Source organism: Streptomyces sp. NPDC091371, from assembly GCF_040684275.1.
GTDB lineage: Bacteria > Actinomycetota > Actinomycetes > Streptomycetales > Streptomycetaceae > Streptomyces.
In genome coordinates this window covers 1-54,402 of record NZ_JBFBFP010000030.1, presented here as the reverse complement: position 1 = coordinate 54,402, position 54,402 = coordinate 1, and the positions used below count along the sequence as shown (strand labels likewise).

Here is a 54,402-nt window from a genome sequence, read left to right as displayed (position 1 = left end):
GCGCCCGCCCACGCCGGCCCCGCCGCCGAGCACACCGCCGCCGAGATCAGCCGCTTCCTCAGCGACTTCTACGGTGACCACGGCCCCTCCGCGGCCGACCGCCAGGACCACGTCTCGCAGGTCCTCAAGGACAAGCAGACGGAGAACACGGAGGCCGACGTCCTCCTCTGCGCCCAGAACGAACCCCAGGACATCGGCGTCGGCCCGGTCACCGTCGCCCAGGCTGCCGGGGTGGGCTGGGCCACCGTCACCACCCACTGGGGATCCGGCACCATCGACACCTTCACCGCGTACGTACGGCTGGACTCCGAGCCCATCCGGCTCGACGACGTGATCTGCGCGGGCTGAAATCCCGAGGGGCCTTCCGTAGGGTTGCGCCATGGCCGTCCTCTTCTGCTCAGACCCCCTCAACGGGCGTCGCGTCGATGCCCACTTCGTGGCCGAGGCCCGGGCGGTGCGCGCCGGAGGGGGGCCGGTCGCGCTCCTCGACCACGACGCGCTGCTCGCCGGGGAAGCGGACCGGGCCGTGGCCCGGGTGCCCGCCGGGACGGGAGGTCTCCGGTACCGGGGCTGGATGGTCCCCGTCGGCCGGTACGCCGAGCTGGACGCGGCCCTGCGGCGGCGCGGCGCCGAACTCCTCGTCCCTCCCGACGCGTACCGCCGGGCCCACGAACTCCCCGGCTGGTACGAGACGTTCGCCGGCCTCACCCCGGTCAGCGCCTGGCTGCCCACGACCCCGGGCGAGGTCCCGGCCCCGGAGCGGCTCGGTGCGCTCGCGGCGGGACTGCCGCCCGGCGCAGCCGTGGTCAAGGACTACGTGAAGTCCCGCAAACACGAGTGGCACGAGGCCTGCCACGTACCCGACCTCGCCGACCCGGCGGCCCTGCACCGGGTGGTGGGCCGGTTCGTCGAGCTCCAGGACGAGTTCCTGGCGGGCGGGGTCGTACTGAGGGCCTTCGAGTCCTTCGTCACGCCCCCGGGCGCTGCCGCGGAGGTCCGGGTGTGGTGGCGGGACGGGGATCCCCGGCTGTTCACCGCCCACCCCGACAGTCCGGTCACGGAGGTCGCCGAGATCCCGGCGCGCGACCTCGAACCGGTACGGGCCGCGGTCCGGGCGCTGGACTGCCCCTTCGTCACCACCGACCTCGCGCTGCGCGCGGACGGGGTGTGGCGGGTGGTCGAAGTGGGCGACGGGCAGGTCAGCGACGTGCATGCCGGCGTCGATCTGGCCTTGTTCTGCGCACTCCTGACTGATGATCAGTCGGCTGGCATTCCGGAGGATCTGGTAGAACACCGGCCATGACGACATTCGAGATCGCCGGTGCGAGCGCCGCCGACATGGAACTGATCCGCGGCTGGGCCGACGAGGAGGGCTGGAACCCGGGGGACTCGGACCGGTTCGCGTTCGCCGTCGCCGACCCGGAGGGCTTCCTCGTCGGCCGGCTCGACGGCGAGCCGGTGGCGTGCGTCTCCGCCGTCCGCTACGGCGCCGGCTTCGGGTTCATCGGCTTCTACATCGCCCGCCCGGCCCACCGGGGCCAGGGCTACGGCATCCGGATGTGGGACGCGGCGATGCGGCGGCTCGACGGCCGGCTCATCGGTTTGGACGGGGTCGTCGCCCAGCAGGACAACTACCGCAAGTCGGGCTTCCGTCACGCCTGGAACAACATCCGTTACGAGGGCGTCCCCCGAGGCGACGGGGCGGGCGAGGCCGGCGGCGGGGTGGAGATCGTGGACGCCGCCTCGCTGCCGTTCGGCGTCCTCGCCGCCTACGACCGGCGGTTCTTCCCCGAGCCCCGGGACGCCTTCCTGTCCGCCTGGACCGCCCTGCCCGGCCGCACCGCGCTCGCCGCGGTGCGGGACGGCCGCGTCGAGGGCCTCGGCGTGATCCGCCCGAGCAGCGCCGCCCACCGGATCGGCCCGCTGTACGCGGCCGGCCCGGAGGTGGCCGCCGCCCTGCTGAGGAGCCTCGCGCGGTCCGCGCCCGGCGCCGCGGTCGCCGTGGACGTGCCCGACGCGAACCCGGAGGCGGTCGCGCTGTTCGAGGACCTGGGGCTGGCGCCGACCTTCGAGACCGCCCGGATGTACACCGGCCCCGCCCCGGAGCTTCCGCTGGCCGAGTTGTTCGGCGTGACCAGTCTCGAACTGGGCTGAGACGCAAGGCGGTTGACTCCCTGGACTGCGCCTGCCCGATCACCACGCCGCAGTTCCGGGGGGAACGCCATGTCGTACCTGCTGCTGCTCGCCGCCGCCGTGCTCAGTGTGCTCGGCTGGACGAACGACAACGACGGCCTGATCACCTGGAGCTGGGTGCTCTGGGGCCTCGGCGTGCTCCTGTTGATCCTGCGTCGTCGCAAGGGCCGCGACAAGTTCGCCTCGCTGGAGGCGGCCGAGGCGGCGGCCGCCGCGGGGAACACCCACGCGATGCGGGCCCTCGCGCTGCGCAAGAAGCTGCTCGACGACTTCACCGAAGCCGAACGGCTGCTGCGCGCCGCGGTAGAGCTGGGTGACGTGGAGGCCATGTGGGAGATGGGGCGGCTGATCGAACAGCGGGACGGGCTGGAAGCGTCCGAACCGTGGTTCAGGATGGCCGCGGAACGCGGACACTTCTTCGCCAAGAGGTTCTTCCGGCCCGGACACGCCCTCAACATGGACGGCAGCAACCCTTTGTGAGCCGGACGGCGGTCGCACGGCGCCGCCCGGCCCGCAGGGCCGTCCTGGTCTAGAAGTCGAACAGCACCCCCGCGGTGCTCCGCAGGCCGCACGCGTTGCCGAAGGTGTGCGCGTAGCTCAGCCGGCGGCCGTCCCACACCCCGTCGGCCGTCACCGTCATCGGATTCCACTCCCTGGTACACGCGGTGTCGGCGGCCGGGGCGGTCAGCGCGTCCAACCGGGCGCCGTGCTCACGTAATTCCGCGCAGGCGCCGACCGGGTCCGGGTGCGTACCGCCCGGTGCCGGAGCGCATACGAGCGTCACCGCGCGCAGCACCGTACCCCTGCGGGCGTCGTCCCCGGCGGTGACGCCGAGCACCAGCGCGGACGGCGTGTACAGGCTCGCCGTGGTGGCGGGCGCGGCGGCCGCGGACGGGGTGGCGCCGGCCGTTCCGGGCCAGGCCAGCGCGGTCAGCGCGGTCAGCGCCATGGCGGCGGATCCGAGCCCGAGACTCCTTGCGATGGACCGCATTGCGAACACTCCCTTGGGTTGGCGTTTCGGATAGCGGACGCAGTCTTGCCCATGCGGGGCGTGAACGCCCGTTCGCACCCCCATTTCTCGTCACCGATCGTGTACGGATGAGTGCAGACGGCAGCGGCCCCGCCGGGCTGACCTGTGCGGGAGGGGCCCGTCGAATCGGCCGAACACCGACGGGGAGACCTCCCGGAAACCTCCGGGGGTAGGGCCGGCCCTACCCCCGGGACACCCCCTGGACCCGCTGTGCCGAACCGCCCGGGACGGTTGGCTTGGGGCATGGAAAACGACGCGATCCAACTCAGGGACGTCAGCCGCCGCTACGGGGCAGGCGACCACGCCGTCACCGCCCTCGACCAGGTCTCCCTCGACTTCCCCCAGGGCACCTTCACCGCCGTCATGGGCCCCTCCGGCTCCGGCAAGTCCACCCTGCTGCAGTGCGCGGCCGGCCTCGACCGGCCCACCTCCGGCACCGTGACCGTCGGCGGGACCGAGCTCACCCGGCTCAGCGAGACCAAGCTGACACTGCTGCGCCGCGACCGGATCGGGTTCGTATTCCAGGCCTTCAACCTGCTGCCCTCCCTGACCGCCGAGCAGAACGTCTCCCTCCCGCTGCGCCTGGCCGGCCGCCGCCCCGCCAGGTCCGAGGTCCGCGAGGTGCTCGCCCGGGTCGGCCTCGGCGACCGGGCCCGGCACCGGCCCTCCGAGATGTCCGGCGGCCAGCAGCAGCGCGTCGCCCTCGCCCGCGCCCTGATCACCCGCCCCGACGTGCTCTTCGGCGACGAGCCCACCGGCGCACTGGACTCCCGGACCGGGCGCGAGGTGCTCACCCTGCTCCGGACCATGGTCGACACCGAGGGGCAGACGGTCATCATGGTCACCCACGACCCCCTCGCCGCCTCCTACGCCGACCGCGTCGTCTTCCTCGTCGACGGCCGGCTGAACGGCCAACTCGCCGGCGCCCGCGCGGAGGAGATCGCCGCCCACATGACGAAGCTGGAGACCGTGCCGTGCTGAGCACCGCCCTGCGCACCCTGCGCACCCGCTGGGTCACCTTCATCGGCAGCTTCGTCGCCCTCGCCCTCGGCGTCGGCCTGATCGCCACCATGGGACTCGCGCTCGCCGCCACCCTCGACGCCCCGCAGCGCCAGCCCGAGCGCTTCAACCGCGCCGCCGTCGTCGTCAAGGGCAACGACACCCTCCGCGTCCCGAGCCCCATCGGCGAGCGCACCGGCAAGCTCCCCCAGCCCAAGCCCATCGCCCCCGAACTCGCCCGGCGCCTCGCCGCCCTCGGCCCGGTCGCCGAGGACCGCTCCTTCCCCGTCCGCGCCGAGGGCGGGCCCGGGCGGCTGGTCGGCCACCCCTGGTCGGTCGCGGCCTTCGCCCCGTACACCCTCGACGCCGGCCGCGCCCCGCGGTCCGACGGCGAGGTCGTCACCACCGGCTGGGCACCGCCCGGGCAGCGGCTGGCCACCGACCGCGGTCCGGTCACCGTCGTCGGCACCGTCTCCCACCCCGGAGCCCCGGCCGTCCCGGCGTTCGAGGACGCCGTCTTCTGGACCGACGCCCAGGCCGCCCGGCTGTCGCCCGCCATCGACCAGCTCGTCGTCGCCGCCGACCCGGCGGCCGTACGGGCAGCCGTGGGCCAGGACCCCTACGTACGGGTCCTGACCGGCCGGGACATCCGCTACGCCGACCCCGACCCGGAGCGCGACAGCGAAGCCCTGCTCGCCGTGAACGCCATGCTGGGCACCGCTGGCGGGGTCACCGGCTTCGTGTCGGTCTTCGTCGTCGCCTCCACCTTCGCCTTCGCCGTCGCCCAGCGCCGCAAGGAGTTCGCCCTGCTGCGCACCGCCGGGGCCACCCCCGGGCAGATCCGCCGCATGGTGCTCGCCGAGGCGCTCCTCCTGGGCGTACTGGCCTCCGCCGCCGGCTGCCTCCTCGGCTCGTACGGGGCGCCCCTGGTGGCCCGGTGGTCGGTGGACGGCGACCTCGCACCGCGCTGGTTCGCCATCGGCGACGCCACCTGGCCCTACCACCTGGCCTTCTGGACCGGCCTCCTCGTCGCCCTCGCCGGAGTCGTCGCCGCCTCCTGGCGGGCCGGCCGGGTGGGGCCCGCCGAGGCGCTGCGCGAAGCCGCCGTCGAGACGCGCACCATGACCTGGAGCCGCTGGATCTTCGGCGCCGGACTCCTGCTGACCGGCCTCGGCACGCTCGCGTACGCCCTGCTCGCCGACCCGTCCGACCTGCTCCACCGAAAGACGTACACCAGCCGCCCGATGCTGCTGATCGTCGCCTTCGCGCTGCTGGCCCCGGTGCTCGTCCGGCCGCTGGTCAGGCTCCTGGCCTGGCTCCCGGCCCGGCTGCCGGGCGCCGGCGGGATGCTCGTACGGGAGAACGCCGCGGCCGGCATCCGGCGCACCGCGGCCATCGCCGCACCCGTCCTGGTCACCGTGGCCCTCGCCGGATCCCTGCTCGGAGCCACGGCCACGCTGAACGAGGCGAAGGCCACCGAAGCCGGCCGGCGGACCACCGCCGACTTCGTGATCACGGGCGGTGCCGGAGGCTTCGACCGGGCCGCCGTCGACCGGATCCGGGCCGTCCCCGGTACCGAGGTCTCCGCGACCGCCGGGACCGCCGTCCACGTCCTGGAGGAGGGCGTGGCGCTGATCCGCTCGGAGGCCCGCGCCGTCGACCCGGCCGCCCTCGCCCGGACCGCCGAACTGCCCCTCACCGCGGGCAGCGTGGCCGACCTCGACGACGGCTCCGTCATCGTCACCGGGGAATGGGAACGGCACACCGTCGGCTCCACCGTGGACGTCTGGCTCGGCGACGGCACCCGCACGTCCCTGCGGATCGCGGGCGTGATGCGCATCGGCACCGGCAACAACGGGGCCTACGTCACCGCCGCCAACGCCCCCGGCGCCCCCGTCGACCGGATCGACGTACGGCTCGCCCCGGGCGCCGACGCCACCACCGCGCGCTCAGCGCTGGCCGAGGCCGCCCGGCAGGCCGGCGGCAAGGTCCTGACCAAGGACCAGTGGCTGGCGGCCAGTTACCCCGAGACCAAGCGCACCACCCGGCTCGGCTTCCTGCTCGTCCTCGGCATCGCCCTGCTCTACACCGGGATCGCGCTCGCCAACACCCTCGTCATGGCCACCTCCGACCGGGCCCGCGACCTCGCCGTACTGCGACTGGCCGGCGCCACCCGGTGGCAGGTGCTGCGCCTGGTGGCGTGGGAGGCACTGCTGGTCGTGCTCGTCGGCGCGGTCGTCGGCACCCTCGTCGCCGCCCTGAACCTGGGCGGGATCCAGGCGGCCCTGGGGCTCCTGGGAGTACGGAGCCCCCTGGTGATCCCCTGGGACGTCATGGGTGCGAGCTTCGGCGCCTGCGCGGTCCTGGCGGTGGTCTCCGCCGCCGCCTCGGCCGCGGTGTCCCTGCGCCGGCCGGCGGTCGAGCTGGCCGGCGTACGGGAATAGCGGCCGGTCAGCCGAGAGGGGTCATCGCCGCCCCGCTGAGGTTGTGGTGGAGACCGTCTCCTCCACCAGCGGAAGCCCCTGACTCCGCATGGCCGACCAGTCGCCGCGGCCGGCATCGTGCGGCGGCCGGGCCTTCGATGCTGAGGACGCCGTACCGGCACAGTCCGAGCGCGTCCCACTCGCTGAGGCCCGGCGTGGTGATGACCGAAAGGGACCGTTCGTCGTCCACGTCCAGGACTTCGGCGACGACCATGGCGCGGGAGAGGATGCCCCGCTCGTGCCCGCCGAGGACCTCACAGGGCACTCTCCACTGCCGCGCCGAGCAGCCGGGCGACGACCGGCCCCGGTCTCCTGCAGCGCAGAGGGGGCTCCGCAGCCCGGCGCTCGGCCGGTGCCGAGGCGGGCTGACGGGCAAGATCCACCTGGCGCGTGCGGCCCGACCGCCGGGGCATCGCGCACACCGTCCCGGAGGAGCGGTCCGACCAGATCGCAGATCGCCGACCTTTGACGACAACTCCTAGCTCGCGGCCATGCGCGGCGCGTACAGCTCGAGGAGGCGGGTGCGGGTCTGCTGGAGCCGGAGCGCGAGGACCCGGCCCACCCAGTGCCCGATCGCCGACCCGAAGGCCGGATCGGAGTCCATCAGCATCCGTACGCTCATGCCGTCGAACTCGTACGCGCGCACCGGGGTCATCGCCTCCGCGCTCAGCTGCCACACGTACGGCGGGAAGAGCCAGGACCAGCCCACGAGCTCGCCCGGGCCGAGGTTCTCCACGGGAGCCGGCCGCCGGACGCCGGGCATGGGGATCTCCAGGGTCACGGTGCCGGAGCGCACGATCCAGAAGGACTCCGCCCGCGAACCCTCCTCGAAGATCCGCGCACCCTCGCGGAAATTGACCTCGCGGGCCTGGGACATCAGCCGTCCGCGGTGTTCCGTGGACAGCACCGCAGCGATCCGGATGGGGGAAGGTGTGCTCACGACGGCCTCCGATCACGACCCCCCACGACGCTCCTGCTCCCCCCAGTGTCGCCGAAGCCCGCCCGATCCCGTCCGGATCGGGCGCTGCTTCTTCTACGGGGGCCCGGATGAGGCCGTTTCCGCGCCGTGTCGTGTCGTGTCGTGCCGGGCGGGTCAGTCGTCGGCGTTGGCCTCCAGGCAGGCCAGCTCCATCGCGTCCAGGACCGCCTCGTGGCTGCGCCCGCTCAGCTCGGCGACGTTCTCGATCTGCGCGGTGGCCCAGGCGGCCAGGGTCATCGTGAGCACCCGGAGCCCGTCGGTGCCGTGTTCGGCCAGGATCGCGTCCGCGACCTCCATGGCGTCCTCGGGTACCTGCTCGGGCGGCTCCAGGCCCACCAGGCCGCGCAGCATGGTGAGCGCGCGGCGGGAGATCTCCGGGGTCATCCCCGCCAGCCGCATGTCTTCTTCCTCGTTCATCCGCCCACCCCTCCGGTGCCGTACGCATCGCCTCAGGGCACGGTAGAGGGAGGCGGCCCCCCGCGGGGCGGTTTCGGTGGTGTGACCCTGTGTGAACGGGTGGCGGCGGCCGGTTCCGGTTGACGGCGGCGCGGTCGTGCCATGATCGGTGCATGCCAGAGACCAGGCCCAGCGCAGCGGACGGACTCGCCTTGAACCGGGCGCTGTGGGACACCCGCGCCCGCATCCACGGCTCGACCTCCACCGACCGGTTCTACGACGTCGAGTCGTTCGTGGCCGGCCGCCAGACGCTCTACGCCCTCGAACGCGAACTGGCGGGAGACGTGGCAGGCAAGGACCTGCTGCACCTCCAGTGCCACTTCGGCATGGACACGCTGAACTGGGCCCGGCTGGGCGCCCGCGCCACGGGCGTCGACTTCTCCCCGGAGGCCATCGGGCGGGCCCGCGCGCTCGCCGCACGCACCGGGCTGGCCGCCACCTTCGTGGAGGCCGACACCCAGCGCCTGCCCGCGCACCTGGCGGGCGGCTTCGACCTGGTCGTCGCCACCTACGGGGTCCTGTGCTGGATCGCCGACGTCAACGCCTGGGCGCGCGGCGCGGCCATGGCCCTGAAACCCGGGGGCAGCCTGGTCATGGTGGACATGCACCCGGCCTTCCAGATGGTCGCCACCGTCGATCCGCTCGTCGCCGACTGGCCCTACGGCGGGGGAGAGCCGCAGCGCGAGACGGTCACGGGGACGTACGCCGAGCCGGGCATGACGGTGCCCGCGCAGGACACCGTCCAGTACCCGCACTCCCTGGGCGACATCGTGAGCGCGATCGCCGACGCCGGCCTCACCGTGAAGCACCTGGGCGAGCACACCGCCGCCGAGTTCGACCTCCGCGGCATCCTGAGCCAGGGTCAGGACGGCCTGTACCGGCTGCCGTTCGGCGACACCCACCTGCCCGTCCTGTACTCGCTGCACGCGCGGAACTGACGCGGGAGACCCGCACCCCGTCCACCCGCACACCCTCCCTCGCGGCCCGCATCACGGAGAGCGCCCATGCCCACCCCCGGGAAGCATCCGAGCCCCGCGCTCAGCCACGTGCAGGACCTGCTGAACCTGCTCGCCGAGGGCGCGCCCGCCGAGAGCTTCGCGCTGCCCGCCGGGGAGGACGCGCACCTCTCGGAGGCCGAGGCCGCGGCGATCGCCGAGGCGACCCGGGTCGCACTGCGCATCCGCCGCACGCTCAGCCAGCACCGCCGGCGTGAGGCCGAGCTCGCCGCCCTCTTCGACACCGCCGGAGACCTCGCCGGGCTCCGTGACCTGGACGCCGTACTGAAGGCCATCGTCCACCGGGCCAAACTGCTCCTGGGCACGGACGTCACGTACCTGTCCCTCAACGACGACGAGGCCGGCGACACCTACATGCGGGTCACCGACGGCTCCGTCTCCGCCGCGTTCCAGCAGGTACGCCTCGGCATGGGCGAGGGCCTCGGCGGGCTCGTCGCGGAAACCGCCCGCCCCTACACCACCGGCGACTACCGCGACGATCCGCAGTTCCGGCACACCGCGGCCATCGACGGCGCCGTCGCCGAGGAAGGCCTCCGCGCGATCCTCGGCGTACCCCTGCGCCTGGGCACCCGGGTGATCGGCGTCCTCTTCGCGGCGGACCGCACGGCCCGGACCTTCACCCCGGACGAGGTCGCGCTGCTCTCCTCCCTTGCAGACCACGCGGCCATCGCCATCGACGGCGCCCGCCTGCTGGACGAGACCCGCACCGCGCTGGTCGACCTCAACGCGGCCTCACAGACCATCGAGGCGCACAGCGAAGCCATGCGGCGCGCGCAGGACGCCCACGACCGGCTGACCGACCTCGTGCTGCGCGGCGGGGACGTCACCGACGTCGCCACCGCCATCGGCGCCCTGCTGCGGGGCGGCACCCTCGTCATCGACGCCGAGGGCACCGAACTCGCGCGGGCGGGCGCCGCCCCCCAGCCCCCGCCGGCCCGGGCCGTCGCCGCCTCCCGGGCCGACGGCCGGGCCGTACCCGTCGGCGGAACCTGGGTGTGCGCGGTCCTCGCCGGACCCGAGCTGCTCGGCGGCATCGCCCTCAGCGGCCGCGCCGACCTCGACGACGCCGACCGCCGCCTCTTCGAGCGCGCCGCCGTCGTCACCGCCCTGCTGCTGCTCCTGCGCCGCTCGGTGGCCGAGGCCGAGGACCGGGTACGGGGCGAGATCCTCGGCGACCTCCTCACCGGGGCGGCCGACCCGGCCGCACTGACCGCCCGCGCGCGCCGCCTCGGCGTGAACCTGGACCAGCCGTACGCGGTGTTCGTCCTGCACGCCGAGACCGTCCCGAGGCCCCGGCTGCTGGCCGCGGCCGCCCGTATCGCGCACACCCGCACGGGCCTGGCCGGAGCGCACCACGAGGACGTGGTCCTCGTATGCCCCTCCGAAGCCCCCAGCGCCGGCGCCGCCGCGCTCGCGCACGAGCTGGGCCAGGCCCTCGCCGGGCCCGTCACGGTCGGCGCCGCGGGCCCGGCCACCGGCCCCGGGAACTTCCCCGACGCCTACGCCGAGGCGCGCCGCTGCCGCACCGCCCTGCGGGCGCTGGGCCGGACCGGCACCGGGGCCGCCCTCGGCGACCTGGGCTTCCTCGGCGTCCTGCTCGGCGACCAGACCGACCTGGGCGGCTACGTACAGCGCACCCTGGGCCCCCTGATCGAGTACGACGCACAACGCGGCACCGACCTCGTCCGCACCCTGAGGGTGTACTTCGAGGCGGGCATGAACCAGTCCAGGGCCCGCGACGCCCTGCATGTCCACATCAACACGGTGGTCCAGCGCCTGGACCGCATCGGCCGCCTGCTCGGCGCCGACTGGCAGCGCCCGGAACGGTCCCTGGAACTGCAACTCGCCCTCCGCGTCCACCAGGTGCAGTCGGCGGCCAAGTCCGGTCATATAGGCTGCTGAACGCGTCGCGAGGCTCGCGGTGCGCCGGGGGAGTCGATGGCACAGGAGCCCATGACACAGACGCAGAACGCCGGTTCGTCGGGGGCGGCCGGCAGCACCTGGGACTCGGCCCTGTCCTCCGCCGAGTTCTCCGCCGTCACGGGCGCCGGGTTCGACCCGGTCGGACAGGTGCTGGGCACGTCCGTCTACAACATGGCGTTCACGGGTCTCGGGGGCTGTCCGGGGGCGTGGTCGGCCACCGAGGACGGGGGGCCGCCGTCCTCGCGGTGGACGCCGTCCTATGCGTCCGAGGTGCGGACCATGTACGAGGTGCGCAAACGGGCGCTGGCCCGGGTGGTGGAGGAATGCCGCGCGCTCGGCGGCGACGGGATCGTCGGGGTGACGCTGCGGAGCGACTTCCCCGAAGGCGGACTGCAGTTCACCGTACTGGGCACGGCGGTGCGGGCGCGCTCGCGCATCCGGCCCCGCACACCCTTCACCTCGCACCTGAGCGGCCAGGACTTCGCCAGGCTCATCCACTCCGGGTGGGTCCCCACCGGACTCGCCTTCGGAATCGGTCTGGCGAAGCGCCACGACGACTGGCGCACGTCCCGCACGAAGACCTGGACCGTGGGCAACCAGGAGATCGACGGACACACGCAGCTGATCGGCCACGTCCGCCGCGAGGCGGGCAGGCAGCTGGCCCGCAACGCGGCAGGACAGGGCGGCGACGGGGTGGTGGTGGACGGAATGAGCCTGAGCGTGCACACGCACGAGTGCTCCCAGTTCGGGTACGGGGGCGACCTCAGCGCGGAAGCGGTCCTCGTAGGCACCGCGATCGCCCGGTTCGACCACTCCGCGCGGCCCGCCGGACCCAGGCCGCTGACCATCATGAGACTAGAGCGGGAGCACTGAGATGACAGAGCGGCGAACAGAGTCGGACGCGGCCGCGGAAGGGGTGCCCCAGGACGCGATGCGGCGGCTCGCGCAGCTCCGACCCGGGGAGCAGGACCCGTTCTTCACCTCCGACCTGACGGTGAACGAGTTCCTGCTGGTGCGCGAGGCCGGCTTCCGCCCGCTGGGCCTGGTCCTCGGCTGCTCCGTGTACCACGTCGGCATCCAGATCGGCCGGTGGTCGAAGAACCAGGAGCTGACCAAGCTGTCACAGGCCATGTACCACGCCCGCGAACTGGCCATGAGCCGGATGCGGGAGGAGGCGGCCGCGCTGGGCGCGGACGGGATCGTGGGCGTGCGGCTGGACATCGACTTCAAGGAGTTCGGCTCGGACGTCGCCGAGTTCATCGCGGTCGGCACGGCGGTGAAGGCGGCCGGCGCCGACCCGGGTCCGGCCGGGACCTGGCTGAACAACAAGGGCAGGCCGTTCACCTCGAACCTGTCCGGCCAGGACTTCTGGACCCTGGTCCGTGCGGGATACGCACCTCTGGACCTGGTCATGGGGTCGTGCGTCTACCACGTGGCGCACCAGCGCTTTGCGCAGACACTGGCCACGGCGGGCCGCAACGTCGAACTCACCCCCTTCACCCAGGCGCTGTACGACGCGCGCGAGCTGGCCATGAGCCGCATGCAGGCGGAGGGGCAGGACCTCGACGCCGAGGGGATCGTGGCGGTCGATCTGGGACAGCACTCGCACCGCTGGGGTGGGCACACCACCGAGTTCTTCGCGGTCGGGACGGCGGTGCGCCCCCTGCGCGACGACCACGTCATCGAACGTCCGACCATGGTGCTGAGCCTCGATGCCTGACATGGACGTGGAACTGCTGGCCGCCGCGCTGCGCCGGGACAGCGCCGACCTCGACCTCTACGCCGGCGTGCTGTCGGCCAACCTGGCGGACGCGCTGCCGTCCGGAGCCGTACGGACCACGCGCAGGCGCTCCCTCACCGAGCGGCTGGCGGGGCGCTCGAAGTCGGTGGCCGAGGTGGAGGTCGTACTCGGCGACCAGCGGTTCACCCTGCGGACGGACCGGGGCCGTACGGCGGCGGAGATCGGCCACGAAGTGCGGGGTGTCGTGCTGTCGCGGCGGGCGGTGGACCTGGACGAATGGCTCGACGCACTGGCCCGCGCCCTGGCCGGCGTCGCGGCATCGAACGCCCGCGCCCGCGAGGCGGTCGAGCGCTTCCTGACCTGACGCGGTGTCGCCGCTCAGGGCTCGCGCCGTGCGGCCACCGGGGGCGCGAACCTCCAGGCCAGCGCCAGCGCCAGGCAGATCGCGACCGCCGCCACGGCGAACGTGGTCCGCATGCCCGTGGCAGTGGCCCCGGGGGACGCCGTCGCCGCATCGGTCGTCGCCGAGGCGAAGGCGAACACCGCGCCCATGACGGACGCGCCCGTCACGAGCCCGAGATTGCGCGAGAGGTTGAGCAGTCCCGAGACGACGCCCCGCTGCTCCGGGCGTACGTCCGCCATGACGGCGGTGTTGTTCGCCGTCTGGAACAGCGCGTAACCGCTGGTCACGACCGCGATGGGCAGGACGTAGCCGAAGACCCCGGACGTCGCGGGCAGCAGGGCCAGGAGCGCGCAGCCGCCCGCCATCGCGGTGAGCCCGGCGACCGTCGTCCGCCGGGTGCCGAAGCGGTCCGCGCCGCGCCCGGCCGGCACCCCGGTCAGCGCGGCGACGAGCGGTCCGGCCGACAGGACCAGCCCGACGAGTGCCTCGCCGAGGCCGAGCGTGCGGGAGAGGTAGAACGGGCCGACCACCAGCGTCACCATCATCACCGTGGGGACGAGCGCGCTCATCGCGAGGCCCGCGCCGAACACCGGATCGCGCAAGGTCGAGAGGCGGACCAGCGGCGACTCCGCCCGGGCCTCGGCGCGTACGAAGAGCACGGCCCCGACGGCCGCGGCCGCCAGCAGGGCCAGGCCGAGCCCGCCGAACCGGCCCCGCCCGACCGTCATGGCCAGCGCGTAGGCCGCGAGCGTCAGGGCGAGCAGCAGGGTGCCCACGTGGTCGAAACGGCTCCGCCCCGCCCCCGAACCGGGCCGGCCGCCGGGCAGGAAGCGGTGCGCGAGGAGCAGGGTGAGCAGGCCCAGCGGTACGCCGACGAGGAACAGCGCCCGCCAGCCCGGACCGGCGAGCAACAGGCCGCCCAGCGAGGGACCGAGCGCCGTGCCGGTCGCGGACATCGTGCCGAGCAGCCCCATGGCCCTGCCGGTCCGGTCCTTCGGCACCGTCTCCCCGACGAACGCCATCGTCAGGGCCATCATCACGGCCGCTCCGAGGCCCTGCACCGCCCGGGCGGCTATCAGCCACCACAGCGAGGGCGCCAGGCCGCACAGCACCGAAGCGACCGTGAACACGAGCACACCGCCCAGCAGCAGCCGCCTCCGGCCGAAGAGGTCGCCGAGCCGTCCGGCGCCGACGATCAGGGTGGTGACGGCGAGCAGATAGGCGAGCACGATCCACTGGACCTGCGGGAACGAGGCGTCGAACGCCCGCGCCAGGGTCGGCAGGCCGACGTTGGCGATGCCGGTGCCGAGCGAGGACAGCAGCATCGACAGCGACAGGGCGGCGAGTGCCCCTCGCACCGGTCCCGGCGGCCGGCTCGCCCCGCAGGCCGTCCCGGCCCCGTCCTGACCTGCGCCGACCGGGTTCTTCGCGTCGCGTTGTGGGTTCATGAGCGGGAGGGTGCGCCCGCGGCGCCGTCGCGGCAATTCCTGTTGCCGATTCCGGGACGGCGGGATGGAATGCCCGGATGGACAACCCACAGGACGGGCCGGGCCCTTACCAAGCGGTCCTCGACGAGGTCGCCCCGCGGCTCCGTCGGCTGCGTGCCGCGCGCGGTCTCACCCTTGCCGCGCTCTCCGAGGAGACCGGCATCTCCAAGAGCACCCTGTCGCGGCTGGAGTCCGGGCAGCGGCGCCCCAGCCTGGAACTGCTGCTCCCGCTCGCCGGTGTGTACGGCGTACCGCTGGACGACCTGGTCGGTGCCCCCGAGGTGGGGGATCCCCGGGTCCGGCTGACGCCCCACCCGCTGCCGAGCGGCGGTACGTTCGTCCCGCTGACCCGTACCCCGGGCCCGCTCCAGGCGTACAAGATGATCATCACCGATCGGGGCTCCGAGCCCGCACACCGCACGCACGAGGGCTACGAGTGGCTCTACGTCCTCACCGGCCGGCTGCGCCTCGTCCTCGCCGAGCACGACCTCGTCCTCGGCCCCGGAGAGGTCGCCGAGTTCGACACCCGGCTGCCCCACTGGTTCACCAGCGCGGACGGCCGGCCCGTGGAGATCCTGAGCCTGTTCGGGAGGCAGGGCGAGCGGATGCACGTCCGGGCGAAGCCGCGGTAGCGGCCCTGGCGTGACGGTAGGGTGCTGGCCCGTGACCACCGCATGGGACACCATCAGCGCGCTCGCCGACCGCTTCGACGCCTCGGACGCCGAGCAGGGGCTACGGCCCGAGGAAAGCCACGTCCTGCAAGTGCTCAAGATCGGTGAGGAGTTCGGCGAAGCCGCCCAGGCGGTGATCGGCGCCAAGGGCACCAACCCGCGCAAGGGGCACTCCCACAGCTGGGAGGACGTCCACGACGAGGTGTGCGACGTCATCATCACCGGCATGGTCGCCCTCGCGCGCATGCGCCCCGACGCGGCGGAGTACTTCGCAGGCCAACTGCGGCTGAAGGCCGGCAAGTTCCTCCCGCCCGGCGAACGGCACGACCGCTGATCCGCAACCGATCCGTCAACTGGCCTGAACACGCCGGTGAATCCCTCTAGGGTGCGCCCGTACGGTCACACCGCGCACCGCACACCGAACTTGGGGGGTTCATGCGTAGATCCCGAGGGCTCGCGTCCGCCGTCGCCCTGTCCCTGGCCGCCACCGGAGCCGGGCTCGGCCTCGGTCTGGTCCCGCAGGCCGCGGCCGTCACCCCGCCCGTGGCCTTCACCGCCGACGCGCTGTCGACCTGGCAGCCCAACGGCGTGGTGTGGGCCCTCGCGGAGGCCGCCGGCCAGGTCTTCGTCGGCGGCACCTTCTCCGCCGTTCGCCCGCCCGCGGGCGGCGCCGGGAGCGAGCGGTCGGCCGTGAACTTCGCCGCGCTCGACGCCGCGACGGGCGCCCCGACCTCCTGCACGCTGTCCTTCACCGTCGCCTCGGGCACCGCCACCGTCCGCGCGCTGGCCCTCTCGCCGGACAAGAAGACCCTCTACGCGGGCGGCTACTTCGGCGCCGTCAACGGCACCGCCGTCTCCAGCCTCGCCGCCGTGGACGTGGCGAGCTGCACGGTGAAGACGGACTTCCGCCCCGCCTTCGGGGCCACCGTCCGGGCCCTCGCCGTCACGGACGACACCGTCTACGCGGGCGGCGACTTCCTCACCGTCGCCGGGCAGTCGCGGCAGCGCTTCGCCGCGGTCGGCGCGGCCGACGGCGCTCTGAGGCCCTTCACCGCCGACGCGGACGAGCCCGGGCGCGCCATCGAGGTCACACCGGCGGGCGACCGCGTCCTGCTCGGCGGCGACTTCTTCACGGTCAACGGTACGAACACCCACGCGCTGGCCGTCGTGGACGCGACGAGCGGCGCCCTCACCACGGCCTACCCCGGCTTCATCGAGACCAACTCGGTCGTCAAGGACATCGCGACCGACGCGACCGGCTTCTACACGGCCAACGAGGGCACCGGCGGCGGCGTCTTCGACGGCCGGATCGCCCTCGACCTCGGCAGCTTCGGCCAGCGCTGGCGCGACACCTGCCTCGGCGCGACCCAGGCCGTGCTGCCCTACCAGAACGTGCTCTACAGCGCCTCGCACGCGCACGACTGCTCCAGCGTCGGCGAGTTCCCCGACGGCCAGCGCCACCACCTGCTCGCCCAGCCCACCACCGGCACCGGCAAGCTCGGCTGGGCCCCCGACACCAACGACGGCATCGGCGAGGGCATCGGCCCGCGCGTGATGACCGTCGGCTCCAAGGGCGGCGTCCAGTACCTGTGGGTCGGCGGGGAGTTCACCACCGTCAACGGCGCGGCGCAGCAGAGCCTGACGCGCTTCGCCTCCACCGGGGACACCGGGGCGCCGACCGTTCCCGTCGCGAGCGCGGTCAGCTTCGCACCCGGCGAGGTGCAGGTCCGCTGGCGCACCAGCCTCGACCTCGACGACAGCGCCCTGACCTATCGGATCTACCGCAACGGCGCGGCCACGCCCCTCGCGACGGTCACCGCCGACTCGCTGTTCTTCAAGCGCCCGCAGGCCTCCTGGACCGACACGACGGTCACCGCCGGCCAGTCCTACACCTACCGGGTGACGGCCACCGACGCGGCCGGGAACACCAGCGCCCCGTCGGCCACCGCGAGCGTCACCGTACCGGCCAAGGCGGACGCCTACCCGAACCAGGTCCGCGCCGACGGAGCCCGGCAGCACTGGCGCTACGACGAGTCCGCCCTGCCCTCCGTCGCCGACTCCTCCGTCTCGGGCAACCAGAGCGGCGTCCACCTGAACGCCCCCGCCCTGCGCCAGAGCCCCGGAGCGGTCTCCGGGGCGAGCACGGCCATCGGCTTCAACGGCACGGACACCCAGGTCTACGGGGACGAGCGGCAGACGGTGGGCAGCACCTACACCATCGAGACCTGGTTCAAGACGGACACCACCCGGGGAGGCAAGATCTTCGGCTTCGGCAACAACCAGGCCCGCGGCAGCAATCAGTACGACAAGCACATCTACATGACCGACGACGGCCGGCTCGTCTACGGCGTCTACACCGGAGCCACCCGCACCCTCACCACCACCGGCAGCTACAACGACAACGCCTGGCACCACGTCGTCGCCACCCAGGGCCCCGGCGGCATGACCCTCTACGTGGACGGCGCCCAGAAGGGCACCCTGGCCGTCACCACGCACGAGAACTTCTCCGGCTACTGGCACGCCGGCGGCGACAGCCTCGGCGGCTGGCCCGACCGCCCGACGAGCGAGTACTGGGCCGGCCGGCTCGACGAGACGGCCGTCTACCCGACCGTCCTGAGCGCGGCGCAGGTGCAGAACCACCACGCCCTCGCCACCGCCCCCGCCGACCAGGTGGTCCAGGTGACCGCGGCGGAGGACACGTACGCCAACGCGGGAGCACCCGGCACCAATTACGGAACCTCCAGCTCGCTCGCCGTGCGCGGCAGCTCCTTCTACGCGAGCTACCTGCGCTTCGACCTGCCGGCCGCGCCCGCCGGGACGGTGCTCAAGTCGGCCGTCCTGAGCGTGAAGACCAGCACCATGAGCGGGGCCGGAACGACGGACACCGTCTCGGTGCTCCCGGTCACCGGGGCGTGGACCGAGACCGGCACCACCTACACCAACCGCCCGGCGCTGGGCGGACCGGCCCTCGGGGCCTTCGCCGGGATCCCGGACGGCTCCGCGGTGCACACCGCCCCGCTGACCACCGCGACCGTCGCCGCGGCCCTCGGCGGCGGCTACGGCCTGGCGCTCAGCAGCACCGGCACCGACGCCCTGTGGCTGTGGTCCTCGGAGGCCCAGGCCGGCGAGGGCACGCCGCGGCTGACGCTGACCTTCGGCGCACCGTGACCGCGCGCGCGGCTGCGTACGGGCTCACGCCGAGCCGATAGTGCCGCCGCCCGGGCCGCCGCCGGACTCCCAGCGGACCTCACCGTCCTGGCGGTGCCCGGTCCGCCGGAGCCCGCAGGCGGCGGCCACGGCGGCGGAGGCGGCGTGCTCCGGGTGGACGTGCGCGACCAGGCGGCCGACGGGCAGCCCCCGCAGCCAGCCGGCGAGCGCCCGGGCGGCCTCGGTCGCGAAACCGCGGCCCTGCCAAGGGGAACCGACGACCCAGGCCAGCTCGGCGAGACCCCGTGCGGGGGTGACCGTGGCCTGGACGGTTCCGATGAGCTCCCGCCCGGCGCGCAGCCGAACAACCCAGTTGCACCAGACCGCCGAGGGGTCGGGCGACCCGGCGGCGAGCCGCTCGTACCGGGCGCGCAGCGCGTCGGGCGACAGGGGCTCGCCGCCGATGAACGCGTGCAGGGCCGGATCGGCCAGGACGAGGGCCATCTCGTCCGCGTGCGAAGGGTGCAGCGGTACGAGATCCAGCCGGTCGGTGGCGAGGACCACGGGCCGGATCGCGGTCGCCGCCACCGGCGGGGGCGCGGGAACGCGGACCTTGGCGGCCGCCCCCGGGCGCGGGACGCCGTCCACGGCCAGGCAGATCCCGAACACCCGGTCGTGGCCGGCCCAGCCGTTGACGCGGCCCCGGTTGTTGCTGATCCGCACGCGCCGGCGCGGCCCGTCGACCGCCGAGACCAGGTGCAGGTACACCGTTCCCGAGACGCGGACCAGGACGATGTCGCCGACCTCCAGGAGCGCCGGGTCCACCGGTGCGACCGACACCTTCTGGCGGCTGCGCACGAGCGGCACCATCGAGTCGCCGACCGGCCGGAATTCCACCTTCTCGCCCCGGCCGAGCCGGTCCGCCATCGCTTCGAGCATGCCCATCCGGAGAGTCTGCCGGGCGCGGTGCGCGGCGGGCCAGCGGATTTGGCTCCGGGCCGGGCCCGTCAGCGCGGCGGCTCCACCTCCAGGAACCGGCGGCGGCGCGGGCCCCGGTACAGCAGGCACACCCAGCCGGCGCGTTCCAGCGCTGCCGCGCAGTCGGCCAGCCGCGCCTGCTCCTCCTCGGCCGCGCTAGACCCGGGCGGGCCGAGCCAGGTCACCTCCGCCAGCCGCGGCTCCGCTCCGGCCGCCACCCGGTAGCCCGTACCCGTCCGCCGGCCCTCCGCGTCCAGCGCCGACGGGGGAATGCCGGCCGCCTCCAGTACGAGGGCCACCGCGCGCGGGGGCTGCCGCACCTCCCACGGCGCGGGAACCGCCGCGCCCGCCGGGCCGTTGACCAGACGGCGGATCTGGAGCAGCCCCTCGAAGGCCGTGGCCACCTCGGCAGCCCGCCCCGGCGAAGCCGTCCCCGGCCCGTCGCCGGTCGCCGGCTCGAAACCCTGCCCCGGTACCGCCATCACCCACCACCCCCGCACCCGCCGCGCACCCGTCTGAGTACCTCGTGCCCAACGGCCTGAGTATCCGCCCCGATTCCCCGCCGCGCCCACGCTGGTCGAATGGGGCCATGACCACCGAGACCCCCCGCGGCACGACGAACACCGCGCTCCGGCCGCACCTCCAGCACGTGACCACCGCCGGGACGGCCCTGGCCGTGGCCCTGGTCCCGCTCGTGGTCGGGGTCCTCGTCGCCAAGGGCATGGGCGCCGACCCGATGACCCCGGTCAACGCCCTGATCACCCGCGGCGGCCACTGCACCGGACTGCCGCGCGCCGAGTGGCGGCGCCGCGGCCGCGCCACCATGTGCCGGCTGCGCACGGCCCGCCGCGCGGCCGCCCCGCGCCTCAGGCGGGCGGCTCCCGCGACCCGGTGACCCACCCGCCGGTCAGCGCCCGTACTGCCGCAGGCACAGGTCGACGATCGACGGCGGTACCGCGCCCTCCGCGGCCGCGCACAGCCCGTCCACCCGCGCCGGGTCCGCGGGCGGCACGGGTGTGCGGCGCGGACGGCCGGACGCGGGCCCCGGCGTCCGCGCCCGCCGGGGGAGGGCCGGCAGGTTCCCCAAGGGGAGCGACACCGGCGCATCGGGCGCGGCCACGGGCGGTACGGGACCACGCGCGGGCCCGGTGACCGGGCCGGGCACCGGCTCGGCGGGGCCGACGGAGACACAGCCGGCGCTCGCGAGGAGCGCGACGAGGGACAGGGGCAGGGCCCGGCGCAGCTGCATCCGACCACCTTGCCGCACCGCGCGGTGGGCCCGGTCCGCTGCCTCACGCGTCCGAGTGAAGCGGGCCGACCGGAAGGGCTGGGAATTAGTGGGGCGGCCGGGGATATTGGAACGGCAGTACGGACGGCAGGGGAGGCGCGACCCCCGGAGCCCCGTGCCGCCGAGTCCTGCCCGCCGAACGCCCGTACGGAGTACCGATCGATGACCGCAGCTGCCGCGCCCGGCGACCCCGCTTCCCTGCCCGACCTGGATACTCCCCCCGCCACCGGGAAGATTTCCGCCCCCGTACCTCCCTCCGCTCCCTGGAAGGGCTGGGCGGCCGTGTGCGCCGTCGCGCTCGGGATCTTCTGCCTGATCACCTCCGAGCTGCTGCCCGTCGGCCTGCTCACCCCCGTCGGCGCCGACCTCGAGGTCTCCGACGGCACCGCCGGGCTGATGGTCACCGTGCCCGGCCTCGTCGCCGGCTTCTGCGCCCCGCTCGTCACCGTCGGCGCCGGCCGGCTCGACCGGCGGCATGTGCTCTGCGTGCTCATCGCCCTGATGGCCGCCGCCAACCTCGCCGCCGCCCTCGCCCCGAACTTCGCCGTCGTCCTCGCGGCCCGACTGCTCGTCGGCGTCAGCGTCGGCGGGTTCTGGGCCATCGCCGGCGGGCTCGCCGTACGCCTCGTACCCGAGCGCCACGTCGGCCGGGCGACCGCCCTCGTCTTCGGCGGCGTCCCCACCGCCTCCGTGCTCGGCGTTCCCGTCGGCACCCTGCTCGGCGAGTACGGCGGCTGGCGCACCGCCTTCGCGGCAGTCGGGGCGCTCGGCCTGGTCACGCTCACGGCACTGCTCCTGCTGCTGCCGCCGCTGCCGCCGACCCGGCACGTCAGCTTCCCCGAACTGCCCGCCCTGCTCCGCCGCAACCGCGAGGTCCGCGCGGGCGTGCTCGTCACCTTCCTCGTGGTGACCGGGCAGTTCGCCGCCTACACGTTCGTCCGGCCGATCCTCCAGGACGTCTCCGGCATCGACGCCGGGTACGTCAGCACGCTCCTGCTCGGCTACGGCGTCGCGGGGGTCGTCGGCAACTTCCTGGCCGGGTCGCGCGACGCGTACCGGGCCCTGCTCGTGATCAGCGCCTTCCTCGCCGTGATCCTCGCACTCATCGCGGTGCTCCCCGGAGCGGTCGCCGGAACCACCCTGCTGCTCGCCTGGGGGCTCGTGTACGGAGGGGTCTCGGTGAGCGTGCAGAGCTGGATGATCAAGGCGGCGCCGACCGCCGCGGAGGCCGCCTCCTCGCTGATGGTGGCCATGTTCAACTTCGCGATAGCGGCCGGAGCCCTGTTCGGCGGCCTCGCGGTCGACGGCCTCTCCGCCCCCGCCGCCCCCCTCGGCGGAGCCGCCCTGATGCTGCTGGCCGCCGTCACCGTCTGGGCCACGGCGATCCGGCGCCGACCCGACAGAGGGGATGCGCCGGGGCAGATCGGACACCCGGCTTGACCGGGCCCGCCCTGGAGGGAAAGAGTGCGCCGATCACCGCTTGATCCGCACTTCGGAGACCCGCAGATGTCCAGACCCGTGCCCGTCCGCTCATCGCACGCACCGGCCACCCTCGGCGGTCCCCGCGCACTCGCGGCGCCCGGAACGGCCCCGGCCGCCGGCGCGACCGCCCCGGCCCCGGCCGCCCGGCGGCGCGGGGCCTGACCGGCCGGGTGGGGGCCGGCACCGCACCGCCGCGCCGGCCCCCGTCCCCCGCCGGGAGACATCCATGTCCCACGACCCCGATGAGAGCGGCGCCGCCCCCGACGACCGCCCGTACGCCCACCCGTACGTGACGCCTTTCCCGGGCGGGCCGGCACGCCCGTCGACACCCGCCTGGCCGCACACGGGACCGGCCTCCCAGCCGTTCCCGGACCCGTACGAGGACCCGTACGCCTACCTGGACCCGGACCCCCTGCCGGCCCGCGAGGCCGTTCCCGGACGGGCCCCCGCCGGGGCTCCGGGCGACGGGCACCGCCGGGAGCGCCGGGGCGCCGACCCGCTCACGGTCGCTGTCCTCACCCTGGTCGGGCTCGCCGCGGCGGGGGGCCTGGTGTTCCTGCTGACCGGCTCCGATGAGCCGGAACAGCCCCGGGCCAAGGCGCCCTCGGGGCTGTCCGTGCCGGGGCTCCCGGGGCGCGGCGCGGCGGAGGAGGAGTCGGCCGGCCCGACCGCACGGCCGTCCACGACCGCCTCGCCACGGCCCTCGGCGTCGGCCACGAGCCAGTCCCCGAAGCCGACGCCGTCCGCGAGCCCGTCGAGCGCCAAGGCGGCGCCACCCGCCGCGACCCTGCGCACGGGGGACAAGGGCCCGCAGGTGCGCGCCCTCCAGGAGCTGCTGGTCGCGCAGGGATTCACGTACGTCTCCGTCAGCGGCGTCTACGACGGCCAGACCAAGCGCGGCGTCACCCAGCTCCAGCGCGACCGGGGCATCCAGGGCGACCCCCAGGGCGTCTACGGCCCGGCCACGCAGGCGGCGCTGGAATAGGCCCTACACCGAACCGGCGGCCGTCCGGATGAGGTCGAGGACGGCCTCGGGCTGCGAGAGCATGGGGACGTGGGCGGACGCGACCTCGGCGACCGTGGCGCCCATGCGCTGGGCCCCGAACCGCTGCAGCTCGGGGTTGACGGCGTGGTCCTGCGTGGTGATCAGGAACCAGCTGGGCTTGGACCGCCAGGCGGGGGTGCCCATCGTGGAACCCAGGACTTCCGCGGGCGGAGCGACCTGGGTCGCCCACACCAGCTGCTGCTCCGCCTCCGGCAGGTCACCGCAGAAGTCGGAGATGCCGTCGCGGGAGATCCAGATGCGTCCGTCCTCGGTGTCGAGGTGGGAGAACAGCGGCGGCGCGTCGAATTTGCCGATCAGTTCCTGCGGTGTCTCGCCGGCATCCGGGCCCAGGGCGGCGATGTAGACGAGCCCGGCGACCCGCTCGTCGGTGCCGGCGGCGGTGATGACGTAGCCGCCCCAGGAGTGCCCGACCAGGATGGCCGGGCTGCTGACCCGGGCGAGCGCGCGGTGGACGGCGTCGACGTCTCCGTCCAGGGAGTCCAGGCTGTTCTGCGCCGACACCACCTCGTGCCCTTCGCGCTGGAGGGCGGGGATCAGCTTGCTGTAGCAGGAGCCGTCGGCCCACAGGCCGTGGGCGAAGACGATGCTCGGTCTGGTCGGCGACATCGGCGGTTTTCCTCCAGAGGGGAGCGCGGACCGCGGGTCCACAGGTGGCACTCGGCCATCCAGAGTCCACATCGGTGCCCGGGGCGGCGCATCCCGGCGGACCCACCCGGGTCAGCGCCCGCCGGCGACCCGCAGCACCGTTCCCGTCGCGTACGAGGCGTCGGGGGACAGCAGCCACGCGATCGCCCCGGCGATCTCCTCCGGCTGTCCCGGCCGCCCGAGCGGGATGCCGGCCGCGGCACGGGCCGGGCGGTCGGGGTCGCCCATCGCCGCGTGCATGTCGGTCTCGATGATGCCGGGGGCCACCGCGTTGACCCGGATCCCGTCAGGGCCCAGCTCCTTGGAGAGGCCCACCGTGAGCGCGTCGGTGGCGGCCTTCGTCGCCGCGTAGTGGACGTAGTCTCCCGGGCTGCCGAGGGTGGCGGCCGCCGAGGAGACGTTCACGATGGCCCCGCCGCCCGATTCCGCCATGTCCCGGGCGGCCCGGCGGCAGCACAGCAGGTACCCGAGCAGGTTCACCTCGACGACCCGTCGCAGGTCCTCGGTCCTGGCGTCCGCGAGCCGGCCCAGCGGGCCCGTCACCCCGGCGTTGTTGACGAGGCCGGTCACCGTGCCGAGTTCGGCACGGGCGACGTCGAACAGCCGATCGACGCCCTGCTCCTCGGCGGTGTCACCGCGTACGGTCACGCACCGCGCGCCCGTGGCCCGTACGCGCTCGGCGACGGCCTCGGCGGCCGCCACGTCACGGACATAGCCCAGTGCGAGGTCGTGCCCGTCGGCGGCCAGCCGCAGACAGGTCGCCGCACCGATGCCCCTGCTGCCGCCGGTGACGACGGTGACCGGACGACGTGACACGAGAGCCTCCTGCATGACGTGGACGACCGGGAAGGCTAACACCCCGATTTCCGCTGGACCAGCGGAAATCGGAGCACCGAAGGTAGGGGCACGAAACACCCGTACGAGGAGCCGCCCATGTCGACTTTGCGAGTCACCGCCGAAGAGCTGACCGTCCACGAGCACCCGAACGCCGACGCGTTGGAGCTGGCCCAGGTGGGCCTCTACCGCGCCGTCATCGCCAAGGGCGCCTACCGGACAGGTGAGTTCGCACTGTACATACCCGAACAGGCCGTGCTGCCCGCCGCGCTGATCGAGGAGCTCGGCCTGACCGGCAGGCTCGCCGGCAGCTCCGCCGACCGCGTCAAAGCCGTCCGGCTGCGCGGCGAGCTCTCCCAGGGCCTGGTGTGCCGGCCGCGCGCGCTCGCCGACGTCGACCTGGCGCGGGCGGCCGAGGAGGGCACGGACTTCGCGGAGCTGCTCGGCATCACCAAATGGGCTCCGCCGATACCCACCAGCATGGACGGGGAAGTCGAAGCCGCCCCCGACCTGCTGCCCTGGGTCGACATCGAGAACCTCCAGCGCTATCCGCACATCTTCGAGGAGGGCGAGCCGGTCGTCCTCACCGAGAAACTGCACGGCACCGCCTGTCTGTTCACGTACGTCGCCGAGGGCGAGCGGAGCCTGGTCACCTCCAAGGGGTTCGGCTCGAAGGGGCTGGCCCTCAAGGAGGAGGAGCGCAACCTCTACTGGCGGGCCGTACGCGGCCACGACGTACCCGCCGTCGCCGCGAAGCTCGCCGCCCGGCTCGGCGCGAGCAGGGTCGGCATCTTCGGCGAGGTGTACGGGGCGGGGGTCCAGGACCTCGCCTACGGAACGGACGTGCGCACCGCCGACACCCCGCCCGGCTACGCCGTCTTCGACGTGTCGGCCGAGATCGACGGGCAGGTCCGGTGGCTGGACCCGGCCGAGGTGCTGGGGGACGGCGAACTGCCGCTGGTGCCACGGCTGTACGAGGGCCCGTACGGACTCGACACCGTCCTGGAGCTGGCGACCGGCCGCGAGACCGTGTCCGGGAAGACCCTGCACCTGCGCGAGGGCGTCGTCATCCGGCCCGCGACCGAGCGGTACAGCCCGGTCGTCGGCGGCCGCGCCATCGCCAAGGCGGTCAGCCCGGCGTACCTGACCCGCAAGGGCGGCACCGAGTACGAGTGACACGCCCCCGCCGCCTCGTGGGGCGCACCCGCCATCCGTGGTGGGATGGCCCCGGGGCGGGGGTCCACCCAGTACACGGAGAGGTCGGGTACATGTCCCAGGACACCATGCGGGCGATGGCGTACGAGACGTACGGCGGGACGGAGGTGCTCACCGAGACCCGGCTCCCCCTGCCCAAGGTCGCGCCGGGCGAAGTCCTCGTCCGCGTGAAATGCGCGGCGGTCAACCCCGTCGACTGGAAGATCATGGCGGGCGGGCTGGACGGCCTCATGGACGCCGTGTTCCCCGTGGTCCCGGGCTGGGACGTGTCCGGGACCGTCGAGCGGGTGGGCATCGACGCCCCCGAATGCGCCGAGGGGGACGAGGTGTTCGCGTACGCCCGCAAGGACTACGTGCACGGCGGGACCTTCGCGGAGTTCGTGTCGGTGCCCGTACGGACCCTGGCGCACAAGCCCGCCTCGCTCGGCTGGGCCGAGGCCGCCGCGCTCCCGCTCGCCGGACTCACCGCCTACCAGGTGCTCACGCGCCTCGGCACCGGCAAGGGCGACACCGTCCTCATCCACGGCGCGGCCGGCGGGGTCGGCTCCTTCGCCGTGCAGATCGCCCGCTCGCTGGGCGCCCGGGTCATCGGGACGGCCTCCCCGCGCAACCACGACCGGGTCCGCGACCTCGGCGCCGAACCCGTGGAGTACGGGGACGGCCTCGCCGACCGGGTACGGGCCCTCGTGCCCGACGGCCCCACGGTCGTGGCGGACTTCGTCGGCGGGGTCCTCGGCGTCACCCGGGACGTCCTGCACGACGACGGCCGGCACGCCTCCATCGCGGACCCCACCGTGACCGGCGCCGGGGGCGAATGGATGTGGGTCCGCCCGGTCGGCAGCGACCTGGCCGAACTGGGCCGACTCGCCGACACCGGGCAGCTGACGGTACCGGTCGCGAAAACCTTCCCCCTGGCGGAACTGGCGGCGGCCTTCGAACTGAGCCAGGGCGGCCACACGGCGGGCAAGATCGTCATCGAGCTCTGAGCCGTGGCCGGCTCCGCCGGCGTTCGAGGCGCCCTCTCCCCAGCCCCGTCGGCGCCATTTCAGCCCGTCCGGCGTTTGAGGACCGGGGTCTGGGGCGGAGCCCCCCCCACGCGGCGGAGCCGCATATTCGGTACGCCGGGAACGGGCGGGGCGGGGGAAGGCCCCGCGCAGCGGCCCCACCCGCGGCCCGCACACAGGGGCCCGCCGGGGCCGGGCGCGCGCCGGGGCGTCTCCTCGGGCGTCGAACGTTTCCAGGGGCCGGAGGGCCGAGCGCGGCCCAGTTCGACGCCCTGCGGGGACACCCCGGCACACACCCGACCCCGGCGGTGCGGCGTCTCCGACCGGGCGGGGCGGGCCCGGACTCCGCCGTGCCGGTTCCGACGGGGTCGGGTGGGCGGTGGGGCGTCCCCGCAGGGCTCCGAACTGGGCCGCCCTCGGCCCACCGACCCCTGGAAACGTTCGGAGCCCGAGGAGACGTCCCGGCGACCGCCCGGCCCCGGCGGAACCACCCCCGACCCCGCCCCGCTCCGGCTGGGCCGCCTCACCCCAGGTCCGGGACCCCGCCGCCCGGCACGAGCGCGACGTCGACCCCCGGCAGCCCCCGCGTCCACGGCGCGGACACTTCGGCGAGCAGGGCCGCGTCCGGGGGCGTACGGCCGAGCCCGATCGCGTAGCGGGCCAGGCCCGCACCGCACTCGAACGGCCGGGGCCACGCGTGCGCCTCCGCGACCCCCGCCTCCTCCAGCGCGCCCAGCAGCGCCCGCATCCTGCCCCGCATCCGGCCCAGCGTCTCCTCGAACTTCGAGCCGGGAGCGGTCCGTACGGTCACCACCGCCCACGCCGCGTGCCTGCGGTGCAGCGGCGGTGCGGCTCCGGTGGGCGCGGAGGCGTCGCCGGCGAGCAGCTCCCACGCCTCGTACAGCTCCCGGACCAGCAGCTCCCGCATGCCCGGGCCCACCTGGGCCGTACAGCTGCGCACCGGAGGGGACGGCGTGAGCACCGTGACCGGGTCCGCCGACGCGACGGGGCCGGACAGGGCGACGGGCTCGCGCCAGTCCCAGGCGGCCCAGGTGCCGAAGAACTCCAGGAGCAGGCCGGCGGGGGAGCGGTCGGGGGCCTCCCGGACCGTGCGGGCCGCCAGCACCGACCAGGCCAGCCCCGGCAGCCCGCCGAACGGCGCCGAGTCCAGACCCCGCGCCCGCGCCCACGCCTTCACCCGCCGCGCCAGCCCGGCGAACGCCGCATGCTCCGCGCCCACGTAGGCCCGTATCGCATCGGCGTCGCTCACCGCGCCGAGCGCGACGGCCGCCGCGTCCGCAGCCGCGTCCGCAGCCGCGTCCGGGCCGGTGGCCACGGCCACCAGGTCCACGTCCAGCGCCCCGACGCGGAACCGCAGCCCCGGCACCCGAGCCCCCGTGACCTCCCGCAGCCGCCGCGCCTCCGGCAGCGCCGCGGCCACCCGCTCCCGCAGCTCGGCGACGTCCGCCGCCCCCGGCAGGACCGCCACCAGGTCAAGGTCCGCCTCCGGCAGCGCGCAGCCCATCCGCCGCGACCCGGCCACCTGCAACTCCACGCCGCCCGCGCCGCCCAGCGCGCCCCGCAGCCGCTCCGTCACCGACTCGGCGTGGCCCTCGGGCACCGCCGCGCGCCCGGCCCCGTACCCCGCCTCCGGCATCCACCGCACCGCACCGGTCCCCAGCGCAACGGTGGCCCGCACCCGCATCGGCCCGTCCCCGCGCCGCGAGAGCACGGCCAGCTCCCCGACCCGCGCGGACGTCCCGCCGCCGATCCGCGCCGCGAACTCCCCGGCGGCCCGCCGGGGATCCCGGCTGCGGCCCAGCGTCAGGTGCGGGGTGTAGCCCTCGGCGCGGCCGCGGCACCCCGGGAACCGCTCCGCCAGGGCGCGCCGCAGCTCCTGCCACGGCGTGTCACCGGCCGCGGCGGGGTCCAGCCACAGGGTGGCGTCCTCGCGGTGTCCGAACTCGTACACGCCCTCCAGCCGGGCGTCGAACGGGCCGGTCGCCGCGGCGACTTCGGAGAGCAGCGGCAGCGCCCCGGCGAACGAGGACTCCGGCACGAAGCCGAACAGCAGGTTCACGTGTGCGGGCCAGCGCCCGACCTGCGGATCAAGCTCGCGCCGCAACTCATCCACAGCACCGGGGAGTTCCGGCGGCAGCCAGGCCACCGCCGTCCGCGCCGTGGCCGGTTCGTCGAGCCGCGCCGGCCCGCCCTCCGGCGTCCCGAACTCCAGCGTCGCCTCCACCCCGAAGTGGTCGGAGGCGAACAGGCCCTCGGCGTTGGGCGTGTCGCCGCGCAGCGCCGCCCACGTCACCCGGCCGCAGGCCGGCCGCAGCAGGATCCGGTCCAGCCGGGACGCCCTCCCGGTCAGGGAGCCCACGGCGGCGAGGGGATTGGCCGCCGGGTCAAAGGTCGGCGTGTCGTCCGCCGCCCCGTGTACGTCGTTCCACGCGTCCCGCATGCCGAGCGCGGCCCCGGGCCCCTCGGCGCCGGAGCGCCCGTCGTTGAAGTCGCCCAGCAGTGCCACGCCGGCCTCGATGCCGCCCAAACCCTCGGCGAGCCGGGCCAGTTCGGCCTCCCGCCGGAGGTCCCCGCGCTCGGTGTGGTCACTGGTGAGGTGGGTCGCGGCGACCACCAACGGGCCGCCGGCAGTGTCCACCGTCACGGCGGTGACCGCCTTGTGCGGGCCCAGGACGTGCAGCCCCGCCTCCCGCACGGGCAGCCGGCTCAGCACCAGCAGCCCGCACTCGGCGACGTCCCGGCCGCGCGGATCCGTGGCGACGGTGTACCCGGCGCGCACCCACTCCGCGGCCAGCAGCATGCGCAGCAGCTCCGGCTCGACCTCCTGGAGCGCGATGACATCGGCATCGGCGGCCGCCAGCTCGGCCAGCAGCAGCGGCCTGCGCCGGGCGGTGGCGATGAGCGGGGCGTCGTAGCGGTCCCAGAGCGTGTTCCAGGTGAGCAGCCGCACGACGGCGGGGGAGTCCGCCGCGCTCCGGGTCCGGGCCTCGGCCGGGCGCCAGGCCCCGTCACCCGCCGGATCCCACGCGTGCGGGGTGCGGGCGGTGAAGAACGGTGCCCGCAGCAGGCGGGGATCACGGACCCGGCCCGCCCCGGTGACGTCGATCCGGTCCACGCCGGAGGCCCGGTCCCAGACCAGCTCTCCGTCCGCCTCGACGAACAGCACCCGGTGCCAGGGGATGTCCCCGCCGGGCACGAAGGACGGCAGCGGAACCCGCTTCGGCGCGGCCCCCCGCTGGAGCAGCCCGAGCACGAACCGCGCCGGGTCGAACCGGGGGTCCCAGCGGACCTGGTGGTACAGCTGCTCGCTGGTGCGCATCAACGCTCCCCGTGTGCCGTGGCCGGGCCGCCCGCGAGGCAGCCCGCCGTGTCCTCGACGTCCCCGCCCGCGCCGACGTACCACGTACGGTGTGCCTGGCCGGCGTACGGCGGGCTGAACCGGCGCAGCTGCGAGGTGAGCACCTGCGGCGGCACCGGATGCGGGCGCACGGAGTTGCGGCGCGTCAGCTCCCCTTCGTCGACGAGCACCACGGCGTGCGTCACCAGCGCGTCGCGACGCCGGGCCACCGAGCCGGCCAGGCTCCGCTGCCGGTCGGTGAGCGAGGTGGCGTCCCACACGACCGTGCCGCCCCGGGCCAGCGCCGAGTCGAGCCGGTCCAAGCCCTCGCCCAGCACCTCCGCGTTGGCCCGCTGGTCGGCGCGGGACCCCCGGGCGGTGCGCAGGTCGTCGAGGGAGACGTAGGCGTCCACGCCGGGCAGGGCGCGGCCGAAGGTGCTCTTCCCGCTGCCCGACGGGCCGCTGAGCTGCACGAGCCGGGGGTACGCCCCCTCGCGCCACCGCCACGTGGCCGCCACCGCCTCCTCGACGACGATGCAGCTCACACCGGGACCCCAGCCGAGGCGTTGGCCCGCGATCCTGCCCTCCGCGAACGCCCGCCGGGCCTCCGCCCAGCAGCGGTCGGCCGCGTCCGCGTCCAGCCCTGCGAAGGGCTCGCGCAGCGCGGCGCGCAAGGCCTCCAGCGGATCCTGGCCGCCGACCAGCCCCGCCTCCTCGGCGCACAGCGCGGACCACTCCACGCACTCCCGCGCCTCCGTTTCCGAGGCCAGCGCCCCGGCGAGCGCGTGCAGCACCCCGAGGTCGGCCGCGGCGGCCATCCGGACCAGCCCGGCCCGCCGCTCCTCGTCCGGGAACGGCCGCTGGAGGTACGGGTACAGCCCCACCAGGTCGCCCACCCGCCGGGCGAGCCGCATCCCGAGGGGGCCCGTCGCGAGCCGCGCCATGATCCGGGCCCGCGGCTCCCGGTGCAGCACGGCGGCCAGCACCCCGGCCAGCCGGTCGTCCCCGGTCCGCCCCAGCCCGTCCAGCCGGGCGGCGGTCTCGGCCACCTCGTCCGCATCGGAAGACCCTGCCATCCCCACCGCGGCGGACAGCCCCGCCACATCGGCCTCGGCCCCCGAGCGCACCGCCCACAACGGGGCCGTCGGCCCCAGCCCGTTCGGCACCACCTGCGCGTACATCCAGTGCGTATCGGTCTGGACGTGGCCGCCGCGCACCCACTTGGCCACGCACCGCCCGAAGTCCTCGCGAGCGAAGCCGTCCGCGGTCCGTACGACGTACCCCTCCTGCCGCGCGGTATCGAGCCGCAGCTTGCGCAGCGCGCGCGCGTCGAAGACGCCCCGCCACAGCACGCGCGGCACGGGCACGCCCAGGTCCCGCAGGAACCGTACGGTCCGGTCCCAGTCCAGGCAGTGGTCCCCGTCCCACACGGAGAACCCGTAGAACCAGCTGTCGAGGTCCTCGTAGGGGATCGAGTGGCGGGCGTACAGGTTCTCCCCGCACACCCGCCAGCCGTCCGGGATCCCGGCACCGATCCGGCCCTGGAGGCCCTTGACCCAGGCCCGCGAGGGATGGTGCGCCGAGTCGAGCGAGCGCGCGTGCAGGCCGTCCGCGTACAGGGTGGTGTTCTCCCCGTCGAGCTTCTCGGTCACCACGACCTCGCGCCCGGCCAGCCCCGCGAGCCCGGTGGCCCGGACATCGTCCGCCGCCGCCCCCGGTGACCAGGGCAGGTGGGGCGTACGGGGATAGTGGGTGCGCATGGTCCGCTCCTGCTCGACGACACGTTGCCCCGTCACTGTAGGTACGCGGACCGGTCCCATCCATCGATTAACTCGAGGGACGGCGCCCCGACCAGGCCACCAGATGGTCGAGGACGGACGCGTCCGGCGCAGCACCTCGACCAGCGGACCCGTCGGGCACCCTCTAGCGGCAGAGGGCCACGATGTCCGGCGACACCGTGCCCCTGGCCGCGGCGCACAGGGGAGCCATGTCGAACGTCCGCCGCGGCGCGGGCGGCGCCTTGGCGGGGGCGGGCTTCCGCGCGCGGGGCTTCACCGGGGCCGGCTTGGCGGCCGGCTTTGGCCGCTTCGGCCGGGCGGCGGCGGGCGACGGAACCCGAGCGGGCGCGGGCGCGGGGGCTGCGGGCTCGGACTCGGGCTCGGGCGCGGCGGGCAGAGTCCCCAACGGCAAGGCGGCCACGGTCTGTTGCGGAGGCTCCGCAGGGGCGGCGGCGGGCGCCAGTCGCGGCGGGTCCGGCGGGGCGGCGGGGTGCACGGTCACGCACCCGGTGGCCATGACGAGCGCGGCAAGGGTCAGGGGCAGGGCCCGGCGCAGCTGCATCCGCCCACCCTGCCGTACCGGCCGCGCCGGAGCCGAACCCATCACCCGTACGAGTGCCCCCACCCCCTGCCGGGCTGCGCCTCAACGACCGGGGCTCCGCCCCGGCCCCCGCTCCTCAAACGCCGGAGGGGCTGGATTCCACACGCCGTACCGGGCTCCCGGCGAAGGCGCGTTGCCGCAGCCACGCCACCCCGTGGGCCGGGCCCGCCGCCTCCGGGTGCCGGGCGGAGATCACCGCCGGCAACCGCTCCCGCCCGCCGAACAGGTGCGCGCCGAGCCACGCCGCACAGCCCCCGGCCCGCCCCCGCCCAACTGGTCAGATCGGCGGCCAGCCGGCCCAGCAGGAAGGACAGCAGCGGACCCGCCACCACCGAGGCGGCCGCCACGGCGAAGGTTCGGCCGCCAGGAACTACGCGGCGAACATGCCGCGCACCGCGAGCCCGCGAACCGCGTCGACCCCGACCAGCCCGCCCCCGCCCCCGGTGCTCCCCGTAGGGGTCACGCCTCGCACGTCACGCGGTCGCGCGGCGTGTAGCGGGTCTTCATCGTCTCCCGCTTGACCTCCGAGCCGCCCTGGACGAACACGCGGTCGACGGCGACGTCGAAGCCTTCCAGCGGGGACTGCGGCTCGCACTTCGGGCCCTTGCCGGTGCGGGTGGCCGGCTGCTGGACGTTGGTCCGGGGGCCCTGCGTCGCGCGGACCTCGTCGTACTTCTTCGTGCCGAGGAAGGTGATGGTGATGGAGGTGTCGGTGGCCTGGGCCTGGATGTACAGCGCCTTCCCCGAGTCGTTGGCGAAGCGCAGGTCGAGGCTGCCCCAGGCCACGGTGGCCTCCCGGCCCTCGGGGTAGCGCTCGATGTAGAAGGAGTGCGCGCCGTACTCGACGGGCTTGACGCCCGCGAAGAACATCGCGTTGAAGACGGTGGTCGCGACGGCGGAGACCCCGCCGCCCGCCGCCTTCTCGTACTGGCCGTTGTTGATGATCAGGCCGTCGACGAAGCCGTTCTCCTTCGTGCGCTCGCCGACCGTCCGGTTGAAGCTCCACGTCTCGTCGGGCAGCACCAGCGAGCCGTTGATCAGCTCCGCGGCCCGGCCGATGTTGGTCGTGCGGTACGGGACCCGCTCGAAGTCGACGGTGAAGGAGGAGACCTTCTCCTTGATGCCCAGCGCGTCGACGGTGTCCCGGGAGAGCCGGGGGCGGACGGACTCGGTGGCGACTTCGCCGGTACGGGCGGACGCGCCGGCCCCGGTCAGCAGCGGCAGCACCGCCGCGCCCAGCGCCTGCTCGGTGATCTGCCGGCCGGGCGTGCCCTCCTCGGCGACCGTGACCCGGCCCGCGCCGTCGAGCCGCAGCCGGGCCTCGGCGGGGCCGGGGGTGGCCTGCCGCAGCGGCCCGGCGAGGGCCGGGTCGGCGAGCAGTGCTTTGGCGTCGAGGCCCGGGGTGAGCCGGCCCTGGCCGTCGTCCTTGAGGCTGAGGTGCTTGGAGAGGACGGCCGGGGTGACGGATATGCGCTTGCCCGCGACGGTGAGGGTGACGGGCGCGGACATCGCGGGCTCCGCGAACTCCCGCATGGCCCGGTCCGTCTCCTGCTGTCCGACCTTCGGCTCCGTACGGTGGACGGGCAGGGTCACCGGTCCGTCCCCGGCCCGGAGGTATCCGGCGCGCAGCGCGCCCAGCGAGCCGTCCACGTCCACGCCGATCCCGGTCACCGGGGCCACCGCCTCGGCCTTCCCCTTCTTGAAGGTGACGGCGCCCTCGCGCGCCTCGAGCCCGGCCTGCTTCCCCACGGCGCCGAGGGAGCCGCGGGCGACCGACTCGTCGAGGCGGACCGCCGGCCGCACATCGGGGTCGCCGGAGGAGAAGAGGCGGCCGATCACGGTGAGCGGGCCGGAGCCGGAGCGCGCGGCCCGGTCGGCGGTCGCGGCGGTGTCCAGGGACAGGCCGAGCGAGGCCGGCTGGACCCGCTCGGTGCGCTCGCCGACCCGCAGCGCGACGGGGGCCGCGGCGGCCGGGCCGAGCTCCCGGTCCAGGGCCCGGCGGGCCTCGGCCCGGCTCATCCCGCCTATGTCGACGCCGCGCACCTTCGTGCCCGGGGCGACGTCATCTCCGGCCAGGAGCAGCCCGGCGGCATACAGCCCGCCGAAGCCGAGGACCGCCGCGCCGCCGGCCACGCCCACGACCCCTGGCACGGACCACCGCTTTCCGGTGTCCGGCCGGGTGCCCGTACGGGTAGCGCGTCGCATGTCTCGGTCTCTCCTGCTCTCCTGGGTCCGGATACGTGGTCGGACCGGGGGTTTTCAGGCCTCCAGTCCGCCCTCGGACCATAGCAAGGTCCACATAACCAGGTAATAAGTAGGTATAGGGACGGTAAAGGGGGGCGGTGGGCCCGGGTGCGGGCGGCGCCGTAACCACGGGGCCGCGCCCGCTGTTGCACAGCCCGGCGGGCCCCCACGGTGAACGGAGTTCGGATGTCGCAGCTTTCCCGGACGGCGCAGCAGGCCGACGAGACGGAGGACCGGCCGGGAACCTGGATGACCCCCGCCGCGTACGGTGCCTCGCGCGCCGCCGTGTGGTCCGCGGCCGTCGTCCTGGTCACCGACACCGACGGCCGGGTGCTCGTCCAGAGCGTCGACTACCGCGCCGACCGGCTGCTGCCCGGCGGCGCCGTGGACGCGGGGGAGTCGCCCTCGGCGGCGGCCGCCCGCGAGATGGGGGAGGAGCTCGGTGTCGAGGGCCGCTACCCGCGCGGGCTCGCCGTGGACTGGATCCCGGCCGACACCCCGGGCTTCCCGCCCGAGATGCGGTTCCCCGGGGAGATCCTGCACGTCTACGACGGCGGCACCTGGACCCCGGAGCGCATCGACTCCGTCCGCCTCCCCGCGCAGGAGGTCACCGGCATCCACTTCGCCGAGCCCGCCGACCTGCCCGCCCTGATGGACCCGGGCGACGCCCGCCGCGCCCTGTCCGCCCTGCGCGCCCGGGTCAACGGCTCCGGCACCGCCCTGCTGGAGGACGGCCGCCCCACCGCGCCCACCGCCCTGGACCGGCTCGGCGTGCTCCGGACCCGCCGGGTCCCGCAGCGCGGCGCCTGGCATCCGGGCCCGGTCCCCGCGCACCTGCCGGTACGGGACCGCTCCGGCTGGCTGTTCGCCCCCGACGGCCGCGTCCTGGTCCTGGTCGCCCGGGCCACCGGAGCCGTCCACCTGCCGCCCCCGACGGCCGCCCCGACCGCGCTTGCCGCCCCGCTCGGCTACCGGCACGGCGACCAGGGCGCCCATGCCCGCACCGCGGCCCGCCTCACCTCCCTCCCCCCGGCGGCGGACCCCGCGTACGCCCGCCTGCTGGCCACGCCCGAACAGGTCGGCGAGCTGAGCGACTGGGGCCCGGCGGGCACCCGCGAACTGTCCGCCGTCCACACGGCCCGCACCCGCCTGGCCCTCCCCGCCCCCACCCGCACCCCCCTCACGGAACTCCCGGAGGAGGGCGTGCGCTGGTGACCGGCCGGAGCCCGCCTGTCAGTGGTGCTCCGTACCGTCGACGGCATGGGAATCATCAGCGCCTGGTCGATCACCTGTCACGAGGACTCCGTGATCGCCGATCTCACGCCGCGGCTCGCGCCGGCCATCGAGGCCGACCGCACCTGCCCGCGGGCCGGCCGCCGCTGGGCGGCCTGGCAGCGCGCCCCGCTCCCTGACCACCGCACGTGGTGGACCGGCGCCACGGCCGAACAGGCCGACGCGATCCGTTCGTTCCAGGACCTCACCGGTCCCGGGAGCCATGTCGACGACCTGTGCAACGGCATCACCGACCCCGACTTCCACATAGCGGACGACATTTGGGAGCCGGAGCCCGACCGGGAGGAGATGTTCGTGAGCGTGCGGAGCAAGGAGTACCCGGTCAGCGCCTTGTTCCATGCCATCGGCCCCGAGCGCGCCTCGCAGCTGCCCGGATGGTGCGGGAACTTCCTGCTGGCCTCCGCCGAAGTCCGCCGTGCGCTGCCGGGGGTGGAGCGGGCGCTGGGGTTCGGGCCGGGGGAGCGGGAGCGGGTGGGGCGGCGGGACTGGCTGGAGTACGGGTCCGGGGAGGAGAGCGTCCTGGACGGCCCGCTCCGGGTCTGGCGTACCGCGGCGCGGGCGGGGCTCGGGCTCTGCGGGGTGGCGGTCCACGTGTACTGAGCGGTGCCCCGGGCCCCGGTCCGGCGGGCGGCGCCGTGATCGGGAAATCCGGCGTCCGCGGGCCCCGGTCCCGCAGCATGGGGGCCATGAGCGACAGTGCGATCACCTACACCCTGTACATCCAGGCCGATCCCGCCCGGGTCTGGCAGGCCCTCACCGAGCCCGCCTTCACCCGCCGGTACTGGGGCCTGAGCTTCGAGACCGACTGGGCGGTGGGCTCGCCGATGGAGTGGATCGAGCGGGGGGCCCGCACCAGCGACCCCGAGCAGGTGGTCCTCGGCTGCGTTCCGGACCGGCTGCTCTCCTACACCTGGCACACCTTCACCCCGCAGTGGGCGGCCTCGGTCGGCATCGGCGAGGAGCTGCGCGCCGAACTGGCCGAGGCGCCGCGCACGAAGGTCACGTACGAGATCGAGCCGATCGGCGACACCCTCGCCCGGCTGACCATCCTGCACGAGGGCTTCGAACCGGGCGGCACGCTGATCGGCATGTGCGGGCGGGCCTGGCCGATGCTCGCTTCGAGTCTCAAGACCCTGCTGGAGACCGGGGCCCCGCTGCCCGAGCCGGAGCAGGGGGCCGGCGGCAGCTGACCCGCGGACACCGAGGGTCCGGGCGCCCCCCGCGCCCGCCCCGGCCCGCGGCTCCCCGGACCTGGTCGAACTGCCGTTCCCCGCCCTTGAGATCATGTTCGCCGGACCACAAGTCGGGAGCGTGACGGGCGGCATGGGACAGACACTCGCCGAGTTCTTGGATGCTGCGGCCGCGGGGCGGTTCCCGCCCCCGGACGGCGGGACGACCGTGGTCGCGCAGGAGAACCCGCGTGACGCGGGCGTCATCGCCTTCACCGCGCACTCCGTGGTGTTCACCGACGAGGACCCGGACTGGGTGCGGTCCACCCTCGCCGCCGTCGACGCCGACGCGCTCGCCGCCGCCATGAACGCCCGGTTCCTGGCCGCACTGCTCGACCGTACGGGCCGCAGGACCGACACGATCGACCTGCTGACGGTCGCGGACCCGCTGCCCGGTGAACCCCCGCTGGCGCTGCGCGAGATCGACGACCCCGACCACCCCCGCGTACGGCGGGCCCTCGGCCGGCGCGACGACGTACGGGTCTGGGCGGCGGACGGCGGGGTGCTCGTCCTCGGCCGGGGCGTCGCGGGCCGCTGGGAGGCGGCGATCGAGGTGGACGAGGACGCCCGCGGCCGGGGCCTGGGCCTGGAACTGGCCGTGGCCGCCCGCCACCTCGTCCCCGGCGGCGCACCCGTCTGGTCCCAGCAGGCCACCGGCAACGCGCGCAGCGTCCGCGTCTTCCAGGCGGCCGGCTACCGGCCGATCGGCGCCGAGTCCCTGATGCTGGCCCCCGCCGCGGCGCCCGCTTCCGCCCCCGCACCCCGGTAGCGGCACCCTGGACGCGGACCGCCCCCGGCGGTCGTGTGGAATGGGTGCATGGCGAAAGGGATGCAAGAGCAGCAGCCGTCCGTCGGCATACCCGGGCCGGGGCCGTCCGACGGCGGCGGGCCCCCCGAGCACTGGCGGTACGGCCGCCACCTGGAGTCGCTGGCCGGCGCACGGCGCGAGGGCGCCGAGGCCGAGGTCGTCGCCGCGGTGCTGCGGGATCCCGACCCGGTGATGGCGGAGAGCGCGGTGGTCACGCACCTCGACCGCCGGGCCGAGCGGCTGCTCGCCGACGACTCCTTCCCCGCCTGGGCGCAGGCCATGGCCGGCGTGCTCGCCGGCCGCGCCTTCCCCGAGCGGCGGCTGCGCGAATGGACCCTGCTCAAGGCCATCACCCGCGGCGAGCCCTGGTCCGCCGCGGAGCTCACCGCGGCCTCCGACTGGTGCCAGCACACCGCCGCCCGGCTGCTGACCTCGCACGAGGCCCTCGGCCTGCTCGCTGGCAGCGCCCGAACCCGCCGGGTCCGCAACGCGGCCGCCGAGCGGCTGCGCCGCCGCACCGCGGTCTGACCCCGCCCGCCGGAGGCCGGAGGCGGGGCCGGCTCAGAGGGGGCCGGCTCAGAGGCCCTTGCGCACCCGGGCCGCCCGGCGGGCCTCGGCCTGCTGCCGGGCCTCCAGCGTCTTGCGGGACTCCTTGCCCTTGCCCGGCCGTCCCGGCCGGGTGCCCATCCCGCGGAAGCCGAGCTCGGTGCCGGAGGGCCTGCCCTTGGCGTCGGTCGGCGCCGAGCCGGACAGCGGGACCCCGGACGGCGCCTTCGCCCCGGTGATCCGGCTCAGCGCCGCCTCCCCGGAGCGCACCTGGGTGATCGTCGGCCGGATCCGCGCGTCCGACATCAGCCGGACCATGTCCCGGCGCTGGCCCGGGGTGACGAGGGTGACGACCCGGCCGGACTCGCCGGCCCGCGCCGTGCGCCCGCCGCGGTGCAGGTAGTCCTTGTGGTCCGCGGGCGGGTCCACGTTGACCACGAGGTCGAGGTCGTCGATGTGGATGCCGCGCGCCGCGACGTTCGTGGCGACCAGGACGGTGACGGCGCCCGTCTTGAACTGCGCCAGCGTCCGGGTGCGCTGCGGCTGCGACTTGCCGCTGTGCAGCCCCTCCGCCCGCACGCCCATGGCGCGCAGGTGCTTCACGAACTGGTCGACGCCGTGCTTGGTGTCGAGGAACATCAGCACCCGGTTGTCGCGGGCCGCGATCTCCGTCGCCGCCGAGTACTTGTCGGCCGCGTGGATGTGCAGCACGTGGTGGTCCATGGTGGTCACCGCGCCCGCCTGCGGGTCCACGGAGTGCGCGACCGGGTCCTTCAGGTAGGAGCGGACCAGCTGGTCCACGTTGCGGTCCAGGGTCGCCGAGAACAGCATCCGCTGCCCCGCGTGGTGCACCTGGTCCAGGATCTCCGTTACCTGCGGCATGAAGCCCATGTCGCACATCTGGTCGGCCTCGTCGAGCACGGTGATCCGCACCCGCTCCAGGTGCACGTCGCGCCGCCCGACCAGGTCGCTGAGGCGCCCCGGGGTGGCCACCACGACCTCGGCGCCGGTGCGCAGCGCGCTCACCTGGCGGCCGATCGACAGCCCGCCGACCACCGTGGCCATCCGCAGCTTCAGGGCCTTGGCGTACGGGTCCAGCGCCTCGGCCACCTGCTGCGCCAGCTCGCGCGTCGGTACGAGGACCAGCGCCAGCGGCCGCTTCGGGTCGGCCTGCTGCCCCGCCGTGCGGGCCAGCAGCGCCAGGCCGAAGGCGAGGGTCTTGCCGGAGCCGGTCTGCGCGCGGCCCAGGACGTCCCGGCCGGCCAGCGCGTTGGGCAGCGTCGCGGCCTGGATGGGGAACGGCTCCTTGACCTCCAGCTCGGCCATGGTCGTCACCAGCTCGGCGGGCAGGTCCAGCTCGGCGAACGAGGCCACCGGCGCCAGCCCCGGCACCTTCGGCTCGTGCATCGTGAACTCACCCTGCGGCCCGGTGCTCCGGGGGGCCTTGGCCGGGGCGCTCTTCGCACCGGGCCTGGCACCGCCCTTCACACCGAAACGGCCATGAGCTGACGGGTTCCTCATGCAGGACCTTTCGAAGCGGCGGATGCGCGGGGGGAAAGAAGATGGTCAACCGCCCATGGTACCAGCGGGGGCCCGGGCCGCTCCTTACGGCGGCCCGGCGTTCAGTTCCCCGGAGCGCACCTGTGCCAGGTGGGCGCGGACCTCGCCCGCGGCCCGGCCGAACCAGTCGGCGATCACGGCGACCTCGTCGGGCGTGTAGTCGGCGAACAGGGCGCCGAGGCGGTCGTAGAACGGCTGGTACACCGCGAAGATCCGGGCACTGGCTTCCGGGTCGGCCACCACCCGGACCCGGCGCCGGTCGGCCGGGTCGGCCTGGCGCCGCGCGTATCCCGCCCGCTCCAGGCGGTTGAGCACTCCGGTGACCGCGCCGGTGGTCAGGTTCGTCAGCCGGCCGAGGTCGCCGGCGGAGAGGGGGGTCTCCCCGGCGCCCAGGACGTGGCCCAGGCAGGTCAGGTCGGTGACGTTCAGCCCCAGCAGCTGCGCCACCTCCTGCTGGGCGATGACGCCGAGGGCGACGTACTGGTCCATGCGCGAAAGCGCCTCCCCGGCCGTGGCCGCGGGGCGGGGCTTGCCCTGCACGCAGGTACTCCTTAGCATTTAAGTTACTTAGCTCGTGAGATAAAAGATCCTGCTCCGAGCCTACTGCCGACCCTCCGACCAGGGAGAATCATGAGCGCTCACGGCCACGTCGACCTCGGCCACACGGTGGCCGGCTGGACCGGTACCGCCCTGGCCCTGCTGGGCTGCGTCGGCGCGGGCCTCGCGGTGTGCCTGGCCTGGCAGCCCGGGATCTGGCTCGGCCTCGGCCTCGTCGCCGCGGCCGGGCTCGTCACCTGGCTCCTGCACCTCGCCGGATGGGGCAAGCCCAGCGGCCCCCGCCCCGAGAGCGAATGGGACTGGCGCGTCCGCGACACCCGGGCCCACACCGGCCACGCGGACTGCCTCGGCTGCCGGGTCAGCGGACCCCGGCGAGCGCTCGCATCAGCCCCTCGGCCTCGATCCGCCGCGTCGTTGCCCGCCGCGGATAGCAGCGCATGAACATCCGGGTGAAGTGCTCCCCGTAGTGGATCACCGTGTCGTCCTGCGGGTCCGGGCTCAGGGGGCGGATCCGGGCGCCGAAGCGGGGCTCGTGGAAATAGGCCAGCGTGTACCGCTCCCGGTCCGCGAGCCGCACCTTGTGCGGGGTCGACAGCAGCTCGCCGCCCGTCATGAACTGCAGGATGTCCCCCGGGAACACCGTGAGCACATCCGGGACGGGCGTCACGTACGTCCAGCCGGGGGAGTCCTGGGCGAAACCCGCCGAGCTCTCGCCCGGCAGCCAGTTCCGCGGCCGGCGCTCGCCCTCGACCGGCGGCCGCACGAAGAGGCCGCCGACCTCGTCCTGGGCGGCGATCACGAGCAGCCCGTAGTCGGTGTGCGCCCCGATCCCGCGCTCCGTCGTCCGCGAGGCGGCCGGGAAGCGCAGCACCCGCATGTGGTGCCAGCCGTCGCGGGTCAGGCCGGCGAGGCGGTCGATGCCTCCCGGTCCGAGTCCCAGCGCCACGAGCCGCAGCAGCCGTTCGCCGAGGGACCCGACCCCGGCGAGATAGGCCTCCATGGCCGCCCGGTACGCGGCGTCGGGCCACGGCACCGGCCCGTGGCAGGGCAGTCCCCGCCGGGACACCGGCAGGTCGGGGGTGATCGTGAAGATCTCCGAGGCGTCCCGCTCGCCCGCCGTCTCCTCCTCCCCGGAGGCGATGTACCCGCTGTACGAGGTGTCGTTGACGCACGCGGCCTTCTCGGCCAAGGGCCGGGCGAAGAACCCCCGGCCGGCCCCCAGCGCGTCGAGCGTGCGCGCCCGCTGCCCGGCGTCGGCCGCGATCTGGAAGATCCCGTCACGCCGCCAGGCCGCGGTCATCGCCCGGCCGAGCGCCTCGTCCGCCGCGGTGCCGGTGACGTGTTCCGGCACCCGGAACGTCGCGAACCCGGTCATGTCCGTCCCCTCTCGAAAGCGTCTTCCACAAGAGCTGCTCCCCCGTTTCACGGACAGGGCGGCCAGAAGTTCGATTACGCGGCACGCCCCCGGTTGGCCGCGTTGGGCGTGTGCTGTGAGGGACGGTTGGGCAGGATCGAGACGGCCGCGTTCAGCGGCCCGCAGTGGAACGTTGAGAAGGATCAGCCAGATGGCAACAGGCACCGTGAAGTGGTTCAACTCGGAGAAGGGGTTCGGTTTCATCCAGCAGGACGACGGCGGCCCCGACGTGTTCGTGCACTTCTCCGCGATCGCGACCACCGGCTTCAAGTCGCTGGAGGAGAACCAGCGGGTCGAGTACAACGTCACCCAAGGCCCCAAGGGCCCCCAGGCCGAGCAGGTGGTTCCCATCGGGTAGTGCCGCTTCACGAACCGGGCCCCTGAGCCCGTGCCGTGAGCCGAGCCCCGCCGGTCCTCCCGGCGGGGCTCCCGCGTTCCGCGCGCGAGTCCGGGCTCGTACCGGCCCGGGGTGCGGGGGCCTGATCAGGGACGGGGCCTACACGGCGCGGTGCAGGGCCAGCAGGAGCGACCACACCTGGTCGGCCAGCTCCGGCGGGGCCGCCGGGACGCGGCCGTGCAGCCAGTCCGCCAGGACGCCGGTGAAGGCGGCCGCCACCGCCGAGGCGACGAGGTCGGAGTGCGGGGCGCCCACCGCCGCGCGTTCGGCGAGGGCGCGGGCGCGCAGCTCGTGGTGGAGGCGCTCGCCCAGGGGTCCGGCGCCGCCCGGCAGCAGCAGGGTGCGGTAGAGCGCTGCGTGCCCGGCCGCGCCCGCGAAGAAGGCCGCCAGGGCCTCCGGGGGCCGGACCGGGGGAAGCGATCCCGGTCCGGTCTGCCAGGCGTGGAGGGCGTCCACCGCCGCGTGCACCACGTCGGCGCACGCGTCCACGGCGAGCGCGGGGAGGTCCTCGTAGTGCAGGTAGAACGTGGCGCGGCCGACGCCGGCGCGCCGGACCACCGCCGACACGCTGACCTCGGCGAGCGGCCGGTCCGCGCACTCCGCGAGCAGGCTCTCGCGCAGCCGCGCCTTCGTGCGGGCGGTCCTCGGGTCTTCCGGGCTCATGCGGTCATCCGGCCGGCAGGGCCGCGCCGAGGGCGAGGGCGCCGGGCAGGGCCTGGGCGATGAGGATGCGGCGGTTGGCGGTGGCGGCCCCGTACACCCCGGCCACGATCACGCAGACGAGGAAGAACACCTGCGTGGCCAGTGAGTCGATGACCAGGGCCCAGACCAGGCCCGCGGCGAGGAACCCGTTGTAGAGCCCCTGGTTGGCGGCGAGCGGCGCCGTGAGGCGTGCGGTGTCCGCGTCGAAGCCGGACAGCGCCCGGCCCGGCGGCCGCTGCCACAGGAACATCTCCAGGACCAGGAAGTACACGTGCAGCGCGGCCACGAGGCCGATCAGTATCCGAGCGACCGTCTCCATGGCCGCCTCCGTTTCTCGTCGCCCGGGCATCCGAGGAGGCCGGGCAGCCCGAGGAGCCCGCCGGCCCCACTTCCTGGACAACTGTACAGGAAGTGGGGGGGGTCGGGCTCACCCGGCTCGTCCGGGTTCGGCGGTGCTCGTCGGGGCCGCCGCTCAGAGGTGGGCGTCCAGGAACCGCCGGAACTCCTCGCGGGTCATCGGACCGGCCTGGCTCGCGACCGCCTCGCCGCCCTCGATGAGCACGGCCGTCGGGGCGCCGGTCACCCCGTAGCGCCTGGTCGGGCCGGGGCAGCGGGTCATGTCGGTGCGGACGGCGGTGAACCGCGTCCCGTACTCCGCCGTCAGTTCGGCGACGATCGCGTCCATCGCGCGGCAGGCGTCCAGGGCCTTCGGCCACGACCCGCAGAAGTAGGCGAGGACCGGTCCCGTCGTCATCGAGAGGATGAAGTCGAACTCCTGGTCCTCCAGTGGCTGGTGTACCCGACGTGCCATGCGTACCGCTCCTCGCTCGTGCGCGCCCGTGTGCTCCCGGCTTCCGTGGCGGGGAGGCGGCGGCCACCATCATCACCCGTTGTCAGTGGCACCTGTGAAGCTGTGTGCCATGGACGACAGGATGCTCCGGCGCCGGGTCTACGGCGCCGACCACGAAGACCCCGACCCCGGCCCGCGCCCCGGCCATCGCTACGGCGAGCTCGTGGGCGGGCCGCTCGACGGACTCCTGCTCGACATCACCGGCTGGAGCGCGCCCCAGCTCGCCGAGGAGGCCCGCCTCCCGACCGAGATAGGGCGCTACGGGGCGGGCGGCCGCGCCCACTACCGCCGCCGCCCGCAGGACCCGGACCACTGGGACTGGGTGGGCGACAGCCGCTGAGGCGGGGTAGCGCGTCGCCGGGGTGGTGCGGGTCGTGCGGGTGCGTCAGCCCGCCGCCTCGCGGCTGACCTTCCTGGCCCACAGCACGAGCGGCACCTGGAGCGGCAGCCGGCCGAAGGCCACCGCCCGCAGCGCGGGGGAGCGGTGGCGGGCGTCGGCGGCCATCTTGACGTTCGCCGGGAACACGCCGACGAAGAAGGCGGCGGCCGCCAGGGCCGCCGCCTTGCGGGTCCGCGGATGGGCGACCCCGGCCGCGAGGGCGAGCTCGGCGGCGCCGCTCGCGTACGTCCACCCGCGCGGGCTCCCCGGCAGCGAGCGAGGGACGATGGCGTCGAACTGCTTCGGCACCGCGGCGTGCGCGACCGCGGCCCCGGCGAGCAGGCCGGCGAGCAGCAGCGGGGAGGAAAGCGGTCGGGGCATGGGGGGATCGATTCCTCTCGGGGGCGGCCGGGACCGCGATCCTACTCACGAGTAGGGCCGTGTCGTCCGGCCCTCCGGAAAAAATCTTCGAAGAATTCTCGGGGAGCTGTCGATCCGGGCGCCTCCCGTTCGACGCAGGAGTGAGAGGCGGGGGACGTCCCCGCCCCCGATTGAGCCCCCGACCGAGGAGTCACCATGCCGCGCTTCCTGACGATGATCCGCATCGACGAGCAGAACCTGCCGCCCGAGGAGTTCCCCGCCGACTTCGAGCAGCGCATGGGCGCCCTCCTGGAGGAGATCACCAAGGCCGGGGTCATGCTGGACACCGCCGGCCTGCTCCCCACCTCCCAGGGCACCCGGCTCTCCTGGTCCGGCGGGAAGGTCAGCTACACCGACGGCCCCTTCACCGAGACCAAGGAAGTCGTCGGCGGCTACTCCCTCACCCAGTGCAAGGACAAGGCCGAGGCCATCGAGTGGACCCGCCGCTTCCTGGAGATCCACCCGGCGCACTGGAACGTCACCGCCGAGGTCCGGGAGATCCAGGAGATGTGAGCCGCGCGCTCCCCGGGTGCCCGGCGCCCGGGGCGCGCCGCGTTTGCCCCGCCTCGTCACGGCTGCTCTGATGGGTGGCCGTGACGGCAGCAGCGAATACGGCCCGTGCGGTCGAAGCGGTGTTCAGGATCGAGTCCGCGCGGATCATCGCCGGTGTGGCCCGCATCGTGCGGGACGTCGGCATCGCCGAGGAACTCGCCCAGGACGCCCTCGTCGCCGCGCTCGAACAATGGCCGGAGTCGGGTGTCCCGGACAGGCCGGGCGCCTGGCTCATGGCCACCGCCAAGCACCGCGCGATCGACCTCGTCCGCCGCAAGGAGACGTACGCGCGCAAGCTCGCCGAAGTCGGCCGGAGCCTGGAGGACGTCCCGCCGCCCGCCGAACCGGCGGACCCCGACGACATCGACGACGACCTGCTCCGGCTGATCTTCACCGCCTGCCATCCCGTCCTCGCCACCGAGGGCCGGATCGCCCTCACCCTGCGCCTGATGGGCGGACTGACGACGCAGGAGATCGCCCGCGCCTTCCTGTCCTCCGAACCGACCGTCGCCCAGCGCATCGTCCGGGCGAAGCGGACCCTGGCCGCGGCGGGCGTGCCCTTCGAGGTCCCGTACGGGGCGGACCGGGAGGCGCGGCTGTCCTCAGTCCTCGAAGTCATCTACCTGGTCTTCAACGAGGGCTACTCGGCCACCGCCGGCGACGACCTCGTCCGCCCAGCCCTGTGCGAGGACGCCCTGCGCCTCGCCCGCCTCCTCGCCGCGCTGATGCCCAAGGAACCCGAGGTGCACGGCCTGGCCGCGCTCCTGGAGTTCCAGGCCTCCCGGATCACCGCCCGCACCGGCCCCGACGGGGAGCCGGTGCTCCTCGCCGACCAGAACCGGGCCAAGTGGAACCGCATGCTGATGCGCCGGGGCGTCCAGGCCCTGGGCCACGCCGGCAGCGGCCCGTACGCCCTCCAGGCCGCGATCGCCGGCTGCCACGCGGCGGCCGTCCGCTACGAGGACACCGACTGGCCCACGATCGCCGCGCTGTACGGCCGCCTCGTCCTGCTCGTCCCCTCACCCGTGGTGGAGCTCAACCGCGCGGTGGCCGTCTCGATGGCCCAAGGGCCCGAGGCGGCGCTGCCGCTCGTCGACGCCCTGACGGAGGAACCCGCCCTGCGCGCCTACCACTTGCTGCCGAGCGTACGAGGAGACCTGCTGGAGCGGCTCGGGAGGCGGGAGGAGGCCCGCGCGGAGTTCGCGCGGGCGGCCTCGCTCACCCGCAACGAACGGGAGCGCGACCTGCTGCTGGGCCGCGCGGCCCGCCTGTCGTAGCGCCCCGCCGTCGTAAGGCGCCGCCTCAGCCGCGGCGGGCGTACGCGGCCACGTCGAGCGGGGTCCGGACCGGCCGCCGCGGCGGGGTGAGCGCCACGGGCCGGCGGAATCCGCCCGCGCGGGCGATCTCCCGCACCGTCAGGCGCAGCGCCTCCTGGAAGTCGCCCATGGTGCGCCGGGCCGCGGGCGTGTCCACGTACAGGGAGTTCATGTGCAGCCCGTCGGCGTCCCGCTGGAACCACGAGCAGGCCCCGTTGGCCCGCGCCGACCACACGTGGGTGGTGGGCCGCCACTCCTCGTGGCGTTCGGCGCCGCGGCACTTGCGCATGTCGATGTACGAGAAGAAGTTCACGGGATACGGCCAGGAGCGGGCCGCGAACTCCTCGGGGGCCAGCAGCTCCCACGCGCGGACGAACGGCACGTCGATGTGGCCGATCATCTCGCCGAACCCGGCCCGGACCGCGGCCATGACCGTGGCGAAGTCCCGGCCGGGCGAGGCGTCGAACTCGATGGGCATGGTGTTGACGAACCATCCCACCGAGTCCGTCCAGGCCTGCCGGCCGCGTTCGCTCACCGGCATCAGGCCCCGGTAGACCCCGGGCCCGCCCGCCTCGCGCAGACAGACGGCGACGGAGGCGAGCACGCCCATGAAGGGCTTGCCGCCGACCGCCAGGCAGGTCTTCTCGAACACCTCCGCGTCGGAGGCGTCGAGGAGCCGGGAGGCCTCGTTCACGATCGGGTACATCCGGTCCGGCTCCACGCCGAGGTCGAGCGGGAAGCGGGGGAAGAACTCGCCGCCGCCCCGCCGGATGAAGGACTTCCAGTAGCCGAGCCGCTCGTCGTGGCTGTCGATGGCGAGGTAGCGGCGCCGCTGCTCGTCCGCGAAGTCGAGATAGGACGGGGCGGGGGGCAGTGCGACGTCCTCGCCGCGGCACAGGCCCTCGTAGGCCGTCAGCACCTCGTGGACGACGATCGGCATCGACATTCCGTCGCACACGATGTGGTCGAAGGCGAGATAGACGGTCGCGGAGTCCTCGCGGAGCACCGCGCCCATGACGAACAGGGGCCAGGACAAGGTGTCGATGCTCCGCTTGAACCGCTCGACGAGGAAGTCGCGCAGCAGATCGGAGCTGTCGAAGGCGCCCACGGGCTCGGCGTCGAGGGCGAGTTCGGCCGGATCGAACGGCTCGCAGGCCACTTCCCCGGCGAGCCTGCGGAACGCGCACCTCAGCACCTCGTGCCGCTGCACGAAGGCGAGCAGCGCCTGCGCCAGGGCCGGTTCGTCGAGCGGTCCGGCGACTTCGAAGGTGACCGCGATCCACGAGGCGACCGGGTCGTCGGCGGCCCTGCTCTCCTCGGCGACGGTGAAGTGCTTGTCCTGATTGAAGGACGCCTTCCGGTTCGCACGGGCGTCCTGGGTGCCGGCGTCGGTGTCCGCCGGCACGGCAACCGGCACGTGCGCCTGCGCCTCCACCTCCGCCGTGGTGCGCCTGAGCCGCCACTCGACCACCCGACCGGGTGCCACGTGGTGCATCTCCAGAGGAAACTGCCGCATAACCGTCATCCCTTCGCCCCCGAGCCGACCCCGAGGCGCTAACGACCCCCGGCCCGGGGAGGTGACGGAATCACCCGCCCCGGCCCGAGGGCCGGGTCTCCGGGGCCCCGGTCAGAGGGAGTTCAGGTCGAAGGCGTCGGCCATGGCCCGGTACCCGGCGTCGTTCATGTGGAGGCGGTCGCCCGCGAGGGCGTACTCGTCCTTGATCTTGATCTCCTTGGGGTGCGCCGGATCGGCGGGCGCCGCCAGCACCCGGTCGAAGTCCACGACGCCGTCGTACGCGCCGCCGGTGCGGATCCAGTGGTTGACCGCCGTACGCACGTCCTCGCCGCGCTCGGTCCAGTACCGCGAGCCGTGGAAGGGCGGGATGGTCGCGCCGATGACCCTGACTCCGCGGGTGCGGGCCTCGCGGACGAGTTCCCGGTGGCCGGCGATGATCTCCTCGGCGGTGACCTTCGGGCTGCCCGCGGTGCAGTGGTCCTGGGGCCCGTCGGGCTGGACGATGTCGTTGGTGCCCTCCAGGACGATGACGGTGCCCACGTCGGGGCGGCCGAGGGCGTCGCGCCGGAAGCGGGCCAGTGCGCTCTCGCCGAAGCACTCCGAGTCGCCCAAGACCTTGTTGCCGCCGATGCCCGCGTTGAGCACGGGCCGCGAACGGCCGTCCGCGACCAGCCGCTTGGCGAGCTGGTCGGGGTAGCGGAGGTCGGCACCGGGAGTGGCCCCGTACCCGTCGGTGAGGGAGTCGCCGAAGGCCACGACCGCCTTCCGGGAGCCGCCCGGGGTGCCGGCCGCGCCCGGGCGGGGGTTCTTCACGTCGACCCCGGCCAGGTAGTACCAGGAGAAGCTCGGCGCGCCGGCGGCGAAGGCATCGGCCGAGGCGTCGCGCCGGTGGTCGCCGACGGCCCGGTAGGAGAGCGACATGGCGACGTTGTGGAAGGTGGCCGGGCCGGTCGGGCCCTCGAAGTAGAAGGTGACGGTGAGCTGTTCGAAGGCCTTCACCGGCAGCGCGACCGCGTCACTGGAGAGCTCCCCGCCCGCCGGCACCGTGACCGACTCCACCCCCTCGAAGCGCAGCGCCCGTACGGAATCCGGCTGCACGGCGGGTCCTCCGGCGGTCCTGGCGACCGTGGCTCCCGTGAGCTTGAGCGGGGTCTTCCCGTAGCGGTTGGTGACCCGCACCCGCACCTCCGACCCCTCGGCGCCGACGCGGATCACCTGGCGCACCGACTGGTCGGCGAACCCGCCCTCGGACCAGTTGGGGAACCAGGAGGTGTGCGCGGGGCGCTGCGGGGAGGCACCCCAGGCGCTGCTCCAGGGGCCGCCGTACGCGGCGGAGGCGGGGGTGGTGGTGGCGGTGGCGGCGAGGAGGGCGGCCGCCAGCGGGAGGGTGAGGGCGATCTTCTGTGCGTTCATGCCCCTTTGACCCGCGCCGAGGCCACGATGTGACGGCCGTGACGAAAGTGATCCGGCTACGTCGTGGCCCCGCCGTGGGAGGCATGGCCGTAGTCCCCGTTCCAGCCGTCGGTCGCGACGACGCCGTCCGGCCGGCAACCGAAGCAGTCGCCCGCCACCACCTGCGGCGTGCCGGCGCCGCCCCGGGCCAGGCCGAGCTCGTCGGCCGGCGCGAGAAGGAGGACAGCGGGCAGGGCGAGCGCGGCGGCGCGCGCGAGGAGGGACGTCATAGCCGGATGGTCGCAGGGGCGCGCGGGCGGAGGACAGCGTTCCGTGCCCGGCCGTCGTGGCGGCGGGGCTTCAACTGCCTTACGGGCCCCGCGCGCTCAGGACTCCGCGTCGTCGCGGCGGACTTCGATGTGGTCCGCGGCCAGGTCGACCGCCACCCGGTGCTCCATGCCCAGCGCCTCCAGGAACTTATGCGGGAGCTGGACGCGGCCGGTGCGGTCGAGCATCACGTACTCGCGCTCGCTCACGGACTCCTCGCCGTGCTCGTCGGTGACCGTGCGCCGCAGCACCTCGCTGCTGGTGCGGCCGTCTCGGATGGCGACCGTACGGCGGACCTCGCCGGCCACCAGCGGGTCGTGGGTCACGATGACCACCGTCGCGCCCAGTTCCCGGTTGACGGTGCGGAAGGACTCGAAGATGGCGGCGCCGGTCTCGGAGTCCAGCTCACCGGTGGGTTCGTCGGCGAGGAGCACCTTCGGGTCGTTGGCCATGGCCACGGCGATGGCCACCCGCTGCTGCTGGCCGCCGGACAGCTCGGCCGGCCGGCGGCCCGCGAGGTCGCCGATCTCCAGGGCGTCGAGGAGCCGCTCCACCCGCTCCACCCGCTGCGCGCGCCGGCCGGACGCGCCGCGCGCGGTCCGTCCCCTCAACTGCATGGGCAGGGCGATGTTCTGGGCAGCCGTCAGGAACGGCAGCAGGTTGCGGGCCGTCTGCTGCCAGACAAAGCCCACCGCCTCGCGCCGGTAGCGAAGCCGTTCCTTGGCCGACATCTCCAGCAGGTCGTAGCCGCCCACCGTGGCGGTGCCCGCGGTGGGGACGTCCAGACCGGCCAGGATGTTCAGCAGCGTGGACTTCCCGCTGCCCGAGGCGCCGACCAGCGCCACCAGATCGCCCTGGGCCACGGTCAGTTCGAGCCCCTGCAGGGCCTGCACCTCCACCCCGGCGGTGCTGAAGATGCGCACCAGGCGGTCGCAGGCGATCGCCGTGTCCGCCCCGGTCGTACGGGGCTCCGCTGCGGCCAACGCCTGCCGGCGCAGCTCTTCGTAGGTCGGCTGGTCGGTGTTCAACGCTGGTCTCCCGCTCTCAACTCGGTGGTGATCTGCCGCCTGCCGGATACCGCCGCCTCCGCCAGCACGGTCCCGGCGACCAGGACCGCCACGCCCAGCGCCTGCTCCAGCACCGGCGCCGCCGCGAACCCCAGTCCGGTCGGCACGTCCGCGCCGACCAGCGCGGACAGGTCCACGGCCGGGCCCAGCAGGGCCACGGCGGCCGCCGCGACGAGTCCGCCGCCGAACGCCGCGACCAGCGCCTGCGGCAGTGTCTCGGCCAGGATCAGCGCCACGCCCTGCCGGGGCCGCAGGCCCATCGTGCGCAGCCGCGCCAGCAGCGCCGCCCGCTCCGGAGCGGCGCGTACGAGGGTCAACAGCACGGCCAGCAGGGCGAATCCGGCGGCGCCCGCGACGGCGGCCCAGAACAGCCGGCCGGCCGAGTGCTGGAGAGGATCCCCGGCGAGCTTCGCGACCGCCGCGGAGCTCGTCCGCACCAGGAAGTACTCGGCGGTCGGGGCCGGAGTCCCGGCGCGGACCAGCTCGCCGAGCCGGTCCCCGTCGACCGGGCCGATGGCGTACCAGCGGTTGGGGCGTGCGGTCTTGGGGGCCACGGCCGCGGTCGGCCCGGCCGGCAGCACCAGGGTGGCCGTGCCGGCGCCCTGCATCGCGGGCGTCCCGGTGATCACCCCGGCGGCCGTGACCCGTAGCTCCTCGCCGCCGACCCGGAGGCGGAAGGCCTCCCCGGAGGGCTGTCCGGCCCGCTCCTGCTGCCCCAGCAGGTCGCTGCTGAACAGGGCGGGGATCGGAGCGCCCGGGGCGCCCCCGCCGAGCACGGCCGGGTCGAACCGGCCGCGGCCGACGGTGCGGGACAGGCGCGCGTAGGACTCGGGGTCGACGACGACCACCGTGACGTGCTGGGAGCCGGCCCCGGTCCCGAAGACGAAGGCGTCGTCGTCCATCCACACCGGGGAAGCGAAGCTCACACCGGGCAACTCGCCCACGGTGTCGACCAGTTCATCCGGCAGCGCGTCCCCGGGGGGCGCGGTGATCTGCGCGTCGCCGCCGACCGCCTGCCGGGCCACCTGGAGCCGGGCGGTGTCCACAGCTCCCAGCACCGTGGCCCCGAAGCCGCCGGTGGTGACGGCCAGCAGCAGGGCGATCAACGGCAGCACGGACGGCCGCCCGCGGGTGTGGCCCTGCCCCCGCCCCTGCCCCTGGCCCTGCCCCTGGCCTTGCCCTTGCCCGCCGGCACCCGCCGTTCCGGAACCCCGGGCGGCGCGGGCCAGCCCGAGGAAGCCGACCAGGCCGGAGCGCCGGCCCGCCGCCCGGGCCAGCGCCCCGACGAGGGGCGGCTGGATCCTGGCCAGCACGAGGCCGCCGGACAGGGCGAGCAGCAGCGGTGCGGCGACGAGCAGCGGATCGAGCCCGGCACCGGCGGGGGCGACCCCGCGCGTGCGCACCTCGAACACGGCGGCCGCGGTGGCGGCGAAGACGAGCAGTTCGGCCACGAGCCGCCTGCGCGGGCGAGGCCCGCGCGGACCCGACAGCAGCGCGTGGGCCCGTACGGGCAGGGCCAGGAGCGCCAGCAAGGTGACGGCCGACGCCGCGATCAGCGAGGCGGCCAGCCGCGGGGTCGGCAGCAGGGCCACGGCCAGCCAGGTGGCCGCGGCGGCCGCGGGCAGCACGGTGACGGCGCCCTCGCCGAGGAGGCGGCCCACGATGGAGCGGCGCGAGCCGCCGCGTGCGAGCAGCAGCCGCAGCTCGGCCTCGCGCCGGTCGCCGCCCAGCGCGGCGGCCAGACAGAACACGACGACGGCGACCCCGGCGACGCCGGCCGGTCCGATCGCCGCGAGCGGGGCGGCGCCCTGCCGCCGGGCCTCGGCCTGCTTGAAGAGCTCCGGGAGACGGGAGGCGATGTGTAGGTCCGGCCGTTTGACCGCGGCGCCGAGCTCGGAGGCGATGGGGCCGGCGACGAACGAGGCGATCTCCTTGCCGGTGCCCGGCAGTTGATCGGCCCGCAGGACCGCGGTGTCCACCGGGAGCCGCCAGAAGTACTCGACGCCCTCGCCCCAGGAGCCGATCCGGTCGAGCCCGTCCGCGCCGACGAGGGCGGCGGTTCCCCAGTACACCTCCGGTGGCGAGGTGGCGGTCAGGTTCTGGCAGGCCTTGGTCAGACAGGGCAGGTCGGTCCAGTACACCTCGTCGGCGTCGGCCGCGTCGTAAAGGCCGACGACCTCGGCACGGACCGTGCCGGACACGGCCGGCGTGGACTCCAGCACGGTGCCGAGGGGGGCCTTGAGCGTCTCGGACGCGGCGCGCGACAGGGCCACCGGGATCGGGGCCCCGGGCGCGGGCGGGCCGTCCGCGGGTCCGGCCGGCCAGCGGCCCGCCACCAGCGTGGCGTGGGCGGCCACCTCGGGCAGGTAGGCCAGCGTCAGGCGGGGGTTGACGCCTTCGGGCCGGGACAGCCCCGGGTTCGCCAGGTCGCGCGCCTTCACGCCGACGGCGCCGTGCACGGGGCCGCTCGGGGCGAGCCGGAACGACCCGCCGGTGCGCGCCGTCAGGGTGGCCAGCGTGGAGTCCAGCTCCTGCGGGGTCACGGGCCCGCCCCGGGAGGTCGTGGTGGCGAGCAGGCTCGTCGGACCGGGCCCCTGGTCGTGCAGGAACGAGCGCAGCGCCTGGTCGGCACCCCGGTCGACGGCACGCGGGAGGGCGGCCGCAAGCAGTACGGACACGAAGACGAGCGCGGCCCCGAGCAGCGCGCTGAGCGGCGCCGCCCGCAGCCGCGTCCGCACCCACGGCGCGGGGCGCCTCCCGGCGGGCCGCCTCCCGGCGGGGCGCGACCGTACGGAACGAACCCGCGCGGGACCGGATCCACCGGGGCCCGCTGCCGCGGGTTCGGGCTTCGCGGGGGCGGGGGCCGCCGGGGCGGGTGCCGGGAGGGGCTCCGGCGGGGGCTCCGGGGCGGGGAGGGGCTCCGCCTCGGGCCAGGCGGTGGCCGGGGGCGGGGTCGGGGTGGTTCCGCCGGGGCCGGGCGGTCGCCGGGGCGTCTCCTCGGACGCCGAACGTTTCCAGGGGTCGGAGGGCCGAGGGTGGCCCAGTTCGGCGTCCT

The 54,402-nt window shown here is 74.8% G+C and carries 55 protein-coding genes (1 of these 55 only partly in view); 29 read left to right on the top strand and 26 right to left on the bottom strand.

All coding sequences use genetic code 11. From position 1 onward, the window contains the following. From AB0O21_RS27290 to AB0O21_RS27275, 4 genes are all read left to right on the top strand, one after another. Window positions 1–348, top strand: partial view of a hypothetical protein gene (locus tag AB0O21_RS27290; RefSeq protein ID WP_365175159.1) — the 3' portion only. Its footprint begins 63 nt before the window's first position; 348 of the gene's 411 nt are visible here — the last part of the coding sequence; its start codon lies off the left edge, out of view; its stop codon occupies window positions 346–348. Between the two features lie 31 nt (window positions 349–379). Next, window positions 380–1,303 (top strand): ATP-grasp domain-containing protein, encoded by a 924-nt coding sequence (locus tag AB0O21_RS27285; RefSeq protein ID WP_365175157.1) that lies wholly within the window; start codon window positions 380–382, stop codon window positions 1,301–1,303. Then, on the top strand, window positions 1,300–2,154 hold the full coding sequence (locus AB0O21_RS27280) for a GNAT family N-acetyltransferase (protein WP_365175155.1): 855 nt from the start codon (window positions 1,300–1,302) through the stop codon (window positions 2,152–2,154). Before AB0O21_RS27285 ends, AB0O21_RS27280 begins: the two co-directional genes overlap by 4 nt. Before the next feature lie 69 nt (window positions 2,155–2,223). Then, window positions 2,224–2,673, top strand: coding sequence for a sel1 repeat family protein (locus AB0O21_RS27275; RefSeq protein ID WP_365175153.1), 450 nt, complete (start codon window positions 2,224–2,226; stop codon window positions 2,671–2,673). 49 nt (window positions 2,674–2,722) lie between these two features. Here AB0O21_RS27275 and AB0O21_RS27270 read toward each other — a convergent pair whose 3' ends face one another. Beyond that, window positions 2,723–3,184, bottom strand: a complete 462-nt coding sequence (locus AB0O21_RS27270; protein ID WP_365175151.1) for a subtilase-type protease inhibitor — start codon at window positions 3,182–3,184, stop codon at window positions 2,723–2,725. A 282-nt stretch (window positions 3,185–3,466) separates the two neighbouring features. On the opposite strand from AB0O21_RS27270, the gene AB0O21_RS27265 reads away from it, so the two are divergent. Then, window positions 3,467–4,204 carry an ABC transporter ATP-binding protein gene (locus tag AB0O21_RS27265; protein ID WP_365175149.1) on the top strand — a complete coding sequence of 246 codons (738 nt, stop codon included), beginning with the start codon at window positions 3,467–3,469 and terminating at the stop codon, window positions 4,202–4,204. Beyond that, entirely contained in the window at window positions 4,198–6,666 is a 2,469-nt protein-coding gene (locus tag AB0O21_RS27260) for an FtsX-like permease family protein (RefSeq protein WP_365175147.1), read from the top strand. The genes AB0O21_RS27265 and AB0O21_RS27260 overlap by 7 nt, the downstream gene beginning before the upstream one ends. Window positions 6,667–6,673: 7 nt before the next feature. Here AB0O21_RS27260 and AB0O21_RS27255 read toward each other — a convergent pair whose 3' ends face one another. The 3 genes from AB0O21_RS27255 to AB0O21_RS27245 form a co-directional block, all read right to left on the bottom strand. Further along, entirely contained in the window at window positions 6,674–6,970 is a 297-nt protein-coding gene (locus AB0O21_RS27255; protein WP_365175145.1) for a hypothetical protein, read from the bottom strand. A 213-nt stretch (window positions 6,971–7,183) separates the two neighbouring features. Continuing rightward, entirely contained in the window at window positions 7,184–7,645 is a 462-nt protein-coding gene (locus tag AB0O21_RS27250) for a cyclic nucleotide-binding domain-containing protein (protein ID WP_365175143.1), read from the bottom strand. A 153-nt stretch (window positions 7,646–7,798) separates the two neighbouring features. Further along, window positions 7,799–8,101 (bottom strand): hypothetical protein, encoded by a 303-nt coding sequence (locus tag AB0O21_RS27245; protein WP_365175141.1) that lies wholly within the window; start codon window positions 8,099–8,101, stop codon window positions 7,799–7,801. 152 nt (window positions 8,102–8,253) lie between these two features. Between AB0O21_RS27245 and AB0O21_RS27240 the strand changes: the two genes are divergently transcribed. The 5 genes from AB0O21_RS27240 (at window position 8,254) to AB0O21_RS27220 (ending at window position 13,184) form a co-directional block, all read left to right on the top strand. Further along, entirely contained in the window at window positions 8,254–9,078 is an 825-nt protein-coding gene (locus AB0O21_RS27240; protein ID WP_365175139.1) for a class I SAM-dependent methyltransferase, read from the top strand. Between the two features lie 66 nt (window positions 9,079–9,144). Further along, window positions 9,145–11,058, top strand: a complete 1,914-nt coding sequence (locus AB0O21_RS27235; protein ID WP_365175137.1) for a GAF domain-containing protein — start codon at window positions 9,145–9,147, stop codon at window positions 11,056–11,058. 51 nt (window positions 11,059–11,109) lie between these two features. Then, window positions 11,110–11,952: a heavy metal-binding domain-containing protein gene (locus tag AB0O21_RS27230; RefSeq protein ID WP_365175135.1), complete on the top strand. Its 843-nt coding sequence runs from the start codon at window positions 11,110–11,112 to the stop codon at window positions 11,950–11,952. Between the two features lies 1 nt (window position 11,953). Then, on the top strand, window positions 11,954–12,799 hold the full coding sequence (locus AB0O21_RS27225; protein ID WP_365175133.1) for a heavy metal-binding domain-containing protein: 846 nt from the start codon (window positions 11,954–11,956) through the stop codon (window positions 12,797–12,799). Continuing rightward, window positions 12,792–13,184 (top strand): hypothetical protein, encoded by a 393-nt coding sequence (locus AB0O21_RS27220; protein WP_365175131.1) that lies wholly within the window; start codon window positions 12,792–12,794, stop codon window positions 13,182–13,184. Before AB0O21_RS27225 ends, AB0O21_RS27220 begins: the two co-directional genes overlap by 8 nt. A 14-nt stretch (window positions 13,185–13,198) precedes the next feature. Here AB0O21_RS27220 and AB0O21_RS27215 read toward each other — a convergent pair whose 3' ends face one another. Continuing rightward, entirely contained in the window at window positions 13,199–14,671 is a 1,473-nt protein-coding gene (locus tag AB0O21_RS27215) for an MFS transporter (RefSeq protein WP_365175129.1), read from the bottom strand. A gap of 77 nt (window positions 14,672–14,748) precedes the next feature. Here AB0O21_RS27215 and AB0O21_RS27210 point away from each other — a divergent pair, with 77 nt between their 5' ends. The 3 genes from AB0O21_RS27210 (at window position 14,749) to AB0O21_RS27200 (ending at window position 18,549) form a co-directional block, all read left to right on the top strand. Further along, window positions 14,749–15,342 (top strand): helix-turn-helix domain-containing protein, encoded by a 594-nt coding sequence (locus AB0O21_RS27210; RefSeq protein ID WP_365175128.1) that lies wholly within the window; start codon window positions 14,749–14,751, stop codon window positions 15,340–15,342. A 31-nt stretch (window positions 15,343–15,373) separates the two neighbouring features. Continuing rightward, window positions 15,374–15,715, top strand: a complete 342-nt coding sequence (locus tag AB0O21_RS27205; protein ID WP_365175126.1) for a MazG-like family protein — start codon at window positions 15,374–15,376, stop codon at window positions 15,713–15,715. Window positions 15,716–15,816: 101 nt separating this feature from the next. Continuing rightward, the gene (locus AB0O21_RS27200) at window positions 15,817–18,549 is read left to right on the top strand and encodes a DNRLRE domain-containing protein (RefSeq protein ID WP_365175124.1); all 2,733 of its coding nucleotides are present in this window, start codon (window positions 15,817–15,819) and stop codon (window positions 18,547–18,549) included. A gap of 24 nt (window positions 18,550–18,573) precedes the next feature. Here AB0O21_RS27200 and AB0O21_RS27195 read toward each other — a convergent pair whose 3' ends face one another. Together AB0O21_RS27195 and AB0O21_RS27190 are read right to left on the bottom strand one after the other, a co-directional pair. Continuing rightward, window positions 18,574–19,101: a GNAT family N-acetyltransferase gene (locus AB0O21_RS27195; RefSeq protein WP_365175237.1), complete on the bottom strand. Its 528-nt coding sequence runs from the start codon at window positions 19,099–19,101 to the stop codon at window positions 18,574–18,576. Between the two features lie 434 nt (window positions 19,102–19,535). Next, window positions 19,536–19,988 (bottom strand): hypothetical protein, encoded by a 453-nt coding sequence (locus AB0O21_RS27190; RefSeq protein WP_365175122.1) that lies wholly within the window; start codon window positions 19,986–19,988, stop codon window positions 19,536–19,538. Window positions 19,989–20,095: 107 nt separating this feature from the next. Between AB0O21_RS27190 and AB0O21_RS27185 the strand changes: the two genes are divergently transcribed. Continuing rightward, the gene (locus AB0O21_RS27185) at window positions 20,096–20,401 is read left to right on the top strand and encodes a hypothetical protein (protein WP_365175120.1); all 306 of its coding nucleotides are present in this window, start codon (window positions 20,096–20,098) and stop codon (window positions 20,399–20,401) included. Window positions 20,402–20,413: 12 nt separating this feature from the next. Here AB0O21_RS27185 and AB0O21_RS27180 read toward each other — a convergent pair whose 3' ends face one another. Further along, window positions 20,414–20,755 carry a hypothetical protein gene (locus AB0O21_RS27180; RefSeq protein ID WP_365175118.1) on the bottom strand — a complete coding sequence of 114 codons (342 nt, stop codon included), beginning with the start codon at window positions 20,753–20,755 and terminating at the stop codon, window positions 20,414–20,416. 201 nt (window positions 20,756–20,956) lie between these two features. Here AB0O21_RS27180 and AB0O21_RS27175 point away from each other — a divergent pair, with 201 nt between their 5' ends. Beyond that, window positions 20,957–22,234, top strand: a complete 1,278-nt coding sequence (locus AB0O21_RS27175) for an MFS transporter (RefSeq protein WP_365175116.1) — start codon at window positions 20,957–20,959, stop codon at window positions 22,232–22,234. Window positions 22,235–22,502: 268 nt separating this feature from the next. Continuing rightward, a complete protein-coding gene (locus AB0O21_RS27170) occupies window positions 22,503–23,261 on the top strand; it encodes a peptidoglycan-binding protein (RefSeq protein WP_365175114.1) in 759 nt (252 codons plus the stop codon). Window positions 23,262–23,264: 3 nt separating this feature from the next. Here AB0O21_RS27170 and AB0O21_RS27165 read toward each other — a convergent pair whose 3' ends face one another. After that, window positions 23,265–23,948 (bottom strand): alpha/beta hydrolase, encoded by a 684-nt coding sequence (locus AB0O21_RS27165; protein ID WP_365175112.1) that lies wholly within the window; start codon window positions 23,946–23,948, stop codon window positions 23,265–23,267. A 111-nt stretch (window positions 23,949–24,059) separates the two neighbouring features. Further along, window positions 24,060–24,818, bottom strand: coding sequence for an SDR family oxidoreductase (locus tag AB0O21_RS27160; RefSeq protein ID WP_365175235.1), 759 nt, complete (start codon window positions 24,816–24,818; stop codon window positions 24,060–24,062). A 102-nt stretch (window positions 24,819–24,920) separates the two neighbouring features. Between AB0O21_RS27160 and AB0O21_RS27155 the strand changes: the two genes are divergently transcribed. Next, window positions 24,921–25,997 (top strand): RNA ligase (ATP), encoded by a 1,077-nt coding sequence (locus tag AB0O21_RS27155; RefSeq protein WP_365175110.1) that lies wholly within the window; start codon window positions 24,921–24,923, stop codon window positions 25,995–25,997. A 107-nt stretch (window positions 25,998–26,104) separates the two neighbouring features. Then, entirely contained in the window at window positions 26,105–27,022 is a 918-nt protein-coding gene (locus tag AB0O21_RS27150; protein ID WP_365175233.1) for an NADP-dependent oxidoreductase, read from the top strand. Between the two features lie 541 nt (window positions 27,023–27,563). On the opposite strand, the gene AB0O21_RS27145 is transcribed toward AB0O21_RS27150, so the two are convergent. From AB0O21_RS27145 to AB0O21_RS27130, 4 genes are all read right to left on the bottom strand, one after another. After that, window positions 27,564–30,380, bottom strand: coding sequence for a poly(A) polymerase (locus AB0O21_RS27145; RefSeq protein WP_365175108.1), 2,817 nt, complete (start codon window positions 30,378–30,380; stop codon window positions 27,564–27,566). Then, window positions 30,380–32,158, bottom strand: coding sequence for an RNA ligase family protein (locus AB0O21_RS27140; protein ID WP_365175106.1), 1,779 nt, complete (start codon window positions 32,156–32,158; stop codon window positions 30,380–30,382). Before AB0O21_RS27140 ends, AB0O21_RS27145 begins: the two co-directional genes overlap by 1 nt. 163 nt (window positions 32,159–32,321) lie before the next feature. Beyond that, the gene (locus AB0O21_RS27135) at window positions 32,322–32,738 is read right to left on the bottom strand and encodes a hypothetical protein (protein WP_365175105.1); all 417 of its coding nucleotides are present in this window, start codon (window positions 32,736–32,738) and stop codon (window positions 32,322–32,324) included. 498 nt (window positions 32,739–33,236) lie between these two features. Next, window positions 33,237–34,982, bottom strand: coding sequence for a VanW family protein (locus AB0O21_RS27130; protein ID WP_365175103.1), 1,746 nt, complete (start codon window positions 34,980–34,982; stop codon window positions 33,237–33,239). 225 nt (window positions 34,983–35,207) lie between these two features. Here AB0O21_RS27130 and AB0O21_RS27125 point away from each other — a divergent pair, with 225 nt between their 5' ends. From AB0O21_RS27125 to AB0O21_RS27105, 5 genes are all read left to right on the top strand, one after another. Continuing rightward, entirely contained in the window at window positions 35,208–36,236 is a 1,029-nt protein-coding gene (locus tag AB0O21_RS27125; RefSeq protein WP_365175101.1) for an NUDIX hydrolase, read from the top strand. 45 nt (window positions 36,237–36,281) lie between these two features. Continuing rightward, window positions 36,282–36,914 carry a hypothetical protein gene (locus AB0O21_RS27120; protein WP_365175099.1) on the top strand — a complete coding sequence of 211 codons (633 nt, stop codon included), beginning with the start codon at window positions 36,282–36,284 and terminating at the stop codon, window positions 36,912–36,914. Window positions 36,915–37,000: 86 nt separating this feature from the next. Beyond that, window positions 37,001–37,504: an SRPBCC family protein gene (locus tag AB0O21_RS27115; protein ID WP_365175097.1), complete on the top strand. Its 504-nt coding sequence runs from the start codon at window positions 37,001–37,003 to the stop codon at window positions 37,502–37,504. A gap of 133 nt (window positions 37,505–37,637) precedes the next feature. Further along, window positions 37,638–38,312, top strand: a complete 675-nt coding sequence (locus tag AB0O21_RS27110) for a GNAT family N-acetyltransferase (RefSeq protein WP_365175095.1) — start codon at window positions 37,638–37,640, stop codon at window positions 38,310–38,312. Between the two features lie 48 nt (window positions 38,313–38,360). Then, on the top strand, window positions 38,361–38,879 hold the full coding sequence (locus AB0O21_RS27105) for a hypothetical protein (RefSeq protein WP_365175093.1): 519 nt from the start codon (window positions 38,361–38,363) through the stop codon (window positions 38,877–38,879). A gap of 48 nt (window positions 38,880–38,927) precedes the next feature. Here the strand turns inward: AB0O21_RS27105 and AB0O21_RS27100 are convergent, their stop codons facing one another. Next, window positions 38,928–40,304, bottom strand: a complete 1,377-nt coding sequence (locus AB0O21_RS27100) for a DEAD/DEAH box helicase (protein WP_365175091.1) — start codon at window positions 40,302–40,304, stop codon at window positions 38,928–38,930. 198 nt (window positions 40,305–40,502) lie between these two features. Continuing rightward, the gene (locus tag AB0O21_RS27095; RefSeq protein ID WP_365175089.1) at window positions 40,503–40,997 is read right to left on the bottom strand and encodes a MarR family transcriptional regulator; all 495 of its coding nucleotides are present in this window, start codon (window positions 40,995–40,997) and stop codon (window positions 40,503–40,505) included. Between the two features lie 90 nt (window positions 40,998–41,087). On the opposite strand from AB0O21_RS27095, the gene AB0O21_RS27090 reads away from it, so the two are divergent. Then, window positions 41,088–41,456, top strand: a complete 369-nt coding sequence (locus tag AB0O21_RS27090; protein ID WP_365175087.1) for an HGxxPAAW family protein — start codon at window positions 41,088–41,090, stop codon at window positions 41,454–41,456. Here AB0O21_RS27090 and AB0O21_RS27085 read toward each other — a convergent pair. After that, window positions 41,374–42,390 (bottom strand): 2OG-Fe(II) oxygenase family protein, encoded by a 1,017-nt coding sequence (locus tag AB0O21_RS27085; protein ID WP_365175086.1) that lies wholly within the window; start codon window positions 42,388–42,390, stop codon window positions 41,374–41,376. The genes AB0O21_RS27090 and AB0O21_RS27085 overlap by 83 nt on opposite strands. A gap of 190 nt (window positions 42,391–42,580) precedes the next feature. Between AB0O21_RS27085 and AB0O21_RS27080 the strand changes: the two genes are divergently transcribed. Next, window positions 42,581–42,787, top strand: coding sequence for a cold-shock protein (locus AB0O21_RS27080; protein WP_365175084.1), 207 nt, complete (start codon window positions 42,581–42,583; stop codon window positions 42,785–42,787). A gap of 138 nt (window positions 42,788–42,925) precedes the next feature. On the opposite strand, the gene AB0O21_RS27075 is transcribed toward AB0O21_RS27080, so the two are convergent. The 3 genes from AB0O21_RS27075 to AB0O21_RS27065 form a co-directional block, all read right to left on the bottom strand. Beyond that, entirely contained in the window at window positions 42,926–43,489 is a 564-nt protein-coding gene (locus AB0O21_RS27075; protein ID WP_365175082.1) for a TetR/AcrR family transcriptional regulator, read from the bottom strand. 4 nt (window positions 43,490–43,493) lie between these two features. Beyond that, window positions 43,494–43,847, bottom strand: a complete 354-nt coding sequence (locus AB0O21_RS27070) for a DUF1304 domain-containing protein (protein WP_365175080.1) — start codon at window positions 43,845–43,847, stop codon at window positions 43,494–43,496. Between the two features lie 153 nt (window positions 43,848–44,000). Then, a complete protein-coding gene (locus AB0O21_RS27065) occupies window positions 44,001–44,339 on the bottom strand; it encodes a thioredoxin domain-containing protein (protein ID WP_365175078.1) in 339 nt (112 codons plus the stop codon). A gap of 109 nt (window positions 44,340–44,448) precedes the next feature. Here AB0O21_RS27065 and AB0O21_RS27060 point away from each other — a divergent pair, with 109 nt between their 5' ends. Then, complete coding sequence (locus tag AB0O21_RS27060) at window positions 44,449–44,718, top strand: hypothetical protein (protein WP_365175076.1); 270 nt, start codon at window positions 44,449–44,451, stop codon at window positions 44,716–44,718. Window positions 44,719–44,763: 45 nt separating this feature from the next. Here the strand turns inward: AB0O21_RS27060 and AB0O21_RS27055 are convergent, their stop codons facing one another. Then, window positions 44,764–45,138, bottom strand: coding sequence for a hypothetical protein (locus AB0O21_RS27055; protein WP_365175074.1), 375 nt, complete (start codon window positions 45,136–45,138; stop codon window positions 44,764–44,766). A gap of 195 nt (window positions 45,139–45,333) precedes the next feature. On the opposite strand from AB0O21_RS27055, the gene AB0O21_RS27050 reads away from it, so the two are divergent. Continuing rightward, window positions 45,334–45,690 (top strand): YciI family protein, encoded by a 357-nt coding sequence (locus tag AB0O21_RS27050; RefSeq protein WP_365175072.1) that lies wholly within the window; start codon window positions 45,334–45,336, stop codon window positions 45,688–45,690. 74 nt (window positions 45,691–45,764) lie between these two features. Continuing rightward, window positions 45,765–47,006 (top strand): DUF6596 domain-containing protein, encoded by a 1,242-nt coding sequence (locus AB0O21_RS27045; protein WP_365175070.1) that lies wholly within the window; start codon window positions 45,765–45,767, stop codon window positions 47,004–47,006. 25 nt (window positions 47,007–47,031) lie between these two features. Here AB0O21_RS27045 and AB0O21_RS27040 read toward each other — a convergent pair whose 3' ends face one another. The 5 genes from AB0O21_RS27040 to AB0O21_RS27020 form a co-directional block, all read right to left on the bottom strand. Further along, entirely contained in the window at window positions 47,032–48,561 is a 1,530-nt protein-coding gene (locus AB0O21_RS27040) for a condensation domain-containing protein (RefSeq protein ID WP_365175068.1), read from the bottom strand. Between the two features lie 111 nt (window positions 48,562–48,672). Then, a complete protein-coding gene (locus tag AB0O21_RS27035; RefSeq protein ID WP_365175066.1) occupies window positions 48,673–49,974 on the bottom strand; it encodes an SGNH/GDSL hydrolase family protein in 1,302 nt (433 codons plus the stop codon). A gap of 56 nt (window positions 49,975–50,030) precedes the next feature. Beyond that, complete coding sequence (locus tag AB0O21_RS27030) at window positions 50,031–50,243, bottom strand: hypothetical protein (protein ID WP_365175064.1); 213 nt, start codon at window positions 50,241–50,243, stop codon at window positions 50,031–50,033. Window positions 50,244–50,339: 96 nt separating this feature from the next. Then, window positions 50,340–51,308: an ABC transporter ATP-binding protein gene (locus tag AB0O21_RS27025; RefSeq protein ID WP_365175062.1), complete on the bottom strand. Its 969-nt coding sequence runs from the start codon at window positions 51,306–51,308 to the stop codon at window positions 50,340–50,342. Next, window positions 51,305–54,085 (bottom strand): hypothetical protein, encoded by a 2,781-nt coding sequence (locus tag AB0O21_RS27020; protein WP_365175060.1) that lies wholly within the window; start codon window positions 54,083–54,085, stop codon window positions 51,305–51,307. Before AB0O21_RS27020 ends, AB0O21_RS27025 begins: the two co-directional genes overlap by 4 nt. Window positions 54,086–54,402 lie beyond the last annotated feature (317 nt).

What these genes read in the sequence shown, in the direction of transcription:
- AB0O21_RS27085 (WP_365175086.1), bottom strand. Translation starts at nt 42,390, where the DNA reads ATGACCGGGTTCGCGACGTTCCGGGTGCCGGAACACGTCACCGGCACC.
- AB0O21_RS27165 (WP_365175112.1), bottom strand. Translation starts at nt 23,948, where the DNA reads ATGTCGCCGACCAGACCGAGCATCGTCTTCGCCCACGGCCTGTGGGCC.
- AB0O21_RS27190 (WP_365175122.1), bottom strand. Translation starts at nt 19,988, where the DNA reads ATGGCGGTACCGGGGCAGGGTTTCGAGCCGGCGACCGGCGACGGGCCG.
- AB0O21_RS27130 (WP_365175103.1), bottom strand. Translation starts at nt 34,982, where the DNA reads ATGCGACGCGCTACCCGTACGGGCACCCGGCCGGACACCGGAAAGCGG.
- AB0O21_RS27180 (WP_365175118.1), bottom strand. Translation starts at nt 20,755, where the DNA reads ATGCAGCTGCGCCGGGCCCTGCCCCTGTCCCTCGTCGCGCTCCTCGCG.
- AB0O21_RS27275 (WP_365175153.1), top strand. Translation starts at nt 2,224, where the DNA reads ATGTCGTACCTGCTGCTGCTCGCCGCCGCCGTGCTCAGTGTGCTCGGC.
- AB0O21_RS27140 (WP_365175106.1), bottom strand. Translation starts at nt 32,158, where the DNA reads ATGCGCACCCACTATCCCCGTACGCCCCACCTGCCCTGGTCACCGGGG.
- AB0O21_RS27160 (WP_365175235.1), bottom strand. Translation starts at nt 24,818, where the DNA reads ATGCAGGAGGCTCTCGTGTCACGTCGTCCGGTCACCGTCGTCACCGGC.
- AB0O21_RS27270 (WP_365175151.1), bottom strand. Translation starts at nt 3,184, where the DNA reads ATGCGGTCCATCGCAAGGAGTCTCGGGCTCGGATCCGCCGCCATGGCG.
- AB0O21_RS27080 (WP_365175084.1), top strand. Translation starts at nt 42,581, where the DNA reads ATGGCAACAGGCACCGTGAAGTGGTTCAACTCGGAGAAGGGGTTCGGT.
- AB0O21_RS27135 (WP_365175105.1), bottom strand. Translation starts at nt 32,738, where the DNA reads ATGCAGCTGCGCCGGGCCCTGCCCCTGACCCTTGCCGCGCTCGTCATG.
- AB0O21_RS27055 (WP_365175074.1), bottom strand. Translation starts at nt 45,138, where the DNA reads ATGCCCCGACCGCTTTCCTCCCCGCTGCTGCTCGCCGGCCTGCTCGCC.
- AB0O21_RS27125 (WP_365175101.1), top strand. Translation starts at nt 35,208, where the DNA reads ATGTCGCAGCTTTCCCGGACGGCGCAGCAGGCCGACGAGACGGAGGAC.
- AB0O21_RS27065 (WP_365175078.1), bottom strand. Translation starts at nt 44,339, where the DNA reads ATGGCACGTCGGGTACACCAGCCACTGGAGGACCAGGAGTTCGACTTC.
- AB0O21_RS27175 (WP_365175116.1), top strand. Translation starts at nt 20,957, where the DNA reads ATGACCGCAGCTGCCGCGCCCGGCGACCCCGCTTCCCTGCCCGACCTG.
- AB0O21_RS27030 (WP_365175064.1), bottom strand. Translation starts at nt 50,243, where the DNA reads ATGACGTCCCTCCTCGCGCGCGCCGCCGCGCTCGCCCTGCCCGCTGTC.
- AB0O21_RS27040 (WP_365175068.1), bottom strand. Translation starts at nt 48,561, where the DNA reads ATGCGGCAGTTTCCTCTGGAGATGCACCACGTGGCACCCGGTCGGGTG.
- AB0O21_RS27115 (WP_365175097.1), top strand. Translation starts at nt 37,001, where the DNA reads ATGAGCGACAGTGCGATCACCTACACCCTGTACATCCAGGCCGATCCC.
- AB0O21_RS27210 (WP_365175128.1), top strand. Translation starts at nt 14,749, where the DNA reads ATGGACAACCCACAGGACGGGCCGGGCCCTTACCAAGCGGTCCTCGAC.
- AB0O21_RS27060 (WP_365175076.1), top strand. Translation starts at nt 44,449, where the DNA reads ATGGACGACAGGATGCTCCGGCGCCGGGTCTACGGCGCCGACCACGAA.
- AB0O21_RS27285 (WP_365175157.1), top strand. Translation starts at nt 380, where the DNA reads ATGGCCGTCCTCTTCTGCTCAGACCCCCTCAACGGGCGTCGCGTCGAT.
- AB0O21_RS27280 (WP_365175155.1), top strand. Translation starts at nt 1,300, where the DNA reads ATGACGACATTCGAGATCGCCGGTGCGAGCGCCGCCGACATGGAACTG.
- AB0O21_RS27100 (WP_365175091.1), bottom strand. Translation starts at nt 40,304, where the DNA reads ATGCACGAGCCGAAGGTGCCGGGGCTGGCGCCGGTGGCCTCGTTCGCC.
- AB0O21_RS27230 (WP_365175135.1), top strand. Translation starts at nt 11,110, where the DNA reads ATGACACAGACGCAGAACGCCGGTTCGTCGGGGGCGGCCGGCAGCACC.
- AB0O21_RS27155 (WP_365175110.1), top strand. Translation starts at nt 24,921, where the DNA reads ATGTCGACTTTGCGAGTCACCGCCGAAGAGCTGACCGTCCACGAGCAC.
- AB0O21_RS27145 (WP_365175108.1), bottom strand. Translation starts at nt 30,380, where the DNA reads ATGCGCACCAGCGAGCAGCTGTACCACCAGGTCCGCTGGGACCCCCGG.
- AB0O21_RS27235 (WP_365175137.1), top strand. Translation starts at nt 9,145, where the DNA reads ATGCCCACCCCCGGGAAGCATCCGAGCCCCGCGCTCAGCCACGTGCAG.
- AB0O21_RS27220 (WP_365175131.1), top strand. Translation starts at nt 12,792, where the DNA reads ATGCCTGACATGGACGTGGAACTGCTGGCCGCCGCGCTGCGCCGGGAC.
- AB0O21_RS27035 (WP_365175066.1), bottom strand. Translation starts at nt 49,974, where the DNA reads ATGAACGCACAGAAGATCGCCCTCACCCTCCCGCTGGCGGCCGCCCTC.
- AB0O21_RS27105 (WP_365175093.1), top strand. Translation starts at nt 38,361, where the DNA reads ATGGCGAAAGGGATGCAAGAGCAGCAGCCGTCCGTCGGCATACCCGGG.
- AB0O21_RS27265 (WP_365175149.1), top strand. Translation starts at nt 3,467, where the DNA reads ATGGAAAACGACGCGATCCAACTCAGGGACGTCAGCCGCCGCTACGGG.
- AB0O21_RS27070 (WP_365175080.1), bottom strand. Translation starts at nt 43,847, where the DNA reads ATGGAGACGGTCGCTCGGATACTGATCGGCCTCGTGGCCGCGCTGCAC.
- AB0O21_RS27075 (WP_365175082.1), bottom strand. Translation starts at nt 43,489, where the DNA reads ATGAGCCCGGAAGACCCGAGGACCGCCCGCACGAAGGCGCGGCTGCGC.
- AB0O21_RS27200 (WP_365175124.1), top strand. Translation starts at nt 15,817, where the DNA reads ATGCGTAGATCCCGAGGGCTCGCGTCCGCCGTCGCCCTGTCCCTGGCC.
- AB0O21_RS27245 (WP_365175141.1), bottom strand. Translation starts at nt 8,101, where the DNA reads ATGAACGAGGAAGAAGACATGCGGCTGGCGGGGATGACCCCGGAGATC.
- AB0O21_RS27215 (WP_365175129.1), bottom strand. Translation starts at nt 14,671, where the DNA reads ATGAACCCACAACGCGACGCGAAGAACCCGGTCGGCGCAGGTCAGGAC.
- AB0O21_RS27225 (WP_365175133.1), top strand. Translation starts at nt 11,954, where the DNA reads ATGACAGAGCGGCGAACAGAGTCGGACGCGGCCGCGGAAGGGGTGCCC.
- AB0O21_RS27050 (WP_365175072.1), top strand. Translation starts at nt 45,334, where the DNA reads ATGCCGCGCTTCCTGACGATGATCCGCATCGACGAGCAGAACCTGCCG.
- AB0O21_RS27240 (WP_365175139.1), top strand. Translation starts at nt 8,254, where the DNA reads ATGCCAGAGACCAGGCCCAGCGCAGCGGACGGACTCGCCTTGAACCGG.
- AB0O21_RS27120 (WP_365175099.1), top strand. Translation starts at nt 36,282, where the DNA reads ATGGGAATCATCAGCGCCTGGTCGATCACCTGTCACGAGGACTCCGTG.
- AB0O21_RS27090 (WP_365175087.1), top strand. Translation starts at nt 41,088, where the DNA reads ATGAGCGCTCACGGCCACGTCGACCTCGGCCACACGGTGGCCGGCTGG.
- AB0O21_RS27185 (WP_365175120.1), top strand. Translation starts at nt 20,096, where the DNA reads ATGACCACCGAGACCCCCCGCGGCACGACGAACACCGCGCTCCGGCCG.
- AB0O21_RS27170 (WP_365175114.1), top strand. Translation starts at nt 22,503, where the DNA reads ATGTCCCACGACCCCGATGAGAGCGGCGCCGCCCCCGACGACCGCCCG.
- AB0O21_RS27110 (WP_365175095.1), top strand. Translation starts at nt 37,638, where the DNA reads ATGGGACAGACACTCGCCGAGTTCTTGGATGCTGCGGCCGCGGGGCGG.
- AB0O21_RS27150 (WP_365175233.1), top strand. Translation starts at nt 26,105, where the DNA reads ATGCGGGCGATGGCGTACGAGACGTACGGCGGGACGGAGGTGCTCACC.